This is a genomic window from Marinococcus salis, from assembly GCF_054971365.1.
Genome location: NZ_JBQOJB010000001.1, coordinates 56,962 through 114,632, shown reverse-complemented (window position 1 = coordinate 114,632; position 57,671 = coordinate 56,962). Strand labels below are relative to the sequence as shown.

Annotated in this window: 54 protein-coding genes and 1 riboswitch (1 of these 55 running past the window's edge); of the genes, 37 read left to right on the top strand and 17 right to left on the bottom strand. The window is 49.4% G+C overall.

Translation table 11 applies throughout. The annotated features are described in order from the left end of the window. The 4 genes from ACTTK6_RS00565 to ACTTK6_RS00550 all read left to right on the top strand — a co-directional run. Positions 1-279, top strand: partial view of an ABC transporter permease gene (locus tag ACTTK6_RS00565; RefSeq protein WP_094907566.1) — the end only. It extends 552 nt beyond the left edge of the window; only the last 279 of its 831 coding nucleotides appear in the window; its start codon lies off the left edge, out of view; it ends in the stop codon at positions 277-279. Between the two features lie 917 nt (positions 280-1,196). Then, on the top strand, positions 1,197-1,895 hold the full coding sequence (locus ACTTK6_RS00560; RefSeq protein ID WP_462832324.1) for a response regulator transcription factor: 699 nt from the start codon (positions 1,197-1,199) through the stop codon (positions 1,893-1,895). Next, the gene (locus ACTTK6_RS00555; protein ID WP_094907565.1) at positions 1,879-3,354 is read left to right on the top strand and encodes a HAMP domain-containing sensor histidine kinase; all 1,476 of its coding nucleotides are present in this window, start codon (positions 1,879-1,881) and stop codon (positions 3,352-3,354) included. Before ACTTK6_RS00560 ends, ACTTK6_RS00555 begins: the two co-directional genes overlap by 17 nt. Before the next feature lie 85 nt (positions 3,355-3,439). Further along, positions 3,440-3,868 carry a hypothetical protein gene (locus tag ACTTK6_RS00550; RefSeq protein ID WP_462832323.1) on the top strand — a complete coding sequence of 143 codons (429 nt, stop codon included), beginning with the start codon at positions 3,440-3,442 and terminating at the stop codon, positions 3,866-3,868. A 43-nt stretch (positions 3,869-3,911) separates the two neighbouring features. Here ACTTK6_RS00550 and ACTTK6_RS00545 read toward each other — a convergent pair whose 3' ends face one another. Further along, on the bottom strand, positions 3,912-4,202 hold the full coding sequence (locus tag ACTTK6_RS00545) for a DUF3892 domain-containing protein (RefSeq protein WP_462832322.1): 291 nt from the start codon (positions 4,200-4,202) through the stop codon (positions 3,912-3,914). A 191-nt stretch (positions 4,203-4,393) separates the two neighbouring features. Further along, the gene (locus tag ACTTK6_RS00540) at positions 4,394-5,887 is read right to left on the bottom strand and encodes a UDP-N-acetylmuramoyl-L-alanyl-D-glutamate--2,6-diaminopimelate ligase (protein WP_462832321.1); all 1,494 of its coding nucleotides are present in this window, start codon (positions 5,885-5,887) and stop codon (positions 4,394-4,396) included. A 175-nt stretch (positions 5,888-6,062) separates the two neighbouring features. Between ACTTK6_RS00540 and ACTTK6_RS00535 the strand changes: the two genes are divergently transcribed. The 6 genes from ACTTK6_RS00535 (at position 6,063) to ACTTK6_RS00510 (ending at position 12,343) form a co-directional block, all read left to right on the top strand. Continuing rightward, entirely contained in the window at positions 6,063-7,664 is a 1,602-nt protein-coding gene (locus tag ACTTK6_RS00535) for a sensor histidine kinase (protein ID WP_462832320.1), read from the top strand. Further along, positions 7,657-8,337 (top strand): response regulator, encoded by a 681-nt coding sequence (locus tag ACTTK6_RS00530; protein WP_462832319.1) that lies wholly within the window; start codon positions 7,657-7,659, stop codon positions 8,335-8,337. The genes ACTTK6_RS00535 and ACTTK6_RS00530 overlap by 8 nt, the downstream gene beginning before the upstream one ends. Before the next feature lie 152 nt (positions 8,338-8,489). Beyond that, positions 8,490-9,467, top strand: coding sequence for a tripartite tricarboxylate transporter substrate binding protein (locus tag ACTTK6_RS00525; RefSeq protein ID WP_079474886.1), 978 nt, complete (start codon positions 8,490-8,492; stop codon positions 9,465-9,467). A gap of 15 nt (positions 9,468-9,482) precedes the next feature. Further along, a complete protein-coding gene (locus ACTTK6_RS00520; protein ID WP_079474887.1) occupies positions 9,483-9,941 on the top strand; it encodes a tripartite tricarboxylate transporter TctB family protein in 459 nt (152 codons plus the stop codon). 18 nt (positions 9,942-9,959) lie between these two features. Next, positions 9,960-11,453, top strand: coding sequence for a tripartite tricarboxylate transporter permease (locus ACTTK6_RS00515; protein ID WP_079474888.1), 1,494 nt, complete (start codon positions 9,960-9,962; stop codon positions 11,451-11,453). Positions 11,454-11,548: 95 nt separating this feature from the next. Beyond that, entirely contained in the window at positions 11,549-12,343 is a 795-nt protein-coding gene (locus ACTTK6_RS00510) for a PhzF family phenazine biosynthesis protein (RefSeq protein ID WP_094907560.1), read from the top strand. A gap of 63 nt (positions 12,344-12,406) precedes the next feature. Here the strand turns inward: ACTTK6_RS00510 and ACTTK6_RS00505 are convergent, their stop codons facing one another. After that, the gene (locus ACTTK6_RS00505; RefSeq protein ID WP_094907559.1) at positions 12,407-12,982 is read right to left on the bottom strand and encodes a non-oxidative hydroxyarylic acid decarboxylases subunit B; all 576 of its coding nucleotides are present in this window, start codon (positions 12,980-12,982) and stop codon (positions 12,407-12,409) included. A 332-nt stretch (positions 12,983-13,314) separates the two neighbouring features. Here ACTTK6_RS00505 and ACTTK6_RS00500 point away from each other — a divergent pair, with 332 nt between their 5' ends. From ACTTK6_RS00500 to ACTTK6_RS00465, 8 genes are all read left to right on the top strand, one after another. Continuing rightward, on the top strand, positions 13,315-14,709 hold the full coding sequence (locus ACTTK6_RS00500; protein WP_094907558.1) for an NCS1 family transporter: 1,395 nt from the start codon (positions 13,315-13,317) through the stop codon (positions 14,707-14,709). An 89-nt stretch (positions 14,710-14,798) separates the two neighbouring features. Further along, positions 14,799-15,395 (top strand): transglutaminase-like domain-containing protein, encoded by a 597-nt coding sequence (locus ACTTK6_RS00495; protein ID WP_094907557.1) that lies wholly within the window; start codon positions 14,799-14,801, stop codon positions 15,393-15,395. A 148-nt stretch (positions 15,396-15,543) separates the two neighbouring features. Then, positions 15,544-16,821: a PrsW family glutamic-type intramembrane protease gene (locus tag ACTTK6_RS00490; RefSeq protein ID WP_094907556.1), complete on the top strand. Its 1,278-nt coding sequence runs from the start codon at positions 15,544-15,546 to the stop codon at positions 16,819-16,821. 14 nt (positions 16,822-16,835) lie between these two features. After that, positions 16,836-17,657 (top strand): endonuclease VIII, encoded by an 822-nt coding sequence (gene nei / locus ACTTK6_RS00485; protein ID WP_094907555.1) that lies wholly within the window; start codon positions 16,836-16,838, stop codon positions 17,655-17,657. A 126-nt stretch (positions 17,658-17,783) separates the two neighbouring features. Further along, a complete protein-coding gene (gene dcuS / locus ACTTK6_RS00480; RefSeq protein ID WP_233133177.1) occupies positions 17,784-19,358 on the top strand; it encodes a DcuS/MalK family sensor histidine kinase in 1,575 nt (524 codons plus the stop codon). Position 19,359: 1 nt separating this feature from the next. Then, positions 19,360-20,070 (top strand): response regulator, encoded by a 711-nt coding sequence (locus tag ACTTK6_RS00475; RefSeq protein ID WP_079474897.1) that lies wholly within the window; start codon positions 19,360-19,362, stop codon positions 20,068-20,070. A 134-nt stretch (positions 20,071-20,204) separates the two neighbouring features. After that, positions 20,205-21,911: an SLC13 family permease gene (locus ACTTK6_RS00470; RefSeq protein WP_094907553.1), complete on the top strand. Its 1,707-nt coding sequence runs from the start codon at positions 20,205-20,207 to the stop codon at positions 21,909-21,911. Between the two features lie 12 nt (positions 21,912-21,923). After that, positions 21,924-23,090 (top strand): mandelate racemase/muconate lactonizing enzyme family protein, encoded by a 1,167-nt coding sequence (locus ACTTK6_RS00465; protein WP_094907552.1) that lies wholly within the window; start codon positions 21,924-21,926, stop codon positions 23,088-23,090. Positions 23,091-23,134: 44 nt separating this feature from the next. Here the strand turns inward: ACTTK6_RS00465 and ACTTK6_RS00460 are convergent, their stop codons facing one another. The 8 genes from ACTTK6_RS00460 to ACTTK6_RS00425 form a co-directional block, all read right to left on the bottom strand. Continuing rightward, a complete protein-coding gene (locus ACTTK6_RS00460) occupies positions 23,135-24,280 on the bottom strand; it encodes a thiolase family protein (protein WP_079474900.1) in 1,146 nt (381 codons plus the stop codon). Positions 24,281-24,282: 2 nt separating this feature from the next. Beyond that, complete coding sequence (locus tag ACTTK6_RS00455) at positions 24,283-25,692, bottom strand: AMP-binding protein (RefSeq protein WP_094907551.1); 1,410 nt, start codon at positions 25,690-25,692, stop codon at positions 24,283-24,285. 19 nt (positions 25,693-25,711) lie between these two features. Beyond that, on the bottom strand, positions 25,712-26,248 hold the full coding sequence (locus tag ACTTK6_RS00450; RefSeq protein ID WP_094907550.1) for a biotin transporter BioY: 537 nt from the start codon (positions 26,246-26,248) through the stop codon (positions 25,712-25,714). A 175-nt stretch (positions 26,249-26,423) separates the two neighbouring features. After that, a complete protein-coding gene (locus ACTTK6_RS00445) occupies positions 26,424-27,908 on the bottom strand; it encodes a tripartite tricarboxylate transporter permease (protein ID WP_462832318.1) in 1,485 nt (494 codons plus the stop codon). Positions 27,909-27,924: 16 nt separating this feature from the next. After that, the gene (locus ACTTK6_RS00440; RefSeq protein WP_462832317.1) at positions 27,925-28,383 is read right to left on the bottom strand and encodes a tripartite tricarboxylate transporter TctB family protein; all 459 of its coding nucleotides are present in this window, start codon (positions 28,381-28,383) and stop codon (positions 27,925-27,927) included. Positions 28,384-28,458: 75 nt separating this feature from the next. Beyond that, the gene (locus ACTTK6_RS00435) at positions 28,459-29,490 is read right to left on the bottom strand and encodes a tripartite tricarboxylate transporter substrate binding protein (RefSeq protein WP_462832316.1); all 1,032 of its coding nucleotides are present in this window, start codon (positions 29,488-29,490) and stop codon (positions 28,459-28,461) included. A 165-nt stretch (positions 29,491-29,655) separates the two neighbouring features. Then, complete coding sequence (locus ACTTK6_RS00430) at positions 29,656-30,336, bottom strand: response regulator (RefSeq protein WP_462832315.1); 681 nt, start codon at positions 30,334-30,336, stop codon at positions 29,656-29,658. Further along, entirely contained in the window at positions 30,336-31,910 is a 1,575-nt protein-coding gene (locus ACTTK6_RS00425; protein WP_462832314.1) for an ATP-binding protein, read from the bottom strand. The genes ACTTK6_RS00430 and ACTTK6_RS00425 overlap by 1 nt, the downstream gene beginning before the upstream one ends. 147 nt (positions 31,911-32,057) lie before the next feature. Here ACTTK6_RS00425 and ACTTK6_RS00420 point away from each other — a divergent pair, with 147 nt between their 5' ends. From ACTTK6_RS00420 to ACTTK6_RS00405, 4 genes are all read left to right on the top strand, one after another. After that, positions 32,058-33,053 carry a zinc-dependent alcohol dehydrogenase family protein gene (locus ACTTK6_RS00420; protein WP_462832313.1) on the top strand — a complete coding sequence of 332 codons (996 nt, stop codon included), beginning with the start codon at positions 32,058-32,060 and terminating at the stop codon, positions 33,051-33,053. 76 nt (positions 33,054-33,129) lie between these two features. Continuing rightward, entirely contained in the window at positions 33,130-35,355 is a 2,226-nt protein-coding gene (locus ACTTK6_RS00415; RefSeq protein ID WP_094907547.1) for an ATP-dependent helicase, read from the top strand. A gap of 116 nt (positions 35,356-35,471) precedes the next feature. Then, positions 35,472-36,950, top strand: a complete 1,479-nt coding sequence (locus ACTTK6_RS00410; protein ID WP_462832312.1) for an aldehyde dehydrogenase family protein — start codon at positions 35,472-35,474, stop codon at positions 36,948-36,950. A gap of 88 nt (positions 36,951-37,038) precedes the next feature. Next, positions 37,039-37,557, top strand: a complete 519-nt coding sequence (locus ACTTK6_RS00405) for a GrpB family protein (RefSeq protein WP_462832311.1) — start codon at positions 37,039-37,041, stop codon at positions 37,555-37,557. A 299-nt stretch (positions 37,558-37,856) separates the two neighbouring features. Here the strand turns inward: ACTTK6_RS00405 and ACTTK6_RS00400 are convergent, their stop codons facing one another. Continuing rightward, the gene (locus tag ACTTK6_RS00400; protein ID WP_462832310.1) at positions 37,857-39,467 is read right to left on the bottom strand and encodes an FAD-dependent monooxygenase; all 1,611 of its coding nucleotides are present in this window, start codon (positions 39,465-39,467) and stop codon (positions 37,857-37,859) included. 109 nt (positions 39,468-39,576) lie between these two features. Beyond that, a riboswitch (TPP riboswitch) is annotated at positions 39,577-39,679 on the top strand. A 69-nt stretch (positions 39,680-39,748) separates the two neighbouring features. On the opposite strand from ACTTK6_RS00400, the gene ACTTK6_RS00395 reads away from it, so the two are divergent. Next, positions 39,749-41,017 (top strand): acetylornithine deacetylase, encoded by a 1,269-nt coding sequence (locus ACTTK6_RS00395; RefSeq protein WP_094907543.1) that lies wholly within the window; start codon positions 39,749-39,751, stop codon positions 41,015-41,017. A gap of 14 nt (positions 41,018-41,031) precedes the next feature. Continuing rightward, positions 41,032-41,703, top strand: a complete 672-nt coding sequence (gene tenA / locus ACTTK6_RS00390) for a thiaminase II (protein ID WP_079474910.1) — start codon at positions 41,032-41,034, stop codon at positions 41,701-41,703. Between the two features lie 32 nt (positions 41,704-41,735). Here tenA and egtD read toward each other — a convergent pair whose 3' ends face one another. The 4 genes from egtD to ACTTK6_RS00370 form a co-directional block, all read right to left on the bottom strand. Continuing rightward, entirely contained in the window at positions 41,736-42,617 is an 882-nt protein-coding gene (egtD, locus tag ACTTK6_RS00385; protein WP_462832480.1) for an L-histidine N(alpha)-methyltransferase, read from the bottom strand. A gap of 78 nt (positions 42,618-42,695) precedes the next feature. Next, positions 42,696-43,961 carry an ergothioneine biosynthesis protein EgtB gene (egtB, locus tag ACTTK6_RS00380; protein WP_462832479.1) on the bottom strand — a complete coding sequence of 422 codons (1,266 nt, stop codon included), beginning with the start codon at positions 43,959-43,961 and terminating at the stop codon, positions 42,696-42,698. Between the two features lie 150 nt (positions 43,962-44,111). Then, a complete protein-coding gene (locus tag ACTTK6_RS00375; RefSeq protein ID WP_094907540.1) occupies positions 44,112-44,996 on the bottom strand; it encodes an SDR family NAD(P)-dependent oxidoreductase in 885 nt (294 codons plus the stop codon). A gap of 76 nt (positions 44,997-45,072) precedes the next feature. After that, entirely contained in the window at positions 45,073-47,016 is a 1,944-nt protein-coding gene (locus ACTTK6_RS00370; RefSeq protein ID WP_079474914.1) for an aconitate hydratase, read from the bottom strand. A 224-nt stretch (positions 47,017-47,240) separates the two neighbouring features. On the opposite strand from ACTTK6_RS00370, the gene htpX reads away from it, so the two are divergent. From htpX to modB, 6 genes are all read left to right on the top strand, one after another. Continuing rightward, positions 47,241-48,140: a protease HtpX gene (gene htpX / locus ACTTK6_RS00365; RefSeq protein WP_462832309.1), complete on the top strand. Its 900-nt coding sequence runs from the start codon at positions 47,241-47,243 to the stop codon at positions 48,138-48,140. Between the two features lie 185 nt (positions 48,141-48,325). Beyond that, positions 48,326-48,895: a copper resistance CopC family protein gene (locus ACTTK6_RS00360; protein WP_462832308.1), complete on the top strand. Its 570-nt coding sequence runs from the start codon at positions 48,326-48,328 to the stop codon at positions 48,893-48,895. Between the two features lie 122 nt (positions 48,896-49,017). After that, positions 49,018-49,926 (top strand): EamA family transporter RarD, encoded by a 909-nt coding sequence (gene rarD / locus ACTTK6_RS00355; RefSeq protein ID WP_094907537.1) that lies wholly within the window; start codon positions 49,018-49,020, stop codon positions 49,924-49,926. 17 nt (positions 49,927-49,943) lie between these two features. Further along, on the top strand, positions 49,944-50,963 hold the full coding sequence (locus ACTTK6_RS00350; protein ID WP_094907536.1) for a ThiF family adenylyltransferase: 1,020 nt from the start codon (positions 49,944-49,946) through the stop codon (positions 50,961-50,963). 36 nt (positions 50,964-50,999) lie between these two features. Continuing rightward, the gene (gene modA, locus ACTTK6_RS00345) at positions 51,000-51,773 is read left to right on the top strand and encodes a molybdate ABC transporter substrate-binding protein (RefSeq protein ID WP_158219016.1); all 774 of its coding nucleotides are present in this window, start codon (positions 51,000-51,002) and stop codon (positions 51,771-51,773) included. A gap of 18 nt (positions 51,774-51,791) precedes the next feature. Beyond that, the gene (gene modB / locus ACTTK6_RS00340; RefSeq protein WP_094907534.1) at positions 51,792-52,445 is read left to right on the top strand and encodes a molybdate ABC transporter permease subunit; all 654 of its coding nucleotides are present in this window, start codon (positions 51,792-51,794) and stop codon (positions 52,443-52,445) included. 3 nt (positions 52,446-52,448) lie between these two features. Here modB and moaC read toward each other — a convergent pair whose 3' ends face one another. After that, on the bottom strand, positions 52,449-52,937 hold the full coding sequence (gene moaC / locus ACTTK6_RS00335) for a cyclic pyranopterin monophosphate synthase MoaC (protein ID WP_079474921.1): 489 nt from the start codon (positions 52,935-52,937) through the stop codon (positions 52,449-52,451). 79 nt (positions 52,938-53,016) lie between these two features. On the opposite strand from moaC, the gene ACTTK6_RS00330 reads away from it, so the two are divergent. From ACTTK6_RS00330 to ACTTK6_RS00300, 7 genes are all read left to right on the top strand, one after another. Next, on the top strand, positions 53,017-54,285 hold the full coding sequence (locus ACTTK6_RS00330; protein WP_079474922.1) for a molybdopterin molybdotransferase MoeA: 1,269 nt from the start codon (positions 53,017-53,019) through the stop codon (positions 54,283-54,285). After that, complete coding sequence (mobB, locus tag ACTTK6_RS00325) at positions 54,282-54,785, top strand: molybdopterin-guanine dinucleotide biosynthesis protein B (RefSeq protein WP_094907533.1); 504 nt, start codon at positions 54,282-54,284, stop codon at positions 54,783-54,785. The genes ACTTK6_RS00330 and mobB overlap by 4 nt, the downstream gene beginning before the upstream one ends. Beyond that, positions 54,764-55,228, top strand: coding sequence for a molybdenum cofactor biosynthesis protein MoaE (locus ACTTK6_RS00320; protein WP_079474924.1), 465 nt, complete (start codon positions 54,764-54,766; stop codon positions 55,226-55,228). The genes mobB and ACTTK6_RS00320 overlap by 22 nt, the downstream gene beginning before the upstream one ends. Then, entirely contained in the window at positions 55,225-55,458 is a 234-nt protein-coding gene (locus ACTTK6_RS00315) for a MoaD/ThiS family protein (protein ID WP_079474925.1), read from the top strand. The genes ACTTK6_RS00320 and ACTTK6_RS00315 overlap by 4 nt, the downstream gene beginning before the upstream one ends. Positions 55,459-55,462: 4 nt before the next feature. Then, the gene (locus tag ACTTK6_RS00310; protein ID WP_462832307.1) at positions 55,463-56,050 is read left to right on the top strand and encodes a molybdenum cofactor guanylyltransferase; all 588 of its coding nucleotides are present in this window, start codon (positions 55,463-55,465) and stop codon (positions 56,048-56,050) included. A gap of 14 nt (positions 56,051-56,064) precedes the next feature. Then, complete coding sequence (gene moaA / locus ACTTK6_RS00305; RefSeq protein WP_079474927.1) at positions 56,065-57,075, top strand: GTP 3',8-cyclase MoaA; 1,011 nt, start codon at positions 56,065-56,067, stop codon at positions 57,073-57,075. Positions 57,076-57,141: 66 nt separating this feature from the next. Next, positions 57,142-57,660 (top strand): MogA/MoaB family molybdenum cofactor biosynthesis protein, encoded by a 519-nt coding sequence (locus ACTTK6_RS00300; RefSeq protein WP_079474928.1) that lies wholly within the window; start codon positions 57,142-57,144, stop codon positions 57,658-57,660. The last annotated feature ends 11 nt before the right edge of the window (positions 57,661-57,671 follow it).

The following is a 57,671-nucleotide window of genomic DNA, read 5'->3' as shown; positions in this document are numbered from 1 at the left end:
GGCCTCGTGATGAGGTCGGAAAAATCACTGATGGGAGCAAGCATGATGGTTTTGTTTCCGTTAACTTTTATCAGTAATGTGTTTGTAGATCCCGATACAATGCCGAGCTGGCTTCAGCCGATTGTGGAGAACAACCCGGTATCGTTTCTTGTCGTGGCTGTCCGCGGATTTATGGGCGGAGACCCCGCCTTTGCCGAGGTCGGTTGGGTGTTCGTAGGTTCATTTCTATTAGTGCTTGTGTTTGCCCCTCTGACTATGTATTTGTACTATAAAAAGTAGAAGGACTAGGTTCTCCGAAGGAGAGTGAGTTCGGCGAAGATGCCTGAGCCGGACTTCCATAAAGCATGCCTCCACTTTTTTAACTGTCCAGCTTCGAATGTTACCGACTGTGGTCCGTTCAGCGTTATGACTGGTGGTCATAAGAATAATCGTTTTTCGAATCCAGTTTCGGCATGCAGCCGTTCAAGCCGTTGGCTTCATCCTGATGTCATCGTCTGGCGACGACTTCCCTCAGGCTTACGCCAGCCGGTTGGGGCTCTCCGAAGGAGAGTCAGTTCGGCGAAGATGCCTGAGCCGGACTTCCATAAAGCATGCCTCCACTTTTTTTATAAAAATTTTCTTTTGACATTTTGCTGACACACAAACCACTTATAGTAATAAATGTAGAGGCCGCCACGGCTTAAAACACTTCCGCGCCGCACCATGACCAACTTCCTTAGAAAGCGGAGTGAAAGCCGGCTTCTGATACAGTTGCCACGTAAACGGCATCGAATCACCGTTTTCTTCCGCCCTGTATTTGCTGCATTGTCGAAAGGAAAAGTGCAACAGATAACTGGCACGCATGAAGAAAAGATGAGGATATGCAGTTTGCTGGTTGCCAGGACTTTAAATATGTTGACCCCCCTAGAACAACGATTGATCGTCCTGTAACTGGGGAAGAAGCCGAAAGCTATGTGGATACGAAGGCTCTACGCAAACCATCCAATTGTGTTTTAGCTGGGTTTTATTACTCGGCTTAAGAGCTGCACTCACTCGGGTAGTGCACTCTTCATGGAATTACCCCCTAGATTCATATAGCTGTACGCCCTCGTTCCCCCGCGAGGGCTTTTTTTTATACCGGCCTGCAGGGAATACTCGTTTTTTCCTGTGGCTCGTTGATTTATAATGAAAGTACATAGAGAAAGGAGAGAGCGTATATGAGCTCGATTCTTGTCATTGAAGATGAAACATCGATTAGCCAGGTGCTTCGGGTCTACCTTCAGAAGGCGGGCTTTGAAGTGACTCAAATATATGAAGGAAATGAAGCTGTAGAAGCGTTCGACCAGGGGGCGTTTGACTTGGCCTTAATTGACGTCATGCTTCCGGGCCGGGACGGATGGGCGGTGCTTGAACATATCCAGAACACGAGTGACTGTCCGTGTATTATGCTGACCGCGCTCGGGGACGTGGACTACCGCTTAAAGGGTTTTGACGGCGGGGCAGATGACTACATTCCAAAGCCATTTGAAGGCGATGAGGTTGTCGCCCGTGTGCAGGCGGTGCTCCGGCGCAGCGGCAGAACTGCTTCCCCTTCCGAGGAAGAACATTATCTTAAACGGTTCGGGAGCCTGGTCATTGATGAAAAAGCGTATTCCGTGACGCTGAATGGCCTGCAGCTGGATCTGACCCCTCGGGACCTGTCGCTGCTTATTTTTCTGAGCAATCACCCGAATCAGTTTTTTGACCGGGAGCAGTTGATCTCTCACGTATGGGGCATTGATTACGAAGGGAGTGACCGCGCGGTGGATTTGGCCATTAAACGGATCCGCCGGTCATTGAAAAACTGGCCGACCGAAGAAGGAGAGATCAGGACGCTCCGGGGAGTGGGGTATCAGCTCAGTGTTAAAGAGGAATAAAGACAAAAAAGTATCGCTGCTCCGCTACTGGACAACGCGTTATTTTATCACCCTTTGTATTGGCTTAATTATCATTGGTTTAATTTCATTTTTCTGGCTCCGCTCCTACAACCTTGAACGGGGATTGAATGTTACCTCCTTTCTGGCAGATGAAATTTCGGAGGATCTGGCCGGTGCGGAAGATAATTCAATTGGCTTAAATGCCGATCTTGCCGCCTACGTGCGCGAGCGCCAGCAGGCTTTTGATATTGAAACAGAGCCGCTTGTTTATGTCGTGGATAACAACGGAAACATCGTCTCCAACTCGTTGTTTGGGAATTCTCTTTATCAGGATCCCGTCGTATTTCCGGATTCATTTCTCGAGTCCGGTCCCCAGACGGTGAAAGTGCAGCAGGGGAGTCTGGAACAGTATCTGGTGAAATCACGTATCCAGAACGATAACGGTTCGTTTGAAGGGTGGGTGGTCATTGTCCAGCCGGCTGATTCATTAATTAAAGTTGGCGGACAGTATCAGCTGGTCGGCATCCTGCTTGTGAGCCTGGCGATATTGGGATGGCTTACGATTTACATTCTTTCCAAGCGGATGCTGCGTCCGATCAAGCAGATTGCCGAAGCCTTTCAGCGCGTGAAGGAAGAAAAATACGCCATACGCATCGATACTGAAGCAAAGGAACGGGAAGTCGATGAACTGGTTACTGGCTTTAATGATATGACTACGAGACTGGGGCAGCTCGAGAGCATGCGGACTGAGCTGCTTGCTGGTGTCACGCACGAGTTAAAAACACCGGTTACGTCCATCAGTGGGATGGTCCAGGCAGTCAAAGATGACGTAGTGACGGGCGATGAGGCAAAGGAATTCCTGAGCGTGACGCTGGCTGAAACGGGCAGAATGCGCAACATGATCGCTGACCTGCTGGAATTTAACACCTTTTCCTCCCAGGGCGTGCCGACAGACATGCAGCCGCTGACGCTGGAGTCGCTGTTAAATGAAGTTATTCACCAATGGTCGATTTCAAATGACACGGACCGGCTGGTTATTCAAAAGCTTTACGGAGAGCAGACGCATGCGGTTTATACCGATCCGATGCGCTTTCAGCAGATTATGGTTAATCTTTTAAATAACGCAAATCAGGCAATGAATAAAGAAGGGACTTTAACGATTCAATGCAGAGAAAAAGATGAGCATATGGTAGCCATTGAAGTCATAGACAGCGGGATTGGCATTGATGAGGAGGAGCAGCTGCTGGTGTTCGAGCGCTTCTACCGGGGCGAAAACAAAAAATACAGCGTGCACGGTCTGGGGCTCGGGCTTCCTTTCAGCAAATTAATCGCCCAGGGGCTCGGCGGTGATCTGTATCTGCAGTCGAGCCGCCCGGAAGAAACAGTGTTTGTATTTGAGCTGCCGCAGGACGCATCAGACAAAGACGGCGGTCACGAAAAACAAACGGATGCGATGTAAAACTTTTGTTTGACTTTTTCCTGACATCTTCTCTTTATACGATATAGGAAGATTACACTCTATGTATAAAAAAGAGGTTGAATTGATGAAAAAATGGATGTACGCCATAATCACCGCTTGTATATTGTCGAGCGTGGTACTGCCGGCCAATGTATCGGCACAAAAAAGTGAAATGGGAATCGAACGGCTGGGCACAGATATTCGGGAAAACAATTTAATGAAAAAAGCAGAGCATTACGGCATCGCTACCAAAAATAAAGACGAACAGACGATTATTGATGAAGTGCTTCTGTCGGAATGGAAAGAAAAAGCCGCTGCTTACCGTGTAGAGGTAACGGAGGATGTAGCGCAGATGATGGCTGATGTGCGGGTAAAAGAAATTATGCATGCTGCTGAAGTGCTCGGCATTGATGCGGCAGGAAAAGATAGTGAAGATGTGCTTGAAGAAATTTTAGACAACTATGCTTCTGAAGCTGAAGCAGAGGGGCTTTATCCATTTAAGCAAGAATTATAAAAAGCAGCGTACCTTTTACGGAAGGTACGCTGCTTTACTGCTTTTACGGGGTATAAGTCGGTTCAAATGTCGGGAGCTTTAATAGATTGTCAGTCGTTGATTGATCTGGATGAGTCCGCAGATAAGCCGGCGAGTCTGGGTCTTCCGGATGGACCGTATCCACGCGCACCTTGTCTCCGCCATCTACGCGGTAATAATAATCTTTGCCTTCATCAATGCTTGCAATCGCTTTTTCGATTGTTTCTTCGGTGCCATCGACCAGCTGTATATGCGTAATATGCTCTTCTTTTTCCCGGCTGCCGCCTATATGGACAGCAGTAATTTGATAATCCATGAAAAGCCTCCTTTACATATTCATATTACGGGTGTTCCCCGAAAGATAAAATTTTAATCCAGGGAAGTCTTTCGAGAACATTATTAACGAAATGTTTGGGAAGACACGAATGCTTTTCTCTTAATTTTATAATATAGCGAAAAGCCCAGGAGAACGATAAGCTCTCCTGGCCCGGGCCTTTTTAAAAATATTTATGATAGCTGCCGGTTTTCCTGAAAATAAGAATCAATTACTTCGAGTTCATCATAGGGCACATGCTGGTCTTTGATCACCTGGTAGCCGCCAAACCCCAGGCCGGTAATGACCACCAGGTCACCGGATTCAGCCAGGGAGAGTGCTGTATAAATGCCGTCCTCCCGGTGCTTTCTTTTGTATACATTTTCTGCTCTGGGGTTCTGGAAGCCTGAAGCAACGTCATCAACGATCCGCTGCCGGTTATACGGACCGGGGTGATCGACGGAAACGACGATATGATCCGCTTTTCCTTCTACCACCGCCGCCATTTTCGGCCGTTTAGCCGGATCGCGGAGACCAATACCGGTGATCATCAGGATCAGCCGATTGTGCGGAAGATTTTTAACCGTGTCTACGACCAGTTCTAATGCGTCAGGCGTATGGGCGTAATCGAGAATGATCTGCTTTCCTAGATACTCAGACACTATCTGAAAGCGTCCTTCGGCGCCCTGAATATCCGGGAGAGAATATAGAATTTCAGAAATTGGATAGCCGGCAGCAAGACATGAGCCTACTGCAGCAAGAATATTGGAGATATTATATTCGCCAAATACCGGCGCTCTTGCTAAGTAAGAGCGTCCCTGCACGGTCAGCAGGAAGCTCGAACCTCTTGCATCCGTGCGGATGTTGCTTGCCATAATGTCTGCGGAGCACCGGATGCCGTATGTCCAGACTGGCCCGTCGAACATGTCCAGAATGTCCCGTGCCATGCCGTCATCATCAAGATTTACTACAGCCTGGCGGGACTGCTCAAACAATTTTAATTTTGCCCGTTTATAATTTTCCATTGTGCCGTGAAATTCCATATGCTCAGACACGAGATTGGTATGCACGCCTACCTCAAATTCAAGTCCATGCAGGCGCTTTAAATCGATGGCAATAGAAGTAGCCTCCATTGCTACCGTTCTTGTTCCTTCATCGTAAAAGGAAGCAAAAATATCATGAAGGTCTGCCGCTTCCGGCGTAGTCGGGGTGGTAGGCTTAAACGGGTACTTATCGCTTTTAGACCATACTCCAGCTGTACCTATAATGCCCGAAGGCTCTCCTAAATTATTCAGCATTGACCGTATATAAGCGGTAACAGTAGTTTTTCCGTTGGTCCCTGTTACCCCGAAAAGGTTCATTTTTTTGTGAACGTAATGATGCAGATGCGCTGCATAGTCAGCCATCGCTGTTTTGCTGTCTTCAACCAGCACAAATGTGACAGCCGGAAACAAAGCAGCGTATCGGGTTAATGTTTCGCGGTCGCTTCCTACGATGGTGGATGCGCCATTACGAACAGCATGTGGAATGAAAGTATGCCCATCCATATTTTTGCCCGGTATCGAGACAAAGCAGCCGTTTTCCTGAACTTTTCGGGAATCATAAGTCACATGCGTGATAGTCGATTCAACCGGGCCGAAAACGTCCTGAAAGGGCAGAGAATTATTTTTTTTCCACGTCCATTTCATCTACTTGTTCTCTCCTTTCTGCTTCTAGTCACAACTACCGGGGCAGGAAGTATGTGTGATACCCCATTCCCTATGAAAAGGGAAAGTAATCCTTGTTTCCTAAATACATGTTTTTCTATGATAGGATAAAAGATATTCTAAGCTTGGAGAAACCAATTATGAAAGAAGGGGCACGTTGAACCGGAAAAAATATAAGCTGCAGACAAAAATTGGAGTTCTGGTCTTTTTGCTTTTGTTGCTGGTAATTGTTCTGGCGAACAGCGTCTATGCATGGAATGAGCTTCGCCAGGAAACAAATGACGCAAGACAGCTGGCTCTGCAAACAAGCCGTTCCGTGGCGGGCTTTCCTGCAGTAGAAGAGGCCTTTGAAAACGGGGAAGGGCAGGAAGCGGATGTTATCAGTGAGCAGATACGCACGCAGGTAAATGCTGACCGTGTGTACATAATTAACAGGAACAGCGAAATTATTGCAGGTGGTGGAGAAGATCTGAATCCTGATGCCCGGGACGCCTATACGGCCCTGGTATTCGGAGGGAGCTATGTAAGGGAAGCGGATAAGGATCAGGAAGGAATAATACGGAGCCATGCGCCTGTTTCGGTTGATTACGGGGATTATACCTCCGTGGAAGGGGCGGCAGTTGTTGAATATTCCATAGCTGCTATCCGGGCAGATGTGTGGCGGCAGACAGGCCGGACAGCTATGATCTCCTTGATTGTTCTGATGATTGGAGCGGCAGGTACCGTCTGGCTTTCACGGAGTATCCGTTCAGATACACTTGGGCTCGAGCCTTACCAGATTGCTGAACTGTACCGTGATCGGGCGGCTATTATCAGCTCCGTGCAGGAAGGAATTATTGCTGTAGACAATAGCGGCCGGATAACGATGGTTAATCGGGCTGCCGAAGAGCTTCTTCAGCTCCCAAAAAATCAGGAAGGACTTTTGATTGACGAAGTGTTTTCATCACCCCGGAAAAAGAACCTGCTGGAGGGGGATGAAGTGATTCGAAATGAGGAAATAATAACTACCTCGAAAACCTTAATTGTAAACGAAAGCCCAATAGCCCAATATGGAAACAGAATTGGAAGGGTGTTTACCTTTAGGGACAAAACGGACATGAAGCAGATGATAGAGGCGTTCTCTGATGTGAAAAAGTATTCTGATGACCTGCGTGCCCAGTCCCATGAATTTACGAATAAGCTCTATGCGTTAATGGGTCTTTTGCAGCTGGGTTATTACACTGAAGCTGAGCAAATGCTTAGAGAAGAGTCTAAAATACAGCAAAAACACACGAAAATGGTAGTAGACCAAATAAAGGATGAAAAGCTTCAGGCTGTGCTCCTTGGAAAAGCCGCCGCGGCCTCGGAAAAGAAAACCGGTTTTACCGTTGATCCCGAATCTTCTTTGGAAGCAATGCCTGAGCACGTGACGCTGACTTCATTAATTATTATTGCAGGGAATTTAATTGATAATGCGATGGAGGCTGTAAATGGCCAGACCACACGGGAAGTAAGTTTTTTTGTCACCGATATTGGAAAGGATATTGTGATGGAGATAAAGGATAACGGGCCGGGAATGCCCGGGTACCTGCAGACAGAGCTTTTTCAACAGGGCACATCTTCGAAAGGAGAGGGCCGCGGTTATGGTATGACAAACGTCAAAAATGAAGTCGATGAACTGGGCGGGACGATTGAAGTGTATTCAAATCTGGAGGAAGGCACTGTAATAAGTGTGTTTATTCCAAAAGAAATAGAAAAGGAGGAGTTACGCGATGCGTAAGGCATTAATTGTAGAGGATGATTACCGTATCGGTATGCTGCATGAAAAATACTTGGAAAGTATCGACGGCCTCGAATCCGCCGGTCATGCCCTCAATGCGAAGGAGATGTGGGCACTGCTCCGGGATAGAGCGGCTGACGTGCTGTTGCTGGACATATATCTGCCAGATAGTATGGGAATACATTTGCTTGAAGATATCCGCCATTATTATCCAGAAATGGACATTATCATTATTACTGCAGCCACAGACCGGGCATACCTTGAGAAGTCTCTGCGCGGGGGCATCGTGAATTATTTAATCAAGCCGGTAACCATCGAAAAATTTGAACAGACCATGAAGGAATACTTATCGAAAAGAGCGGTGCTGGATTCCGTAGAAAATGTGGATCAGCAGTTCATCGATGATTACATGGCGCAATCTTCTGCAATGAAACCCGCGGCAGATAAACGAAAACTTCCCACCGGTATTGATTATTTAACACTGGAAAGAATTGAAAAGGTTTTACACGAGGCTGGAGGAGGACTTACTGCAGAACAGGCGGCCAACAGAATAGGTGCTTCGAGAACCACGGCGAGAAGGTACCTGGAATTTATGATTTCTGAAGGAGACGCAGAAGCACGATTGGAATATGGCATAGTGGGGCGTCCGGAACGGCATTATTATGAAGTTTAAAAAGAGTTCATGGACGAACTCTTTTTTTGTGCACAAAATAAACAAAATACACGAAAAAAATTAAAAACGAATAATTTTGAAAACGATTACAATTTACAGAAAAATCTTTAAGATGATGAATAATATAAACAAAAGTGTGAGGAGGGGACTCATTGAAACGAATAATACTGTTGTTATTATCCATTGCTTTTATTGGCGGCTGTTCCGCAGAGCAGTCTCAGGGAGAAGAGAGCGACTATCCGCCGGATTTGATTGAATTTGTGGCTCCAGCCACTCCCGGAGGCGGATGGGATCTAACTGCGAGATCGATGCAGAGAGCGCTGAACAATAATGAACTGGTGGAATCTGATATTAATGTTGTGAACAAACCCGGTGGCGGTGGCGAAGTAGGATTTCAATATTTAAAAAACAGGGATAGCAACACTCTTGCGGTCAATTCAAGCCTCTTATTTACAAACAATGAACTCGGATTAAGTGAATTGTCCCACGAAGATTTTACCCCGCTTGCGATTTTAGCCACCGAATGGCAGTCCATCGCGGTTGGGCCGGACTCAGACTATGACAACTTAGAAGCTGTCATGGAACAGCTGAAAAAAGATCCGGAATCGCTAAAAATAGGCGTGGCGCCGGGACTCGGCAATGATGACCATCTTTCATTTATTCAGGCAGCACAGGAATACGGAATCGATCCATCCAAGCTTGATTTTCTCGTTTATGAAAGCGGTGGCGAAGTGGTCACAGCCCTGCTTGGCGGGCATATTGACGTTGCCACGATGTCTGTATCGGAAGCAAGTGAGCAATACAAGGCCGACCGGCTGGACATTGTAGGAGTCTCTTCGGAGGAGCGCCTGGAGGAGCTGCCGGAGGTGCCGACTTTCAAAGAGCAGGGCGTGGACCTGGTCTTCCCTCACTGGCGCGGCGTGATGGGGCCGCCTGATATGACTGAGGAGGAGATTGCCTATTGGGACGAGCGTCTCCAGCAAATGGTCGAGACGGAGGAATGGCAGACTATTCTTGAAAACAACCAGTGGGACGATTACTACATGAACGCGGAAGAAACAGAACAATTTATGGACGAACAGGAACAAACTTATCAAGAGCTGCTGACGAATGCTGGTCTGACAGAGTAGAAAGGGGTGCTTCCTATGACAGTGGTTAAATTATCGCTGCCGGCAGTATTTATACTAACGGCGGTAGGATTTATCATCGCAACATTTAATTTACCCCAGGCCAGCCTGGGAAATGCTTTCGGACCACATTATTTTCCGATGGGTGCATCTGCATTGCTTCTTCTATTGAGTGTTTTTTATTTCATCCGCTCCTACCGGGAACGCCATGAGGAGCATAAAGAGGATGAAGACATCAGGGCAGTCGCTAAAGGACGGACTCCGTATATTATTGGCGGGACACTTATATTTGGAGTAGTGTATGCGCTTATATTCGATTTTGTTGGTTACATCATCGCTACGTTACTGTATTTGGGTGTACTGATGTTCATTATTAACGGCAAATCCAAGTGGCTGATCAACGTATTAACGACAATTATTTTCACGTTTATGTCCTGGTACATTTTTGCTGAATTGCTGAATATCAGCCTGCCATAACAACTAGGGGGAATAAATATGGATTATGGATATTTTATAGATGGCTTAATGAATGCAATAACCCCCCTTAACTTACTTTTTGTTTTTTTAGGAGGGCTTCTTGGCACGATTGTAGGGATGCTCCCCGGATTGGGGCCTGCCACAGGGGTAGCTGTCCTGATACCGGTGACGTTTGGCATGGAGCCAATCAGCGCCATGATTTTATTAATAGCCATTTATTACGGAGCAATGTACGGGGGATCGAGAAGCTCCATTCTGTTGAACACGCCCGGCGACGCATCGGCAATTGCTGCTTCATTTGACGGCTATCCGATGGCAAAAAAAGGCCAGGCTGGACAGGCGTTAGCCATAGCTACGATAGCCTCCCTGGTTGGAGGCACTGTAGCGGTCATAGGCTTTACGTTCCTGGCAGGGCCTCTGGCTGATTTTGCCATACGCTTTGGCCCGGCAGAATACTTTTTACTAATGCTTTTCACACTTTCAGCGATTGTGTCTTTGTCCCGTGGAGATATGCTGAAAGGGTTTATTTCCATGCTGTTCGGACTGGTGCTGAGTACGATCGGTGTGGATGCCCAAAGCAGTGTTTACCGGTTTACGATGGGGCTGCCGCAATTGGCAGAAGGCATTGATTTTTTGATCGTTATCATCGGAATCTATGCGGTGGGAGAAGTATTGTATAACTTTATCGCGATAAACCGTCCGCCGGAAAAGAAAAACAAAGTCGAAAGCTTATGGTTTACAAGAGAGCAATGGAACGCATCGAAGCTGCCTATTTTTCGCAGCGCGCCGCTAGGCTTTATAGTTGGGGTGCTGCCTGGCGCCGGAGGCTCTATTGCCTCGATGCTCGGCTATACTACGGAGCGTCAGCTGTCCCGGACCCCGGAACGGTTTGGCCAGGGAACAGCGGAAGGAGTAGCTGCGCCGGAATCAGCGAACAACAGTGCTTCTGTCGGGGCCTTGATTCCACTGCTGAGTATGGGTATCCCCGGCTCCGGCACAACAGCGGTATTGCTGGGGGCTCTAGTGATGCTTGGCATTCAACCGGGACCGCTGCTGTTTGAAAGTGAGCCGACCACTATTTGGACGCTGATCAACAGTATGTTTATCGGAAACTTGTTTTTAGTGGTCATTAACATTTTATTAGTAGGACTTTTAATTAAAGTGCTTGATACACCGTCTAACATTTTATATCCATTAATATTGATGCTTGGCTTTATTGGTGCCTATACACTCAGCTACAGCACGATCGATTTTTACATCCTGTTGGCCTTCGGCGTGCTCGGACTGGCGTTTAAACTACTTCGCTTTCCAATCGCTCCTTTAATTCTGGCATTGATTGTCGGACACGATATGGAACAGAATTTCCGCAAAAGTTTAATTGTCTCCGACGGCAGTGCTTCTGTATTTTTTTCTTCGCCGATTAGTGTTGTGCTGATTATTATGATTATTTTATCGATCAGCGTACCTTTCATCCTTAGTGCAGTAAAAAACAAAAAAGCAAAGCAGGCATAATTTATTGGACAGGCACGGACTCTGGCGAGTTCAGTGCCTCTTTTATTAGGCTGTGCTACAATGCAGGCAGAATAACAGAGACAAGGAGAAAAAATATGAAGATATACACAGTGGACGCTTTTACGAGTGAGGCTTTTTATGGAAATCCGGCAGGCGTTTGCCTGTTGGAAGAACCAGATCAGAAATCCGCGGCATGGATGCAGCAGACAGCCGCAGAAATGAATTTGTCTGAGACAGCCTTTTTGATGAAAAAGAGAGAGCAGGAATATGAAATACGCTGGTTTACCCCATCCGCGGAAGTAGATTTATGCGGCCATGCGACACTGGCTTCGGCGCATGTGCTGTGGGAAGAGATGAAAGTGCCGGACGCTGAAACCGTTACTTTCCATAGTGCAAGCGGGCCGCTGACGGCGTTTAAAAAGGAAAAAACGATCTGGCTCGACTTTCCATCAGAGCCTCCCGAACCTGCGCCTTTACAGGAAGGACTGCTCGAGGCCCTTGGGGTGGAAGCGCCTTCGGTGGAGCAAAACCGCATGGATGTTATCGTAGAGGTGGATTCCGAGCAGACGCTTCGAAGCCTCGTGCCGGACATGAAAGCATTGGCGCAGCATACCACGCGCGGATGCATAGTTACTTCTTTATCGGAAGAGGAAGGCATCGATTTTGTGTCACGTTGTTTCTTTCCGGCAATTGGCGTGGATGAAGATCCTGTCACGGGTTCGGCGCACTGCGCCCTGGGGCCTTACTGGGCGAAGCGGATGGCGAAGCAGCACTTTACTGCCAGACAGGCGAGTACACGGGAGGGCGTGGTAAAGGTGGAAATGCACCGCAGTCGCTGCCACATAGGGGGCCGGGCTGTGACTGTGATGAAAGGGGAGTGGCTGGTCTGATAATGTCCAAAGAGAAACGAATTCAGAAGAAGAAGCGGGCGCCTGTTGACCGGGCGTCCGCTTCTATTTGTGTTTCGAAGAAGACATGCCTTCCCATCGTTCAGCTTCGTCCATATGAATGCCAAATTGATCGAGCGTACGGTAGGCAATATGGTCGACAAGCTCGTCAATGTCTGCTGGATGATTGTAAAAAGCAGGCATCGGCGGGGCAATGGTCACCCCAAGCCTGGAAAGGGCCAGCATATTCTCAAGGTGAATAGTATTAAGCGGTGTTTCTCTCGTCATTAGAAGCAGCTGCTTTCGCTCTTTTAAAACGACATCGGCAGCGCGGGCAATAAGGTTATCCGCGAGTCCGTGACGGATGGAGGCGGTCGTTTTCATGCTGCACGGCGCGATGATCATGCCTTCCGTACGGAAAGAGCCGCTGGATATACGGGCTGCCTGGTCCTTCGAGGAATACGAAACGTCCGCCAGCTCTTCCACCTGGGCTGACGTGTACGCTGTTTCAAGTGGAATAGTGGCCTTGGCCCAGGAAGATAAAATTAGATGGGTTTCAATGTCGGTGGATTTTAGTATTTCGAGCAGCCGGATGCCGAAAATGGCGCCCGTAGCACCGGTCATGCCGATAATTAATTTCAAAAAAAGAACCTCCTTCATGCAGGCCGGTGGAAGGCCTAGTTCGCTCGTTTGATTGTATCATGAGTTAGAGCAAACACGCATGAAAGAGGGTGGCGGGAGAGATATTTAGGATTCCTGCAATTGCATTTTTATTTTGGTAGTGTAAGAAAATATACATATTAAATGATATAAATAATCTATTTTTAGCGATGATGCGCAGAGAAAATAATAAATTTGTGTGATAATGAACAATGATTCAGAATGTTTCCCTCCGATACAATATAATTAATCATTTAACGAATGAACTAATGAAACAAATAATAAATGTTCGTTTTTAATTAGGAGGGAAAACAATGCAGGCACGACAGGATTTGCGGCCAATTACCAATGAAAAGGAAAGAATTCTCGGTCCAAAAGCATATGTTGCAATGTGGTGGGGCGATACAATCATGATCGGAACGTTTATGCTCGGGTCGAGCCTGATCCCGCCCTTTGGTGATCTCAACCTTTACCAGGCGGGAGCGGCGCTGCTTCTCGCAAATATTATGGCTGCTCTGCTATTTTCATTAAATGGATATGTAGGCTGGAAGCACGGTATTCCGATGGTTGTTCAGCTTCGTTCGTCCTTCGGACCGATAGGCTCAAGAATTCCTGCGCTTTTACGGAGCATTCCGGCTTTGTTCTGGTTCGGTATACAGACTTGGCTTGGGGCGCAGGCGTTAAATCAAATTGCCTCGAGCTTTATAGGATTTGAAAATGTATGGGTATGGTTTTTCGGCTTTCAGGCCCTGCAGATTTTTCTTTCGGCTAAAGGGATTGAATCCATTAAATGGGTGGAGATCGTTGGCTCTGTGATTATTATGGGAGGTATCATCTACTTAATTTTTCTGTTTTTAACGACGTTTGGGTTCGAGGTGCAGGCAGCCGCAAACGTGGACGGATCCTGGGGCATTCCGCTCTGGCTTGCGATGACTGTGCTGGTTGGCCAATTTGCGGCGCTTTTAATCAATGTGTCGGATTATACGAGGTATGTGCCAAAAAGAACGAAGACATCTACCTATATTAATGCCCATATTATTGGTATGGTGCCGCCGAGTATTCTGCTTCCGTTTATCGGTATGCTCGGAGCGGCAGCGGTTGGCATCTGGAACCCGATTGATGTCATTTCTGAGTACATCCCTTCTACTGCTGCAAGCATTATCGTATTGGTCTTCATTGCGATTGCCCAGGTGACGACGAATTTGATGGCCAACATTATGCCACCCGCGCTTGTGGCCATGGACCTATTCAAAATTTCATGGGCAAAGTCATGCATCATTATCGGTATATTAGCTACCTTTACATGCCCGTGGTGGCTGATGAATGCTGCTTATTTCACCACGTTTATTGCGATCGTTTCCGCATTTTTGGGACCGGTGTTCGGTGTAATGATTGCAGACTTCTTTTTCGTGCATAAAAGGAATTACAATGTGGCGGCGCTTTACGAGAAGAATAAACTTTTCCAGGCGTTTAAAGGATGGAATCCGGCTGCAATTATTTCCATCGGTGTTGGTACCGCCGTTTCCTTTATTAATATTGACGGCTCCTGGTTTATCGGCGGGCTGCCGGCGCTGCTGCTTTATACTGTCCTGATGAAATACTGGATAGCTAGGCATGAGCCATATGTGCAGGAAGGCATGAAGCAGAGCTTCACCGAAGAAGAAGCGATAAACGAAAAGCCGGTGCCACAGTGGACAAAAGATTTATAAAGTATAGAGAAGAGCAGGCAAATGCCTGTTCTTTTTGTATTTTAATAACAAATAAAGTATAATTATACAAAAAAGAGAGAGGCGGTCTAATGAAAATTTTTTTGCGGGAAACGCACGATATCGATTATGAATCAGAAATAGCTCAACAGACCAGAGAAAAACTGTTCTTGCCGAAGATGAATGAAGAAGAGAAGGTGAAAGCGGCTTTTACATTCGTTCGGGATAGCATTGGGCACTCCTGGGATATTCGGGGGAAAACAGTGACCCGGAGAGCTTCTGAAGTTCTGGAGCATCAGGAAGGGATCTGTTGGGCAAAATCTCATCTTCTGGCAGCCCTTCTACGGCCGGAAGGAATCCCATGTGGTTTTTGCTATCAGCGGTTGATGCTTTTTGAAAAACCCGAAGACGGATATTGCATTCATGCATTAAATGCGGTCTGGCTTGTGGGCTGGGACAAATGGGTACGGCTGGATGCAAGAGGTAACAAGGCGGGCATCAATGCTCAATTTTTCACCGCTAAAGAACAGCTGGCTTTTGAAGTGAACGACGAGAAAGGAGAAATTGACTATCCGGGAATTTACGCGGACCCGCCGTCAGGGCTGCTGGACGTACTGGATCGTCATGAGGACCCGGTATATATGTACAGGTATGCGCTTCCGGAGTCGCTACCTAATAAAATGGTGTAGAGATAAGCTGGCGCTGTAAAAAAACAGGCTGGCTTTTTTTAATCTAGTGGTGGGCTGCGATACCTGGTTTGTGATAGACAGGGCTTATGATTGCTATCATTCGGGTAAAATGAAAGTAGCTGGAGAAGGAAAAGCAGGAGGGGAGTCTATGGATTACTGGTACTACAGACAGGAAGAAAAAGAGCATGGCCCGCTGTCGAGTGCGCAGATGCGGGCGTTAATTGATGAAAGACAGATTGGGGCTAAAACGCTTGTGTGGTCAGAAGCTACCGGCGGCCGTTGGCTTCCGCTCAGCCGTACTATACTCGTCGAAGCGCTTATAGAAGATGAAGATCACCCGGGCGACCAGGCGAGAAGTGCTTTCATCCGGGCTTCAACCCGGATTAATCAATACGTGGGGGAAGAAGGGGCGGCTGATTTTCATTTAAAAAACCTGTTTTCCAGCGTTTTTAAACGGCACACGAGGGACGAAGCAGAGCTGGTATTTATTTCCGGCACATCTCTGACGACACCGAATGAGCAGGAAATTCCGCTTTCGTGGCCAAAACCATGGCTGTTTTCGCGTGTATTCCTGGTGCTAGTGATAACATACCTGATTCTTTATGCATGTACGCTGTTTTTCGGCAATGTTTTGACGATTCCGGGCATGGTCGCGATTGGTTCATTCGCTGCCCCGTTTGCGCTCGTTGTATTTTTTTATGAACTGAATGCCCCGAGAAACATCAGCATGCTTCGCGTGCTGCAGATGTTTTTCGTCGGCGGGGTAGCGTCAATCTTCGTCACGCTGATTTTGTATTCGTTTATTCCCATCGGTGAAATTGGGTTCTTCAGCGCCATCGTTATTGGCGTTGTGGAAGAGATAGGGAAACTGATTATTATCGCGTATCTAATAAAAAAAACACAGGTAATATATATTCTGAATGGCTTGCTGATCGGTGCAGCTGTCGGAGCTGGCTTCGCTGCCTTTGAATCCGCCGGCTATGCGCTTAATTTCGGCCTGCAGTACGGAACCGGCGTAATGATTGACGTCATTTTTGAACGCGGATGGCTGTCGATTGGCGGGCATGTGGTGTGGGGAGCTATTATCGGCGCAGCTTTGCTGCTCGTGAAGCGGGATGCCCCGCTCCGGAGAGAGCATGTGACGGACAGACAGTTTTTAAAAATCTTTATTATACCGGTGCTTCTTCATGCAGTATGGGACATGCCGCTCGCTTTCTTTCCGGACAGCCGACTGGTACAGCTGGTTTTGATCGCAGTGGCCTGGTATTTGATTTTAACGATGATCCAGGCGGGCCTCCGCCAGATTGCAGGTCTGCACACGAGTGGCTTGAAGCCGGAACTGGCGGGCGGCGGGGAGCCGGAAGCCGAATCACAGTCCCGCGGCCAGACGATGTCGCGCATGGGACGTAAAGATAAAAAAGAATAGGAGAGAAGAGCGATATGCCCGAAGGACCAGAGATACGGCGGGAAGCCGATAAAGTGGAAAAAGCCCTGCAGAAGGGGTCGGTTATCGAAATGTATACGACGTTTGACCGGTTGAAAGCCTATGAAAACCTGCTGTCTGGGTCAAAAGTAAATAAAGTGGCCACAAAAGGAAAGGCGATGCTCATTCATTTGAGCAGCGGCTATACCATTTATTCCCACAATCAGCTGTACGGACGATGGTATGTTAAAAACAGCTACACCTACCCGAAAACAAACCGCAAGCTCCGGCTGGCCCTGCATAATGAGAAGCAGTCCGCTCTGTTATACAGCGCTTCGGATGTGGAAATCATGCCGACAGAAGAAATTGAAGATCATCCGTTCGTCTCCCGGGTCGGCCCGGATCCGCTCAGCGAGCAGGTAACGGTGGATATGATTGCAGCACGCAGCCTGGATAAAAAGTTTCGAAACCGGCGCTTCACGTCGCTTTTACTCGATCAGCACTTTATCGGTGGCATTGGTAATTACCTGCGCAGTGAAATACTGTTTGCTGCCGGCATTTATCCAGAGCAGCGGCCGGCGGATTTAAGTGAGGGACAGGTCCGCCAGGTGGCAGAAGCACTTCTTTTATTAATGAACCGCTCCTATAAATACAAAGGAGTAACGACCGATGAGACAGTTGTTGAAGGGGCAAAGGCCGAAGGGAAAACATACAGCGAGTACCGGCACTGGGTCTTTAACCGCGGCGGCCAGCCATGCCGGGTGGACGGCTCAGAAATCATCCGCTTTACTGCTGGCTCGAGGCGCTGTTACTATTGCCCGACCTGCCAGCGAAAATAAAGGCCAAACCGGCTTCTAGCTTCGTTTGAAAAAACCGTCAGCTCCCTGCATAATAAAACATGTTACCAGACATAAGTATTTGCAGCAGTGATGGGGGATATGGTGGGGGACAAGAGAAAAAAACCGTTGAAGCTCGTAACTTGGATTACCTTGTTGATTTCTGCAGTTATGCTGATTGCGCTTTGTATAACCGGTATCATTGTTGCTGTGGACACGGCTGACGATGTCCGGGATCAGCAGGCAGAGAAGGCATTAAATATTGCCCAGGCGGTCAGCCGCTCGCCGGAAGCAGCCGAAGCCCTACGTGCCGGTGAGCAGGGAGCAAGCCTGCAGGAATATACCAGGGAAGTTCAGCAGGCGACGAATATGGAATACATTGTTGTGATGGACATGAACAGCGTACGGTATACGCATCCACGCGAGGACCGGATCGGAAAGAAATTCGCCGGGGGAGACGAGACAGAGGCGTTGAATGGCCGGACGTATGTATCCACGGCTGAAGGAACGCTCGGTGTTTCCATGCGGGCTTTTGTGCCGGTAACGGCTGGGGGAGAGCAGATAGGTGTTACCTCAGTGGGCATTCTGACTGACAGCATCCAGGAGGACATCTGGGCAGACCAGAAAACGCTGGTGCTCGGGAGTGGTATTGGACTGGCAGCTGGTGTCCTTGGCGCCTTCTGGCTAGCCCGCCGTATTAAAAAAACCATGCATGGGCTCGAGCCGCTGGAAATATCGCAGGTGCTTGAGCAGCGGGAGGCGATTATGTCTTCCGTGCGGGAAGGTGTGCTTGCTGTGGACAGCAGCGGCAAGGTAATTCTGGCCAATGAGGCGGCCAGGGAACTGTTTGCAGAAGCCGGTGCTGATGAGGATCCGATGGGAAAAGACATATCGTATTTCTTTTCTGATTCTCTTCTAAAAAAAGTGCTGCAGACGAAAGAGCGGGAGCTTGACCAGATCCAGCAGCTGGATGAGGTAGAAATTATTGTTAGCTGTATGCCGGTGGTTTCCGATACGACGCTGCTTGGGGCGGTGGCTACCTTCCGAAACAAAGACGAACTGACGCGCCTCGTCGAACAGCTTTCCGGCGCCCGCACGTATGCAGAAACGCTGCGGGCCCAGTCCCATGAATTTATGAATAAGCTCCACGTGATATCAGCAATGATCCAGACAGAATCGTATGAAGAGCTCGACGACTATGTCATGAGTATTTCGAGCAACTATCGCCAGGAGGTCGGGTGGGTAACTGCATACGTAAAAGATCCGGTGCTTGCAGGATATTTAATGAATAAAATTTCCAACCTGCAGGAAAACGGCATTGAAGTGGAACTCTCGGGAAGCGGAATGTGGCCGGCGATGGCTGATCCTGAATGGACCGACCATATGATCACCATTATCGGCAACCTGATCGATAACGCCCGCGATGCCATGAACCACACTCCGTCCCCTCATTTATTTATGCATATTTACGAGGAGAACAGCTATCTTGGCTTTCAGATCGAGGATAATGGACGGGGGATGGACGAGAAGACGCAGGCAGAACTATTTGAACGGGGATATTCGACGAAAGGGGAAGGCCGCGGCTTTGGGATGTACAATACAAAGCGTTCGCTCGATACTTTGAAAGCAGAAGTGTTTATTAATTCCCAGCCAGGCGAGGGCACAGCCTTTGACGTACAGATACCCATGAAGAAGGAGAACTGAAATGAAAGTATTAATGGTTGAAGACGATCCAATGGTAGCTAAATTTAACCGCATGTATGTCGAGCGTGTTCCCGGGTTTGACGTAGCCGGCCATGCGGAAAACCTGACGAAAGCAAAAGAGATGCTTCAGGCAGAAGCGATTGATATTGTGCTTTTGGACGTATATTTAAGTAAAGAAAACGGCCTTGATCTTTTGGAGGAACTGCGAAAAGAACGGATCCCGGTGGATGTCATTGCAATTACATCCGCCAACGACACGTCGTCGCTCCAGCGAGCCAAAAGACTTGGCTGTACGGATTACTTAATCAAGCCGTTTCATTTTGAACGTTTTCGGGAAGCATTGTTAAATGTAAAGGAATGGCAGAAGGCCTCCGGGGCAAAAAAGGAATGGGGCCAGGACGACGTCGATCAGTTGTTTTTAGCCAACAAGGGGACCCGGGAGGAGCACGAACTGCCTAAAGGACTGACGACGGAAACCTTCCGGAATGTCGGCGAAGAGATTCTAAAGTATGCCGACAGCACCTTCACTACACAGGGACTTGCAGAAAGCACAGGTATTTCAAGAGTTTCTGTGCGAAAGTATCTCGCCTTTTTAGAAGGCGAAGGGGTGCTTAAAATAACAATGAATTATGCGGGAAGCGGCAGACCGCTCCAACAATATACGATGCCACCGGAGCAGGTGGAAATACTTAAGGACTGGATGGAAAAGTAAGAGAAAAGGCTGTTAGTTTTGATTATTTTGTTTACAAAAGTATGTGCTTACTTACAAAATGTATACAAAGAATCAAAACTTTATTATATTAGTCAGCAAGCGCTTTCAATAATCTGAAAATAGAGGTGAGAAGGATGAAGAATACGGTTGCGTCCGGGTGGAAATCATTATGGAACTCCCATCGGCAGACAAAAAAACTGCTGAATGTGTTTCAGACGGACCGGTCACCAACACGTCATAAGGAAGAAGAAATACAGGATCCTTCTACTGCAGGCCGCAATACCAGCCGCGGCGGTGATGATGGAGGAGGAAATGACGGGGGAGACAGCGGAGGGCACGGCCCTTCTTACAAACGTCCACAGCTCGTAGGACTTATTTTAGGGCCATTATTATTTCTGATTACCATGTTATTTTTAGATCCTTCCGGGCTGAGTTATGAAGGAAAAGCAGTTCTTGCCACCACGCTCTGGATTGCCACCTGGTGGATTACAGAAGCAATTCCGATCCCGGCAACTTCATTATTGCCGATTGTTCTGCTGCCGATCACCGGGGCACTTGATGGGGATACGGTTGTTTCTTCCTACGGTAATGATATTATCTTTTTATTCTTAGGTGGTTTCTTCATTGCTTACGCAATGGAAAAATGGAATCTACATAAGAGAATCGCGCTGTTTATCATCGCGGTTATCGGTACAAGCACCAACCGGATTATTCTGGGCTTTATGGTGGCTACAGGCTTCTTGTCCATGTGGGTGTCCAACACAGCCTCCACGATGATGATGCTTCCAATTGCGCTTGCAATCACGTATCAGGTGTCGGAAGCTCTTAAAGGAGAACAGGATTCCGAAAAAGAAGTGAAAAAATTCGAAAAAGCGCTTATTTTCGGTGTTGGTTACGCTGGAACGGTCGGCGGGCTCGGTACACTGATTGGAACGCCGCCGCTCAGTATTCTGGCTGCGCAGTCAGAAGAGCTGTTTGGCCAGCAGATTTCCTTTGCACAGTGGATTATGTTCGGCGCGCCGATCGTAGCCGTCTTCTTACTGATGGTGTGGTTCTATCTGACGCGTTTTGTTTACAATATCGGCTTTTCGAATATTCCGGGCGGCCGCGATATGATTCAGGCTGAAAGAACAAAGCTTGGAGCAATGAAGTACGAAGAAAAAATTGTTATGGCCGTGTTCGTATTTGCCGCGGTAATGTGGATTACACGTTCATTCTTCTGGCAGGAAGTAGTCGGAGTCGCCGGCCTCAGTGATGGCGGTATTGCCATGATCGCTACGGTGCTTTTGTTTTTGGTGCCTGCCACAAAAGAACAAGAAGACCCGCGGGTGCTTGTCTGGAAAGATTCCAGAGAGATTCCATGGGGCATTCTTCTCCTGTTCGGCGGTGGGCTGGCAATTGCTGCCGGCTTTAGTAACACGGATCTTGCCGAATGGATTGGTAACAGCTTAACTATTCTTGAAGGCGTAAATATTATTCTCGTTATCCTTGTATCTGCCACGCTCGTATTGTTCTTAACAGAAATTACGTCCAACACAGCAACAGGCACGATGATTATTCCACTGGTGGCTTCCCTTGCGATTGCCATTCAAGTGCATCCGTTTGCGCTGATGGTGCCATGTGCGATGGCTGCGAACTGTGCGTTTATGCTGCCGGTTGGTACGCCGCCAAACGCCATCATCTTCGGGAGCGGAAAAATACGAATCATCGACATGGTGAAAAACGGTTTCTTCCTGAATATATTTGCGATAATACTGATTACGACATTAGTTTATCTGGTTCTGCCGACGCTTTGGGGCATAGACTTAACCACTGTACCGGAAGCTTTTCTCAATAACTAAGGAGGCCCCGTCATGAAAATTACTCAAGTAGAAGAGCGGGCGGTGCCGATCAAATCGGATATCCGTAATGCGTTTATTGATTTCAGTAAAATGAATGTTTCCGTCGTAGCGGTCAAAACCGATGTCATAAAAAACGGCAAATCGGTCGTAGGCTACGGGTTTAACTCCAACGGCCGGTACGCGCCGAGCGGGCTTTTACGCGAGCGGTTTATCCCGCGCCTGCTTGAAGCCTCTGAACAGGAGATTACAGACGACGACGGGGCCAACCTGGATCCCTTTAAAATTTGGAACGTATTAATGACCGGTGAAAAGCCCGGCGGCCACGGGGAACGCTCGGTGGCTGTCGGCGTCATCGATATGGCCATTTGGGATGCGGTAGCTAAAATTGAAGAAAAGCCGCTGCATCAGCTGCTTGCCGAACGGTATAGAAGAGGAAAAGCAGACAGTAGTGTATTCGTGTATGCGGCCGGCGGCTACTATCAGCCTGGCAAAGGAAACGAGGCACTGCAGCAGGAGATGCGTACGTATTTGGAAGCCGGCTATTCGGTGGTGAAAATGAAAATAGGCGGCGTGCCACTTGAAGAGGATATCCGGCGCATCGAAGCTGTGATTGATGTCACCGGCGATGCAGGAAAGCTTGCAGTAGACGCAAACGGACGCTTCGATTTGGATGAAGCCATTGCCTATGCTAAAGCGCTCGAGCCATACGGTCTGTTCTGGTACGAAGAAGCGGGAGACCCGCTCGATTACGCTCTGCAAAACACGTTGGGCCGCTACTATTCTCATCCGATGGCCACGGGAGAGAACCTGTTTTCCATGCAGGACGCCCGGAATCTGATCAGCTACGGCGGTATGCGGCCAGACCGCGACTATCTGCAGTTTGACTGTGCTCTCAGCTACGGCCTGGTGGAATATATGCGCACGCTCGATATGCTGGAAGCGAATGGCTGGTCATCGAGAAGATGTATCCCTCATGGCGGCCATCAAATGTCACTTAATATTGCAGCCGGCCTGGGACTTGGCGGTAATGAATCCTATCCTGGTGTTTTTGAACCATTTGGCGGCTTTGCCGATGACTATCCGGTGGAAAATGGCTATGTGCAGCTGCCTGAGGTGCCCGGCGTCGGCTTTGAAGCGAAAAATAACCTTTATACGCTGCTGCGTTCTGTGCTGCAGTAAAAGAAAGCCTGCAATCATTCAAAGATGATTGCAGGCTTTTTCCCTTATATAAGCCGGTACAGGCTGGCGAGCCCGAGCCCGCCGCCTATGCCAATCATAGCTACGCCGAACGGGAGGCCGCTGTTCTGCATCAGCCGGAGCAGGCGTGTAACGAGAATTGCTCCCGAAGCACCGTATGGATGCCCCTGGGCGATGGCGCCGCCGGCTATATTCAGCCGCTCCGGCGGAAGGCCAAGCTGCAAAGCGGAAGCGAGAACCTGGGAGGCAAATGCTTCGTTGCATTCCCATACAGAAATGTCTTCTACAGACATCCGGTTTTGCTTAAGCAGCCGCTCTACAGCAGGCACCGGGCCGATGCCCGGCATGTTTGGGTCAACACCGGCCGCCACGGCATCGATGAGTTCGAGCACGGGCTTCAGTCCGTACTGCCGGCAGGACGACCGGGTTGCCATCAGCGTGAGCGCTGCTCCGTCACTGATACGGGAGGAATTGGCGGCGGTAACCGTACCGCTTTCCCGGAAAACAGCGGGCGCACGGCGGATGAGTTTATTCATTTTATCTGGAACACGAAGCGAAGCATCTGCTTGAATGGTGCTTACCGGAATGATTTCCCGGGAAATGTCCGGCTTTGCTGCCTCCTCCCATGCCAGCCTATAGCTGCGTTCGGCAAAGGCATCCTGATCTGCTCGGGATATGCCGTAAGCTTCCGCTGTCGTTTCCGCAGCTTCTCCCATATCAGGATCTCCGATAAACTTTGGGGAAAAGCGGGCTCGTTCCTGCGTGGAGGAAACCGGGTAGGCATCTGAAGCGAAAAAGGAGCGTTTCGGGGCCCGGCTTGCGCTTTCCACCCCGCCGGCAAGGACCGTATCTGCCGCACCGGCCTGCAGGTGCCGGAAGCCCTGGTGTACTGCTTCAAGCCCGGAGCCGCACTGGCGATCAACGGTTACCCCGGGAACAGAAGTGTCATAGCCGGCTTCAAGAAGGCTGAGACGGGCGAGATTACCCCCGGGCCCGACGGCGTTTCCCATGAAAACTTCATCTGCCGGTACGTGTTTATTTATCCCGAACTGGTTTTGAAAATGTGCATATAGCGGCGCCGTCAGCTGTTCAGGCTCCAGCTTTGAAAACGCACCCTGTATGTGATGTACAGGTGTCCGTTTGGCATCGATAATATAGACAGGCTCGGCCATGATTACCGTTCTCCTTTAGATAAAGCTTTATAATATTTCTTTGCTTCCAGCCGGTTTGTTTTTCCGCTCGCAAGCATAGGCAGGCCTTCCGCCTGCAGGCATGCGGGTATCTTATAAGCGGGCAGCCGCTGCCGGCAGTATGCGAGCAATTCACTTACAGCAGGACTGCCTGTATAAAGAGCAGCGATTTTTTCTCCCTGGAAAGGGTCGTGTACACCAAAAACGACTGCCTGCTTCACCTTTGGATGACTTGTGAGCACCTGCTCGATTTCCTCGGCATAAACATTGCGTCCCCGGCTGACAATTTTTTCGCTCTGGCGGCCAGTAATATAAAGAAAGCCTTCTTCATCGACGGAGCCAATGTCTCCGGTGGCTACTGCGCGGGGGGAGTGAAAGGAGGCTTCTCCGGCATAGCCGCTGAATAAAAATGGGCTTTTCACTACCAGCTCCCCAGAAGACGGGCAGGATGAGGCTTCGACCATAGGAAACAGACGGCCGGTACAGGAAGAGGAGGCTTGTTCCTCGCGGTGGTTTAAGGCGCTGATAAAACTAGTTTCTGCACTGCCGTAAAATTCATACAGGGCGGCCGAAGGAAAACGGAGAAACGCTTTCGGATTGTCAGCGGGAAACCATTTCTCTCCGCCTGTAATAATCAGCCTGACTGAGGGAGAAGGAGAAAATGAGTGACTGAGCAGCCAGCGGAGCATCGTAGGCACAGCGTATAGTACTGTGACCTGTTTCTCCTCAACCATCCGGGAAATCCCCCGGGGCGAGTGCCGGACAGGAAGAACAACGGTGTGGCCGTACTCGAGCATGCGGACGGTTCCGTATAAAAAAAGAGAGTGGGACAATTTTCCGGTAATCAGGACACGTTCGTGATCCCGAAACGGGAAAAGCTGCTTTTCTGCTTCAAAGCTTTTCAGCCAGGAACGATGGCTTCGCAGGCATATTTTCGGCCTGCCGGAAGAGCCTGAAGTGCACGCGCCATAAAACAAATCCGTTTCTCCGAAAAGCGCAGCGGGAGCAGACGGCTGCCCTTCAGCGCGAGTAACTTCTTCAAGCGTCAGGGAAGGGACCGGCGACCCGGGCGCTTCACTATCTGCGACGAAAAGGCTGGGCCTGGAAGAGGAAAGAAGGACAGCTGTGGCGTTGCTGTTCAGCATTTCATCCACTGGGACAGCGATGCCGCCCCCAGACACGATCGCAAAAAACATATACAGCTGCTCGAGAGGGTCCTGAAGCGCAAAAGCAACTTGTTTTTGAAAAAGCGTACCGGCAGCTGCGCAGAGCTGCTCCTGCCGGTGAATAATGGTTTCATGCAGCTCCCGCCAGCTGATCGAATAATCCGAATATTCGACCGCCGTTTGGGCAGGCACATAAGCAGCATAGCGGGCAATGGACTGGCCGATCATAGAAGCTCTCCTTTAGGCGTTACAGCCTGATTTTGTGCTGCTTGTTCAGCCTGACCGCAACAAAACTGGCAACCACTGCTTTAAAAATATCTCCCGGCAGAAAAGCCAGGGCCTGGATAGCGGCAGTGGTCCACGGAATGTTTATTAAAAACGATAAATAGGTAACGCCTCCGGCATAAATGACGAAAATCCCTCCAATAATATTAGCAGACAGATACTTTGGAAATGACGGTTTCTTAAAGGAATGGGCAATCCAGCCAATGATAAACGCCCCGAGCGGCCAGCTCAAAATGTAGCCTCCGCCTGGGCCAAATAATATACCGGCCCCGCCACGCCCGCCTGCGAGCAGGGGAAGGCCTATCATCACGAGCACCACAAACAAGAGTATGCTGAGACCGCCGTATCTCGCGCCGAGCAGAGAGCCGGCCAGCATAACGCCGAGAGTCTGCAGGGTAATCGGCACTGGGCTGAACGGCAGCGGAATCGGCGGAACGATGCCTAAAGCTGCGATAATTGCTGCAAATAAAGCCGTATAAATAATTTTTTGTATACGCATTTATGTTCACCTCACTGATTTCTAAGGATAGAAAGAAATCAGCCATTTGTCAACTTAATTTTCAAAATGGTTAACGAAATGAACCCCTGCGGTAAACATGAAAAACTGCCACAAGGAGTAAATAATGGATAAAATGCAAAAATGACGCAAAAAAACCCGGGGGCTCCGGGTTTTTTCATGCTGAAGTTGTTTTTTTCTGGCGAATGATTGGCACAAGGAAGGAAAGAAGAGCGACAATCATCATGCTGAGGGAAATCGGCCGGGTGAAAAAGACCGTTAAGTCGTCGTTGGCGATAGTCATGGCCTGCCGGAAGGATTCCTCCATCATACCGCCGAGAATAAAGGCTAAAATTAGCGGTGCTGCCGGAAAATTGTACAGCTTCATCAAATAACCGAGCACGCCAAAAGCAAGTAGTAAATACAAGTCGAAGGTGTTGAAGCTGATGGAATACACGCCGATCATGCTGAACATAATTACAAGCGAAATCAGCATCGGACGCGGGATTAACAATACTTTAGCAATATACGGAATAAGCGGCAGGTTCAGAATTAACAAAAACACGTTGCCGATATACATACTGATAATAACGCCCCAGAATAGGTCGGGCTGTTCTTCAATTAACAGCGGCCCCGGCGGTACGTTCAGTACAAGCAGGGCGCCGAGCAGCACGGCCGTCGTTCCGGAACCGGGGATACCGAGACTGAGCAAAGGCACAAAGGCACCGCTTGTAGCGGCGTTATTGGCCGTTTCCGGAGCGGAAATGCCCTTTACCGCACCTTTACCAAATTCCTCCGGACGTTTGGCAATCTTTTTCTCAGTAATATAGCCGATGAATGAAGCGATCGTTGCACCGGCGCCAGGGAGCACCCCGAGAATAAATCCGAGGAAGGACTGGCGGGTCATCGGACCGCTCATTTCTTTGAAGTCCTGCTTGGACAGCTTCAGACTTCCAATGTTCCCCTGGTTTTTGATCGATTTTTTTCTATTTACGATCAGGTTGCATATTTCAGCGATCGCAAACAGGCCGAGAGCGATAACAAGAAAATCAATGCCTTCAAGCAGGTTCGGATTGTTAAATGTAAACCGCGTCGTTCCCGTCTGGCTGTCCATGCCGATGGTCACAAACATGAGGCCGAGTACGGCCGAAATAAGTGCTTTAATCGTCGATCCGTCGGACAGGCTGGCGATAGCGGTTAACCCGAGCAGCATCAGGGCAAAGTATTCGGGCGGGCCGAACACAATGGCGACGCTTGCCAGAAGCGGAGCGAACAGCATCAGAAGGACAACACTCACTGTACCGCCGGCAAAGGAGGAAATGGCTGCGATTGCAAGCGCTTTCCCTGCCTGGCCATTCTGTGCCATTGGGTAGCCGTCGAAAGCGGTGGCGACGGTGCCTGAGATTCCCGGAGCATTCAAGAGAATGGAGGAGGTGGAGCCTCCAAACACAGCCCCATAATACACACCGGCCATAAGGACGAGAGCAACGGTGGGGTCCATATTGTAGGTCAGCGGGATCATGATGGCGATCGCACTGATCGGCCCAAGCCCGGGCATCATTCCAATAAATGTTCCGGCGAAGACGCCGATCAGTACAAACAGCATTCCCTGTACACTGAAAGCAACACTGAGGCCGCTTAAAATTCCGTCAAAAGTTCCCATTTGGTCAACCTCCTTTCTACAGCGGCAGAATGCCCGGAGGCAAACTTATATTTAACAGCTGGGTAAACAATAAATAAAGCGTTAAAGGAAAGGCAATAGATGTAACGGCATTGATGATATGTTTCCGGTAGCCCATGAACAGGCTGCACAGAAATATAAATATGGTGGACGTTAAGATGAAACCAATAGGTTCAAGCAGAGTAATGTATACAAGAATCATTACCGCCACGCCGCCTAAGTAAAAAATATGCTGGCCGGCTTCCCTTCGTTTTTCCCGGTCTTCTTCACCTTCGCCTTCTTTAATGAAAAACAGAAAGATGCTGAGGAGAATCAATAAAAAACCGGCTGCCTTCGGCATAGTGGAAGCAGTAATCATACCTGTAGCAAAAGCAGGAATTTGAAAAGCCAGATATAAATAAAAAACGGCAGTTACGATTAAAATTAGGCTGATAATTTTATTTGCGGAGCGAAACATAGATGTCACCTCTTTCGACTGCTTTCAATATAGGAAGGCTCTGGACGCAGAACGTTCAGAGCCCTTTGTAAATTGTTAATCTCCGTTTCGGTCAATACCCACTTGGTCAAGGAGATCCTGCATGGATTCTTCTTCTTCAGCTAAAAATTCTTCAAATTCTTCGCTGTCCATGTAATTTTCTTCCCAGGCATAGGATTGGCGTGTTTCCTGCCAGTAATCTGATTCACTGAGTTCCTTAAATGTTTCTTCGTAATAAGCCACTTCGGCATCACTCATATTTGGCGGCCCCAAAAAGCCGCGCCAGTTAACGAACGTTTCTTCGATGCCTTGTTCCGTGGCGGTTGGAAATTCACTGACCGTATCACCTTCAAGACGCTCTTCGGCTGTAATGCCGAGCACTTTAACATCTCCGGCTCTCACCTGCTCAACTGTCTCGGTGATTCCCGTAGAATAAACATCAGCCTGGCCGTTTAAGAGGTTTGTCAGTGCGCTGCCATCTTGAGCGGAGACGTATTTGATGGTAGAAGGGTCAACCCCGGCCCCGGCTGCAATTTTGGCAAACTGCATATGATCCATGCTGCCTGGAGAAGATTCGCCAACGACGGTGATATCATCCGGATTTTCCTTCATATCATCGAAAAGGTCGTTCAAATCATCCCATTCCGAATCCTCCGTAACGGCGAACGCGCCATAGTCGGCAATCATATTCGAAAGAGGAGTGAAATCTTCATAGCTGTATTCCGACTGCCCGTTCAACGGCACGAGCAGTAGAGGAGGGGAAGCCACAAAAGAATATTCGGGGTTGCCTTCCTGGTTATGAATGTAGGACCAGCCGTTGGCTCCGCCACCGCCTTCCCGGTTGACGACGCCGATACCCTGATCAACGATGCCTTCTTTTTCAAGGCCTTCAGCGGCGGAACGCGCCACGGTGTCCCAGCCGCCGCCAGCGCCAGCAGGTGCAACAATTTCAAGTGAGGAATCCGGCTCATAGTTTTCTTCGCCCCCGCCACCTCCGCCTGATGAGCTGTCCCCGCTGCCGCTTCCACAGGCACTTAACAAGCTGAGCGAAAGAATTCCGGCACCGATCCAATATTTCGAATGTTTCATAATATGTAGCCCCCTTTTTTATATTAATGTAAGCGTAACCAAAAAAAGAGATTATGTAACCGTTTACAATTTAAAATGTATATCTTTCGTTTATCGTATTTATTTCATAAATGTCACGGATACAAATAAACCGGCTGCATGTGCTGGCTGCAGCCGGTAAAAGAGTTATTTTTTAAAATATCTGCGTTCTGGCCGCCCGACGATCCCGTAGATGGGGCGGACCTCGATGTCGTTTGCAGACAACAGATATTTGAAATAGCGGTGCGCAGTAGTACGGGAGGCGCCGAGAAAAGAAGCCATTTCATCAGCGGTTACCCCGTGATCTGCCTGTTGGATGTGTTCTTTCACCTGTTCGAGCGTGAATGCATCGATGCCTTTTGGCAGATCCACTTCGAGTTGATTTTCTGTTAGGGCAGGTGCGATAGATGAAGAGAAGTAGCGGTCAATCTCCTCCTGGGTCATATTCTCAGGAGGGCGCGCGGCCTGAAGCAATTTGAATTTTTTCAATGATTCCTCAAGCCGTTTCGGCGAAGCTGGCTTAATAATATAGTCGATCACACCTGAGCGGTAGGCCTTCTGCACGTGTTCGAGATCATTTGAAGCCGAAATAATAATAATGTAGGCATCGTGCCGGTCTAAAATTTGGCCGAGCACGTCTGTGCCAAGCTGATCAGGCAGATAAATATCAAGCAGCAACACATCAACCGACGTGTTCTCCATCGTGTTGAGCAGTTCCTTTGCGGTGCCGGATGTGAACCTGCAGGAAAACCCTTCAATTTGTTCAACCAACTGTCGGTGAATATCTGCAATCCGAAAGTCGTCTTCGGCAATACCAACGTGAATCATCAACTTCCCCCTTGTGGCAACGTTTTGGGCAGGTAAACCGTAAAGTAGGCTCCCTGCGTTTCGTTGTTGCCAAATTCAAGCATGCCCTCTAGTTCATTAATCGTTTTTTCTACGATGGATAGCCCGTATCCTCTGGGTTGAGAACCGGCTTTCGTGGAAGTGCCCTGTACAGTAATGTCTATATCCCCTGGCAGCCCCGGCCCGTTATCGACAATTTCGAACATAATTTCATCTTCCATCTCAGTTACAAAAAAAGTCACTTCCGGGTTGGGACAGCCAGCTGTACTATCGATGGCGTTATCAATGAGGTTACCTAAAATAGATACAAGCTGAACCTTCTGAATGTGTACCGGAAGAGACCCGAGCCGGCTTTCGCTGTTAATGTGAAAAGCTGTCTTTTTTTCAGAAGCCCGTGCTGCTTTTCCGGTCAAAACCGCCTGCACCGTCGGGTCATGAATCTGTTGAAAAACTACGGAGTGGGTTTTACGCTGTTGGGACGTTTCTTCTTCCACAAGCTGTACAGCTTCATCGTATTTCCGAAGATGTAAATATCCCGACAGTGCATACAGCTTGTTTAAATATTCATGATTTTGCGAGCGCAGGCTGTCCGAATAGCGTTGGATGTCGGAAAGCGTATTGGCCATCTGCATCATCTCCGTTTTATCCCTGAACGAAGAAACGACTCCCACGAGCTGTCCGTTGATAGTGATTGGCTCCCGGTTAACGATGTAAGGAGCCCCGCGGAGCATTAATTCCTGGTCGTATTCCGGCTGTCCGTGCTTCAGTACTTTTGGCATCTCCGAGTCAGGCAGCACGTAATGGATATTTTGCCCCTCGATCGTCCCGTTAATGGCAAGCATGTTTCGGGCTGACTCGTTCATCATGGTAATCCGCCCCTCTGTATCAATCGCAATAATGCCTTCCCGGATGGCTGTTAGCACGCTTTCTTTTTCCTGGTACAGCTGGCCAATTTCATGAGGCTCGAGCCCGAACATATCTTTTCTAATATTTTTTGAAACCATCATGCTGCCAATGATGCCGAGAGCGAGAAGAACGAGCGCTACTACAATCAGGAGGCCGAAGCGCTCCCAGATGGCAGCGCGCACATCTTCGAGCAAAAAGCCGACAGAAACGATGCCCACAATATCCCCGTCTTTATTCCGAACCGGAGCCTTTCCGCGAAGGGAGGGGCCACGGGTACCGGTGGCGGTGGACACGTAGGACTGCCCCTGGTCCAGCGCCCGGGCGTTATCGCCTCCAACCATGGCTTCGCCGATTTTCCACTCATCAGGATGGGCGTAGCGAATACCGTTCGTATCCCCGAGCACCACAAACTCTGCGCCGGCCTGCTCCCGTACCCTTTCAGCGTAGGGCTGAAGCACCGAGCTTGGGTCCTCGGAGGCGTATGCCCCCTGGACGACCGGTGAGCTTGCTATGTAGGTGGCTGTACTTAAGGCTTTATCTCCAAGCTCTTCTTCGATATCATTATATTCTAAATAAGCAAATACGCCGAAGGAGCTTATCGTAATAAAAGCGACCAGCCCGACAACGAGAAACATGATTTTAGTCTGCATCTTCACATTTTTTCTTATAAGTGGCCCCTCCTTTAAAAAGAACGCTTTCAAAAAATTAGTGACCGTATTTTTATAATTGGAAATACAGGTTGTGCAAAGAGTAGCACATCGCAGGTGCCACGGCAATTACGTGAAAGGAGGGAAAAAATGACTCCAATCAGTATGAAAGCATACGTGGAAGCTTTCGGTAATCCTTCTGAACAGATGGGTATAAGGCTTGAAGAGAAAAAGGAATTAAAGGCGGATGAAGTGGAGGTACGGATGCAGCTGTCTCCAGTGAACCCCTCGGATCTTATCCCCATTTACGGGCGGTATGCCCACCGGGTGACGCTTCCGCTGGTGCCGGGCTATGAAGGAGTCGGTGTCGTCGAACGGGTGGGAAAAGGAGTGAGCCGGCGGGTGCTGGGGCAACGGGTACTGCCGCTGCGGGGAGAAGGTACATGGCAGACGGTGGTCCATGCGCCGGCAGCCTTGGCCGTGCCGGTGCCGGACAGCCTTTCTGATGAAACGGCTGCCCAGATGTATATTAATCCGGTAACGGCGTACGTGCTTTTAACCGAAAAGCTGAAGATTCCTTCCGTTGGAATGCTTGTTATCAATGCGGCTAATTCTGTAATGGGACGGCTATTGATTCAGCTGGCTGCAGGTATGAATATTCGAGTGGTGGGACTTGTGCGCCGCAGAGCGGTAATAAACGAGCTGATGCAGCTTGGGGCCCATAAAATTATAGCGGCTAAGGAAGGAGAAGAAGCGCTCCAGTTGGAGAGCGTCTTGCAGGGAGAAAAAGCGGATGCGGCCGTTGATATGGTGGGAGGGGCCTCTGGTACAGCCCTTGCCCGGAGCGTTAAACCTGGGAAAACATTACTGGCGCTGGGGCTGCTCTCGGGCCGGCCGCTTGACTGGGAGTATACAACGGAGACGCTGGGCGTGAAAGGGAAGATGTTTCATCTGAGGCACTGGAATGCGGCAGTTTCCGGTGAACGTTTTCAGCAGGTATTTCAGACGCTGTTTCATATGATGGAAAGCGGGAGGCTTCTGCTTCCACCGGTGCAGCACACCTATCCGCTCGGACAAGCCAGAGAGGCACTGCAATTTTATGAAAATGGAAAGAACAGCGGAAAAATAATATTCAGCAGGCCGTGACTGCCTGCTCTATACAAGAGCGGCTGTCCCGATTTATAATAAACATACTCAATCCAACAGAAACGGTGAGAAACTTATGCGGGAATTTTCTTTTTATTCAACTCCCTTCGGCGTAAGCGGGGAAGAAGTACCATATGCAGCAATCGCAAAAGCCAGGACAAGCAAAGAACTCGTATCAGACCAGGAAACTGACGCCTTTTATTTTCGTTCGCTTGAAGCGGACGGTATTTTTTTGAATGAAGCCCAGATCGAAGCTGTGCGTTTCGGAAACGGGCCGCTGCTCGCGCTTGCAGGTGCGGGCTCGGGAAAGACGTCGGTGCTTGTCTGCCGGGCCGGCTATTTAATGGCCGTCAAGCAGGTGCCGGCAGAATCCGTTCTGCTGATTACATTCACCAAAAAAGCAGCAGAAGAAATGAAAACGAGAGTGATGAACCTGCCGGGTGTCGGTGAAACAGCCAGCAATCTGCAGGTGCGTACGTTCCATGCCTTTTTCCTGCTTCTGCTCAGGCGTCACGGCATTCGACAGGAAATTGTTTCAAGCGAGCGGAAAAAGCAGCTGGCCGTCAAGCTTTTGATGAAGGACATGGGCCTTGAGGATGTCTATCAGCCTGAAGCGGTCTTATCCTTTCTGTCCTATCACAAAATGAACGATACCGCCGTCGCGGATCTTCCTGAAAAAGAAACAAGCCAAAAGCAGTTAAAGCGCATCTGCCAGGCGTATGAAGACTGGAAGCTCGAGCGCAATTATATTGATTTTGATGATATTTTAATGAAGGCCAAAACGATGATGGACGAGGACCCGGCTTTTCTGCAGCAGCTGCAGGACCGGTTTGAGTACGTGATGGTCGATGAATTCCAGGACACCAACTATCTTCAGTACCAACTCGTGCAGATGATCGTGGAAAAGCACCGCAATTTGTTCGTAGTGGGGGACGATGACCAGACGATTTATTCGTTTAACGGGGCCCGGCACGAATTTATTCTGGAGTTTGACCAGAAATACCCGGAAGCACAGACCATTGTGCTCGACGTCAACTACCGCTCCCATAAGGCAATTGCCGGTCTTGGGAACGAAGTAGTGCGCCACAATAAACAGCGGAAAACCAAAACCCTCCAGGTCATGAATGCGGAAGCGTCGTCTCCGTTTTATTTCCGGGCGGCTTCCACTGATGAGGAGGCGGAGCAGGTGGTGGCGGACATGAAGCGGGCGGTGGCAGAGGGAGAATGCGAATGGCGCGATATGGCCGTGCTGCACCGGACAATCAGTGTCAGCCGTGCGATTTTTGAGCAGCTGACAGCCCAGGATGTTCCGTTTGTGCACCATTCCCTCGGCAACCAGATGTTTTATGAGCAGTGGCCGGTGAAAGCTATGATGGACTATCTGCGGCTGAGCCTGAATCCGACGCTGATAGAGGCGATGCCCGAGGTCGTGCCGACGTTATTTATTTCCCGGGAACGCGGCATGCGCCACATTAAAGAGCAGGAGATATTTTCTCCCCGCAGCGAACCGCTTCTTCATTTAACAGAGATGCCAGGCATCCGCCCGTTTCAGCGTAAAAAGGTGGAGGAGCGGCAGAGCATGATCCAGAAACTGAAGGAAAAACGCCCGGAAACGGCGATCCGGCAAATGCGGCGCCAGTTTTACGACGGCTATCTGGAGGCCGATGAGCAGCAGGTAAGCATGAAAAAGGAAACGCTAAAGGAAACTCTCGATGAACTCGAGTCCTCGGCGAAACGGTTTGAGAGCGTCTCATCGTTTGTATACTTTGTCGACGACATGCTCCGCACGTTCCGTGAAATGAAGGAGCGCGAGAAGGATCCCGATGCGAACCACGTTTCGCTGATGACGATCCACCGGGCCAAAGGCATGGAATTTCCGGTCGTATATGTCATCGGCGCGTCAGAAACGATCATGCCGCACGATTCTGCGCTAAAGGCTGACCGGATGAAGGATCTTTTATATGGCGAAAAGGCGGAAAACAAACAGACACAGGCCCTTGAGGAAGAGCGCCGTCTCGCCTATGTAGCGATTACGCGGGCGAAGCAGAAGCTGTGCATCAGCTCGCCGGCCTTCTACCGTGGCAAGGAAGTCGAAGTGTCACGCTTTCTGCTCGAAGCCTTTCCGGGGGAAACACATACCGGAGAAAAGCAGGAAACGGAAACAATTGATGCGCTTGTCTGTGAAGAAGCGATGTGCCCGGCATGGATACGTCTGTCCGAAGCCTCTAATGAAAACGAAAAGGAATGCCCGATGTGCAAAGGGAAAATGGTGCCCGGTACCAAGCAAATTATAAAAAAATAGTAGTTGGAACTGCCTTTGCGACAGTTGTCGCCGGCCTGCATTAAATAGTTGAATAATCAGGGCATGCAGGCTACGATGAAGTGACAGGTAAAATTGTTTCTAAGGGGGAACTGGGAATGGCAGACGAATCAGTGACATTATATGCATGGATTAACGGAAAACGAGTGGACGCCGACGAATATATGGAAAGAGAGAATCCGGCCGATCCGCAAAAAATCGTGGCCTACGTGCCGAAAACAACAGTAGAACAGGCGGCAGAAGCCATTGAAGCAGCCCGTGCTGCTTTTCCTGCGTGGAAGGAAGTGCCGGTGGAAGAGCGCATCGAGCGGATGGAGCGCGTAATTCAAATGCTAAAAGACCGTACGCCGGAGCTCGCTGAGGTATTAGCGGAGGAACACGGCAAGCCAGTTTATGACGCCCACGGGGAAATGGCGGTTTCAATCATGTGGATGGAGTATGCCTGCCAGACGGTCAAAGAAACGATAGCTGACCAGGTGGATGAAGGCGAAGGCGGCAAGACAATTGTCCGCCAGGAACCGCTTGGCGTTGTGTCGGCGATCAGCCCGTGGAACTACCCGATCGCCCTGTCTACGATCAAAATAGCTCCAGCGATTCTAACTGGAAATACGGTTATTTCAAAGCCGAGTCCATTTGCGCCGCATGCGGTCAGCCTGGTGGTTGAATTGATTGCCAAAGAATTTCCAGACGGGGTGCTAAACCTCGTGCACGGCGAAGCGGAAGTCGGCGTAGAGCTTACTTCCAATAAACATGTGGATAAAATAGCTTTTACCGGTGGCACGGAAACAGCGAAGAAAATTATGAAATCAGCGGCGGATACGATCAAGGATATGACACTCGAGCTTGGCGGCAATGACGCCGCAGTAGTGCTGCCGGACTTTGACGTAAACGATGAACGCGCAATGCGCCGCATGGTCATCTCCAATTTCCTGACCGCCGGCCAAATCTGCATGATTGCCAAACGTATTTATGTGCCACGCTCCCTGTACAAGGAGTTCGTGGAAAAGTATCAGGAGGCAGCCAATAAATGGGTGAAAATTGGCAGTCCGTTTGATGAGCAGGTCACGACCGGGCCGCTCAACAACAAACAACAGCTGGATTTTGTGAAAAACCTTGTGGATAAAGCGGCTGAAAAGGGCGCCGATGTCATTCCGTTAGGCCATGTTGTGGATAACGAACTGTTTGAACAGGGCTACTTTCTGCAGCCAACCCTGGTGCTCGGCGCTGACCAGCAGGACGACATTGTGAAAGAAGAACAGTTCGGGCCGACAGTGCCTATTGTGCCATATGACACGGTGGAGGAAGCGGTGGAAATGGCGAACGACAGCATTTACGGCCTCACAAGCTCGGTATGGGGAGAAGAAGACCATGCCATCGAAGTGGCAGCCCGTATTGAAGCAGGCACAACGATGATCAATACCGCCGCTGTGCAGGGGCTCGATGTCCGCTATCCATTCGGCGGATTCAAGCAATCCGGTATCGGCCGCGAATACGGAAAGGAAGGCCTTCTCGGCTACGTGACGCCGCATGTCATCAACGTACCGAAAACAAAGGACCTGCCATACATTCCCGAATAGTAAGAACAAGCAGCTGTCCTGGAGGAATCCAGGACAGTTTTTTATGCTATTGTTTATACAGAGCAAAGATTTTTTAAGGAGTGATCCAATGCGAACGATACAAATCGTCCCGTGGAAAAGCGAGTGGCGGGACTATTTTCTCCATGAGCAAAAGCTGCTGGAGCTCGAAACCGGTGAAGCAGAAAATAATATTTTTCATATAGGGAGCACAAGTGTGCCGGGACTTGCGGCAAAACCGATTATCGATATTTTAATTGAAACCTCTGATCTTTCGTGGTGGATTATGGATCGTCTTGAAGGACTCGGATATACAGGAAAAGGAGAGCACGGTATCGCGGGGAGGGCTTTTTATTATAAAGGGAAACAAGTTCGCCGATTTCACGTGCACGTGTTTGAAAAGAAAAGCTATGGGAGTGGGCGTCACCTAGCCCTCCGGGATTATTTACGTTCTTTCCCGAAAAAGGCGAAGGAATATGAAAGCATTAAAAAACAGGCGGCTGCCCAGTATCCGCACAGTCCGTCAGAATATATGAATGAAAAGCACATCGTTGTGCAGAAGCTCGAACAAGAGGCTCTCTGCTGGAAACGGGCAGAAGAAGAAAACTGACGAAACCGTCCACAGACATATACACAATGGGGATGGTTTTCAGCTTAAATCAGAAAGTAAAGAGGCCAGGAGCAGATTCATCCACAGGGTTCGGTACCGCCTAAAAATTATCGTCTTATTTCAGCAGCATAAACGGGGACTTACGAAAGAAAAACATAAAAAATCGAAGCACCTGCTTCGATTGAAGGTATTGCTCATAAATAATTTACTAAATGGAAGAACCGGCTTGTGGACATCTATTGGTATGCGTTCGAAAATTATCCACAGCCGGCCGGAAAACAGAATTAGAGTGGAGGAAGCTATTGGTATAAAGCGGTGTGAATTTTTCTCATCAACCGTCCCGTGCGTACCGGTTGCTCGGCAAAAGCAACATAGCCGTCCGGGCGTATGAGCACAGCTGAAAACGTCGGGAGTTTCCATTTGACAGCAAGGTCGCGGCGGTAATCAAACAGGTGGTGGATATTCGGCTTTGAGGCCCGGAGTATGCCCTTGCGCTGAACAACGAGAATGAGAATGGAAGGCCCGTACTGCCGGCGCACCTCCTGAATGCTTTCGTCGAGCTGATGGAGCTCCTGCTCGTCTTCGATATAAAATAGGCAGGTAAACTGCTGGATGTGCAGAAAATCCATTACGTCTGCGTGTTCTCCCTCCGTGGTAAGAACACGTGCCGGAGCAGCCCGGGAGCCGGCCGGAATCATTTCTCCCTGGTGCTGGAATTTCGCAAGTGAGGCCCTGTTCTGATAGCTGATGTCAATATTGGCTAGGCGCTGGGTCAGCTGGCGCTGCAGCGAGTTGCTTTTGCTGAGAATGCTTACAGGGTTCGCCAGGAGGCGTGGAATAAGGGTATGGGAGCGGGTCATCACCTGCATTGCCGTATTTGTCATTCGGATAGTCCTGCGTCCGACTACGTATCGTTCTTCTTCATACGTATCGAGCAGGGCAGGGTGGGAATGGCCGCGCAGCACCCACGCCAATTTCCAGCAGAGGTTGACCGCGTCCTGCATGCCGAGATTCATTCCCTGGCCGCCAAATGGGCTGTGCAGGTGGGCAGCGTCCCCGGCGAGAAACAGCCGATGGTCACGATAGGCGTCTGCCTGATGATGCGACGTTCCGAATTGAGACAGCCAGGAAGCATGGGGGAAATGCACCGGCTGCTGGGTAATACGCCGCACGCTTTTTTCAAGATCCTCAAGAGGGAGATCATCCCGGTGTTCACGGTTCTGTTCGGCATGGTCGATAGTGATTACCCGGTACTTTTCATCGCGGAAGGGAAAGAAAGCAGCTACGCCGCGCTCGGTAATGAATGTAGAAATATCGTTGGAAAGTGAAAGTCCTTCCACCGTGACGTCTCCCAGAAAATAGATTGTTTCATGCTTGCCGCCCGGAAAGGAGACGTTCATGTTCTCACGGACTGTACTGTGAGGCCCGTCACATCCGATCACATAGGAAGCGCGGATTAGTTCGTGTCCATTTTCGGTGGCGCATTCCACCTCTGCGTGGTCACTGTACTGGGTAATCCGTTTGCAGTGGGTGTTCCAGTCAATAAACTGGCCGACCTCCCGGAGCTGTTTCTTTAAAATATGCTCCGTATCTGACTGCGGAAGCATCAGCATAAAGGGAAACGGGGTATCGAGCGAAGCAAAGGAGGCTTTGGAAGGTCTTTTGCCTTCCGGCTGAACAGCCGCATCAGTAATGGGGAAGCCTTCCTTCAAAAAGGGACGGAGCGCTCCGATCAGATTGAGCATTTCAAGAGTTCGCGCCTGGATGCCGAACGCTTTGGAAAAGGGAGAAATAGAGCTTTTTCTGTCTAAAATCCGGACGCGGATGCCGAGTGCTCTTAAGGTATTGGCAGCAGTCAAGCCTACGGGGCCTGCCCCCACAATGCATACGTCGGTATTTGTGGTTTTCATGGATTCATCACGCTCCCTTCGTATACTTGTATTATACCCTCTGGAGGGCTGCTTCACGCTCCTGCTTATTTGCAGCATTTTGCAAAATATGTTTGAATAATAAGAAATTAATGCTTTCTAGGGGAGCCTGATGGCTGAGAAAGGTTTAAGTACCTTGACCCTTGGCACCTGATCCAGATCGTACTGGCGGAGGGAAGAAAGAAGGGACACCCCGGTTATTTATGCCGCTTCTTCTCTAAAAGAAGCGGCTTTTTATATAGGTTAAAAACTAGGAGGGGCTTATGGAAGAACCAAATTGGGAAAGATTGGTGGAAGAACGCAGGCAGAAATTAACCGACTTAGCCAAAAACTTAATACGATTTAATACGATGGCGCCCCCGGCCCGTAATACAGCGAATGCTCAACAATTTATAGCGGATTATCTGCAGCAGCGTCAGTGGGACGTTGATAAATGGGAGGTTTTTAGCGGAGATCCCAACGTAGTAGGCACAAAAACCGGAAAAGAGGGGAACCGGTATAACAGCTTAATTCTGAATGGACACATAGATGTAGCGGAGGTATCACATAAGGAGTGGAGCTTTGATCCTTTCGATCCGGCAGTGAAAAACGGATGGCTCTACGGAAGAGGAGCAGCTGATATGAAAGGCGGGCTTGCAGGCATACTTTTAGCTGTTGATATTTTACATGAACTAAAAATTGATTTGCCTGGCGACGTTATTGTGCAATCGGTAGTGGGTGAAGAAGTAGGTGAGGCCGGTACACTTCAATGCTGCCGAAGGGGATATACTGCTGATTATGCACTCGTAGGAGATACGAGCAATCTTAATATTCAGGGACAGGGAGGCGTTATTACAGGCTGGGTCACTGTGAAAAGCCAGCAGATACATCATGACGCCATGCGGCGGAATCTGATTCATGCCGGAGGTGGAAAATTCGGGGCAAGTGCTATTGAAAAAATGATGATACTTATCGAGGGTTTGCAGAGTTTAGAAAGAGATTGGGCCGTACGAAAAACTTATCCGGGGTTTCAGCCTGGGACGAATACCATTAACCCGGCAGTCATTGAGGGAGGAAGAAATGCTGCATTTATAGCTGATGAATGCAGTCTTTGGATTACGGTCCATTTTTATCCGGATGAGACCCATGAAACAGCGGCTGAAGAAGTCGAAAATCATCTCCGTAAAGTGGCTGAGGCTGACCCGTGGCTTCGGGAGAATCCTCCGACATTTATTTGGGGAGGAGAATCGATGATAGAAGACAGAGGCGAAATATTCCCTTCCCTGGAAGTTCAGAGCAACCACCCGGGCAGTCTGCAGCTGCTGGAATCCTTTAAAGAAATCACCCATGAAGCAGGAGAAATTAATACTTCTCCTACTGTCACAGACGGAGGGTGGCTGGCGGATGCAGGCATTCCCTCTGCCATTTTTGGTCCGGGGACGCTTGAAGAAGCACACGCAGTCGATGAAAAAGTAGAGGTGGAACAGCTGGTTACGTTCACAAAAATAGTATTGTCCTTTGTTTATAAATGGTCACATACTCTAAAAGAATAGAAAGGACGAGGTTAATGTCATTCACTCACGATTTAAAGGAAAAGCTGCTTCCGGTATGGCAGCAGAATCACACACATCCATTTGTGGAAGAGCTTGGCCAGGGGACCCTTGATAAGGAAAAATTTCGCTATTTCATGGTTCAGGATTATCTTTATCTCGTGCAATATGCGAAATTGTTTGCGGTTGGCGCTGTTAAAGCCGAAGACGTTGAAACAATGGGAGCTTTTGCGAAGGTGATGGATGTGACCATGAATGAGGAAATGAGCCTGCACCGCCAGTACGCAAAAAAGTTCGGGATCACTGAACAGGAGCTTGAACAGGCAGAGCCGGCCCCGACAACCCTTGCATATACAAGGTATATGCTGCACGAAGGACAAAATGGCGGCCTGGCTGAGCTGCTTGCGGCTGTGCTTCCGTGTATGTGGAGCTACGCAGAAATTGGAAGAAAGCTCAGTACGTGGCCGGGAGCATTGGAGCATGAACTGTACGGTGAATGGGTACAGATGTACAGCGATGACGAATTTCAGCAGCTCGCGGACTGGGGCATCAGCATGCTCGACCGCACGGCAGAAAACAAACCCGAGGCAGAAAAAAGAAAGATTGAAAATATATTCTTAACGACCACCCGGTTTGAGTATTTATTCTGGGACATGGCGTACCGGCTGGAAGGCTGGCCGCAGACATGAAAAAGCCCCCGGTCTGCCGGGGGCTTTTATACTTATGGTCGAGGGGAAAGCGTAAATACGCCAAACCATTCGTTTTCATCGGTCCACCAGTCATTGGTTTCCCAGGAGGACTGGCGGGCCAGGTGCGTGAATTCCTCCGGAGTGAATTTCCGGCTGTTTTCTGTATGGATAGTCTCGCCGGCACGCATCGTAAATGTTTCCCCGCCAATCGAGAACAGGGAAGGCTTTTCAGCGCGCAAATGCATTTCGATCCGTCCGAGCCGTTCATTGTAAAAAGCTTCATGTTCAAAATGACCGGTGGTAATACCAGCGTCAAGCTCGCGGTTCAGGCGGTGGAGCAGATTTTTGTTAAAGGAAGCAGTAATGCCTGCACTGTCGTTGTACGCCCGGTGCAGCACCACCGGGTCCTTCTTCAAATCGACCCCGACCACAAGGCTGTCCTCCGGCTTCATATGGGAAGCGAGCTTCTTTAAAAATTCCGAAGCTTCCTTCGGATCCAGGTTTCCAATCGTAGAGCCGAGAAAAAAGACAGCTGCAGGCTGTTCTCTGCTGCTGTTTAAAAAAGAAATTGTTTTTGTATAGTCTGCACATACGCCGGAGACCTGCATGGCAGGCACGGCCTCTTTCACACGGGCTGCGGTATCATGCAGGGCACTAATCGAAATGTCGACGGGGGTATAGCTCACGGACTCCGAAAGGAAAGGAAGCAGGCAACGGATTTTATCAAAGCTTCCGCTTCCAAGCTCAATTAGGGAGGAAGCTCCAATACTTTCAGCAATTTCTTTCCCATAGTCGGACAAAACAGATGCTTCGGTCCGGCTGACGTAATATTCCGGCAGCCGGGTAATTTCATTAAACAGCATGCTCCCTCGTTCATCGTAGAAATGTTTGGGGGGGGATGCTTTTCGGTTCAGCAGCCAGTCCGGTGCGGACGTCTTCAGCCAGGGAGGACAGCGAAGGCTTTAAATCCAATACAGTATAATCAGCCATGGCTATTTCTGCACCCCGTCCTTGGCAAGCCGGAGTCCGCTGAACTGCCACCGTTTTTCCGGAGGGAAAAAATTACGGTAGGTGGAGCGGATGTGCGACTTCGGTGTCGCGCATGAACCGCCGCGCAGCACCATCTGGTTACTCATAAATTTGGCATTGTATTCTCCCATGGCACCCTCCGGCGGACGGTTGCCCGGATACGGGGAATAAGGACTGCGTGTCCACTCCCATACGTCCCCGTACGCATTGGGAGACGACTGAAGGGGTCTTGGGTGATAGCTTTCAGACTCTAGAAACGTACCGTCTGCTTCGGCGCCGCGAAAAGCATATTCCCATTCCTGTTCCGTAGGAAGGCGGGCTCCGGCCCAGCGGGCATAGGCATCTGCTTCGTAATAGCTTATATGGGCAATAGGTTCATGAAGGCGCACTTCTTTCAGGCCATTCATCGTAAAGTAAAACCAGATACCGCCCTGCTTCTGCCAGTAAAGTGGTGCTTTCCAGTCCTGCTCCTGGACAATGCCCCAGCCTTCGGAAAGCCACAGCTCAGGGTCTTCGTAGCCGCCGTCTTCAATAAAACGAATATATTCTTCGTTGGTCACCGGCCTTGAGGCGATAGAGAAGGCGTGCAGGTAAAATTTATGCTCCGGGCGTTCATTATCAAAAGAAAAATGCAGGTTATCTGTCCCGATAGTCGTCAGCTTGTCTTCATAGGCGTGCCATTCAAGCTTGGATGTTTCTCCCTGTTCTTCAAAAGATTCATTTTCCAGGTAGGCAGGGTTAAGTGGATTCATTGAAAAGTTGAATTTTGTGTCGGTTACTAACAGTTCCTGGTGCTGCTGCTCGTGCTGCAGGCCGGTTTCCATTAATTCAGCGATCTCTTCATTCCAGGGGCCTTCTTTGAGAAAATGTTCCATGGCTTCTTCTACATGACGCCGGTATTCCATGGTGTCTTCGGTGGTCGGCCGGGAAATCAGTCCGCGGTACTGCTTCGGAAATGGCTTTCCCTGCGTTTCATAATAAGAATTATATAAGCCGTTAGAGAATTTCGAAAACTCTTCATAATTGTCATCATATGGCTTAAGAATGAACTGCTCAAAAAACCAGGTCGTATGAGCTAGATGCCATTTTGCAGGGCTTACGTCGGGGTGGGCCTGAATCATAAAATCTTCCGTATACAACGGTGCGGTCAGCTTCATCGTCTGCTTCCGCAAAGCGGTAAAACGTGCCGTGAAATCAGCTCTAGTGGCAGATTCCTTTGTTTGTACGATACTTCATTCCTCCTCAGGTAAATAAAATGGTGCACACATATATGCACATGAGAGTTAAATACCCGCTTCAAAACGGGGCAAAACAACACAGGATCGCAGAAAAACAAAAAAAGAATGCCCGTTAAGGCATTCGGTCAGGCAGATTTATATTTAAGCTTCTTTTTGAATCTCTCGTCCGGTGTAATGATACACAAGCTCTTCGCTAATTTCCCGTAGTTTTCTTTGATTGGTTGTAGAGTAGGAGTCACTCGATGAACTGGTGATCCCTTTTTTCGTAAAATATTTGCCGGTTACCTGGGAGCCGCGTGCGCCTGAAGCAAGCGATACCTCCAGATCGGCTCCTTCTTCCGGGGAGTCACCGAACTTACTAGTAAATTTGTTTAGTCCCCGGTAAAAGGCGTTTTTATTGTTCAGGCCAAACCCGGTGGAAATGTTGCCGGGATGGAGCGCGTTCACTTTAATATTTTCTTGGCGGAGTCTTTGGGCCAAGTCATACGTGTACAGCAGCAAGGAAAGCTTTGCAAGCCCGTATTGCTTTAGGCCATTATACTTTTGCTCGCCCTGCAGGTTTTGAAAGTTCATTTTGGATAAGGCATGCGCAGCAGAGGACACATTCACTACCCGTCCATCAGAGCTCTTACGCAGAAGTGGAAGAAGAAGCTCCGTAAGGTAAAATACCCCGAGGTAATTCAGGGCAAAGGTGCGCTCCAAATGCTCCTCGGTCCAGACGCGGGAAGAGTATACGGCGCCGGCGTTGTTAATCAGAGCATCAATCCGTCCGTAATCCCGTGCGATATCTTTGGCGAGTATTTCTATTTCCTGGAGAAGGGAGAGGTCCGTTTGATAAAAATGGAGGTCCGTGTTTCCGGTTTTTTGCTCCAATTCGGCAATCAGTTCCTCACATTTCCATTCTTTGCGTCCCACCAGCAATAAGGTATGCCCTTCAGCCGCCAGTTTTTCCGCTGTGATTCTGCCAATACCGTTTGTGGCCCCGGTAAGTACGATAGTGCGTGGGTTCTCTACTGTATTTTCCATCGATGAAGGCCTCCCTTAATCGTCAAACTAAAGGAGCAGCGCTCCTCAAAAAGAAGCGTCTGCTCCGCCGGAATTTTTATTGTCTTGCGCGTACCCAGTTAATCAAGCCGCCGCGAAGCATCATATCAATTTGACGCCTCGACATTTCATGGCGCACTGTGATGGTTTCATTTTTATTCTTGATAGCAGCTTCGAACGTATTGTGGTTTTGGATATTTTCACGCAGGTTCTCAAGTACAATAGTATCACCGACGTCGATTTTCATATAGTCTTCGGTATCCTCAAATGTAATCGGAAGCACGCCGAAGTTCACCAGGTTCTGCCAGTGAATACGGGCGAAGTCCTGGACGAGCGCAACACGCAGGCCAAGGTAGCGAGGTGCGAGCGCTGCGTGCTCACGGCTTGACCCCTGGCCGTAGTTGGATCCGCCGATAATGGCGTGCCCAGTATCGTCTTTAATTTCCATGGCCCGGTTGTAATAATCTTCATCCGTAATTTCAAACGAGAACTTGCTGATTTCCGGAAGGTTACTGCGGTATGGAAGCACGCGGGCACCGCCGGCAAGAATCTCGTCTGTGGAGAAGTTATCGCCGAGCTTCAGGAGTACCGGCACTTCAATGCGGTCCGGCAGTTCTTCCATTTCCGGAAGGGTAGCAATGTTCGGCCCTTTTTCAATTTTTATATTTTTAGCCTCTTCATAAGGAATCGGCTCCTGAAGCAAACGGAAATCGACCGTTGGTTCGTCTGGTTCGCCAACTTTTGGATAATCCATATCGAGCGTCCGCGGATCGGTGATTTCACCATACAGCGCAGAAGCCGCAGCAATTTCAGGACTGCAAAGGAAAACACGGTCTTCTTTTGTGCCGGAGCGTCCCGGGAAGTTCCGCGGGGTCGTCCGCAGGCTGTTTTTATGGGTGGCGGGTGCCTGTCCCATCCCGATACAGCCGTTACAGCCTGCCTGGTGAAGCCGGCCGCCGGCGCTCAGGAGATTGGCAATGTGGCCGTTGGAAACGAGGTCTGTCAGCATCTGCCGTGAAGATGGGTTAATATCAAAGCTGACATTTTCATGCACGTTTTTTCCTTTCACGATTTCAGAAGCAATCGCAAAGTCCCGGTAGCCCGGATTGGCGGACGAACCGATATATGCCTGAAAAATTGGCTCACCGGCAATTTCACGGACAGGGACAACGTTGCCCGGGCTCGATGGCTTGGCAATCAGAGGCTCGAGAGAGGACAAATCGATTTCTTCATCGATGTCGTATTGGGCGCCGCGGTCAGCTTTCAGCTCCTGCCATTCGTCCTCGCGGTCCTGGCTGGCCATAAAACGCTTCACTTCTTCGTCCGAAGGAAATACGCTGGCGGTGGCTCCGAGTTCCGCTCCCATGTTTGCAATAACGTGGCGATCCATGGCGCTCAAGTCTTCCAGGCCGGGGCCGTAGTATTCAATAACTTTGTTGGCACCGGCTTTTACGTCATGGCGGCGGAGAAGCTCAAGAATAACATCCTTGGCGCTGACCCAGTCCGGGAGTTTGCCGGTAAGCTTTACTCCCCATACCTGGGGCATTTTTACAAAGAATGGTTCTCCGGCTATAGCCATGGTTACTTCGATACCGCCTGCCCCCATGGCAAGCATCCCCATACAGCCGTTGGCACAGGTATGTGAGTCCGATCCGAGAAGCGTGCGGCCGGGGCGTGCCAGGCGCTGCATATGCACCGGGTGGCTTACGCCGTTACCCGGGCGGCTAAAATACATGCCAAAGCGTTTTGCTGCTGTCTGAAGAAACAGGTGATCATCCGGGTTTTTATTGTCTTCCTGAATAATATTGTGGTCTACGTATTGGGCGGAAGCTTCTGTTTGAGCTCTCTCCACCCCCATGGCTTCAAGCTCAAGCATCACCATTGTGCCTGTAGCGTCCTGGGTGAGTGTCTGGTCGATCTTCATTCCAATCTCTTCGCCCGGAGTCATATCCCCGGACACGAGGTGTTCTTCAATTAATTTCTGGGTTACGTTTCGTGCCATAAATGGTGTCCTCCTTCGTCAAAATTCCAATTGTGTTAATTTTTCTGAATGAAAACATGCTCTCTATATTTATACCTGTTAAGAAAAACTCGTAAACAAGAAATCTTTCTTTTCGTGTAAATTTTGATGTGTGATATTATTAAGAAGGATGAAACCATTCTTGCGACTTTTGCGTATAAACAATTGTATAGAAGAAAACGAACCGTTAAAAAGGAGAGAAAGCCATGGGTAAAAGAATCATGCTGTTTTTATTAACAAACATGATGGTATTGTTAACGATTGTCATTGTGTTCTCAATACTGAGTTTGTTTGGTGTTAACCTGGGTGCTTATAACTACGGCGCCGGTACGTTGAATCTGGTGCCGCTGTTAATTATCAGCGCCGTTATCGGCTTTGCTGGTTCATTTATTTCACTAGCAATGTCGAGATTCATTGCGAAAAAAGCAATGAATGTCAAAGTGATTGACCCGGACAATCCGGGAAGCCAGGCTGAAAAAATGGTAGTGGAGAAGGTCCACCGTCTCTGCCGGCGGGCAGGGCTCACTCATATGCCGGAGGTAGGAATTTATCAATCCGCTGAAGTAAACGCATTTGCCACAGGGCCGACTAAAAAACGGTCGCTTGTATCCGTGTCCACCGGCCTGCTTCAATCGATGGATGATGACGCCGTCGAAGGCGTTATTGCCCACGAGGTAGCCCACGTTGCAAACGGGGATATGATTACCATGACCCTTCTGCAGGGAATTGTGAATACATTCGTTGTGTTCCTGGCGCGTGTCGTAGCCTTTGCGGTATCAAGGTTTGTAAATGAAAATATGCGGCCGATTATTCACTTTCTGGCGATTATCGTATTTCAAATTCTTTTTTCGATTCTCGGAAGCATAGTCGTCGCCGCCTACTCCCGGTACCGTGAGTACCACGCCGACCGAGGCGGGGCGGACCTTGCAGGAAGAGACAAAATGGCTCACGCTCTTCGTTCCCTGCAAAATTACGTGGACCGGGTGGATACAGAGCAGTCCTCCATGCAGACGCTGAAAATTAACAACAAGCCGTCGGCTGCTGCGATGCTCTTTTCGTCGCACCCGCCGCTTGAAGACCGTATCCGTCGTTTAGAACAAGGCTGAATAGTAAGTACTTCCCCGGATGCAAGCCCTGCGTCCGGGTTTTTTGTATAGAGTAAAAGACAGGAAAGCGAAAATTTCCCAGGAAATATGAAAATGACACAAAAACGTAAATGATATCGTTCGAATTTGGCTTTATATCATGATATAAAGAATAGAGTGATTTATTTATTGAAAGGAGAAGTCCTATGAAATATAGATTTTTCGGCCTTCTCGCGGTTTTATTTTTCATTACTTCACCTTACCAAGCGTTTGCAGCACCTACGCTGGAATCCTCAAGCCCTGAAGATGGAGATTCTGTTTTAGAAGTGCCCGAACGCCTCGAGCTTACTTTCGATACAGAAATTGACCGTGTGGAAGATGTATATCTGCTTGTAGAAACTGGGGACGAGATTGAAATGTCGGATCCCGAAATTAGTGATGACGGCCTTACTGTAATTTCAAATGTAGAAACTGTATTGGAAAATGGTAACTATGTATTAAATTACAGTGTTACTGGCGAAGATGGGGAAACTGTACAGGGAGCTACGAATTTCAGTTTGAACAGCAATAAACCTTTCGAAGAAAGGCAGCAGGAATTAGAAGCACGAACGGGAGAAAGCTCCCTTTCTGAAGCTGAAACACAGGCTGCGGCTGAAGCAGAAGAAGCAGGGCCGAATATTCCGGGAATGGTGTTTATGGGGACTCTCGGTTTAGCTATCGTTACCGCGTTTACAATCATATTATGGAAAAATAGAGAGCGTAAAAATGACAGCTGACAGCTTCGACATCCTCGAAGCTGTTTTTTATAGGAAAAAATTTTTAACGGCTTCAACCGTTCCTGTTTGCCAGAGGGGCACCGTTGTCCGCTATAATAGGTGAAGAGAGGACGGAGATTTAGATGAGAGAGCAGCAGACAGGCATTTTAGCAGGAGTGGCGGCTTATGTACTTTGGGGTTTTCTTCCGCTTTACTGGAAGCTTTTTAACGATGTTCCGGCGATCGATGTACTCGCCCACCGGATTATTTGGTCTTTTTTATTTATGGCTGTACTTATCGTGTTGGTCGGGCGTGCTAAAGGAGTATGGAAGGAAATCAGCCGTTCATTTTACTCGGTGAAAACGACAGTGTCTATTACAGGAGCCGCTTTATTGATTACCATTAACTGGTTTACCTTTATCTTTGCGGTGAATGGAGATCATGTGATCCAGGCAAGCCTGGGCTATTACATCAATCCCCTTGTGAACGTTGCCCTGGCCACGGTGTTTTTAAAAGAAAGACTCGCCCGCATAGAAATAGCCGCTGTACTTCTGGCGTTTATTGGGGTGTTTGTACTTACCATTTCTTACGGACAGTTTCCATGGGCCTCAATTATTCTGGCGTTATCATTTGGGTGTTATGGTATTATAAAAAAAACTGTGGCACTTGGCGCATGGGCAGGCTTAACTCTGGAATCATTTCTGGCAGCCCCGTTGGCACTGATTTTTTTAATGTTTTTTTCAGGCGAAACAGCTTCGGCCTATGATTCAGGCACATGGACGCTGCTCTTCGGGGCCGGCGCCGCCACAGCTATTCCATTACTGCTGTTTGCCTCGGGGGCACGAAAAATCAGCTACTCCCTGCTTGGATTTCTACAGTATATTGCGCCGACGATTATGCTGATACTGGGTGTTTTTTTATTTAGGGAGCCTTTTTCCTTCCAGCAGTTTACGGCGTTTTTAATCGTTTGGGCAGGACTTACCCTGTTTACCTATTCCCGTACACGTATCCATATGCAGCGCAGAAAAACTGAAGCAGCTATAAATAATTAAAGTAAAGGAGAAAAAGCATGGACGAGCGCTATTCAAGGCAGCAGCTGTTTTCCCCAATAGGTGAAATGGGCCAGAAAAAAATAAGCGAAAGCTCTGTGACGATTGTGGGCGCCGGGGCGCTCGGCGCTTCGGCAGCGGAGATGCTTGTTCGCGCCGGAGTAGGGACGGTGACGGTTGCAGACCGTGATTATGTAGAGCGCAGCAACCTGCAGCGCCAGCAGCTGTACACGGAAAAGGATGCCGCAGCGCAGATGCCTAAAGCGGCAGCGGCAGAAAAACGGCTACGTGAGATTAACTCCGGGATTCATGTGCACGGGGAAGTGGTGGATGTGGATTTCACCTGGATGGAAGCAAAAGCGGCAGAGACAGACCTTATCATTGACGGTACGGATAATTTTGATACACGGCTGCTCATTAACGATGCGGCGAGAAAATACGGTAAGCCCTGGATTTACGGAGCGTGCGTTGGAAGCATTGGCATGGTCCACCCGTTTCTACCGGGAGAGCGCCCCTGCTTTCGCTGTGTATGGAAGAAAATCCCTTCACAGGGGCAGACGTGCGATACAGTAGGAGTGATCGCGCCGGCGGTACAGTCAGTAGCGGCAAAGCAGACGGCCGCAGCTTTGAAAATACTGGTCGGGGACGGAGAAAGCCTCCCGGTAACCCTGGATTATTTTGATCTTTGGAACCAGCATCAGTTTTCCATTGGACTGCAGAGCAGTAAAGACCTGGGATGCGACTCATGCGGTGAAAAAGCGACGTACCCGGCATTAACATATGAGCATTCAAATAAAACGAGTGTACTGTGCGGCAGAGACACGGTACAGATTCGGCCGGGAGAAAGCAAACAGCTGAACTTTGAGCGGTTGGAGCGAGATTGGGAAAGCCGGAACTGGAGCGTGCGTAAAAATCCTTATCTTTTGTCAGTACAGACCGAAACGCGGCGCATTGTTTTATTCCAGGACGGCCGGGCACTCATTCACGGCACGAGCGACGTGCAGGAAGCCAAGCGGTGGTACGCCCAGCTGCTCGGATAGACTGAGAAAATCCATCGACGGGAGATGAGGCACAATATGAACTGGAAACCTTTCGTGGCAGCAGGGGCCGGGATTTTTCTTCTTCAAGGCTGCAGCGGCGATCCGCAGGCAGAACAAAATGAAGAGCAGGCCGAGCTGACTGTTTCAGCAGCAGCTAGTCTTCAGGACGCCCTTACAGAGGTTCAGAAGAGCTTTGCGAATGAGCATCCCGATATCTCGCTTGCCTTTAACTACGGAGGATCCGGCACGCTGAAGCAGCAGATTGAGCGCGGCAGCCCGGCAGACATTTTTTTGTCAGCCTCCGCCGCGCACTATAACGATCTTGAAGAAGAAAACAAAATGGTGGAAACAGAGGATCCTGTCTTCGCGGAAAATACGCTGGTGGCAGTGGTGCCCAGAGATAGTAAGGCAGAAGAATTGCAGGAGGTGCTGGAGGGAAGCGGACGCATAGCAGTGGCCACGCCAGAAGCGGCGCCCGCTGGAAGGTACGCACAGGAAGCACTTACCTCCATGCAGGAATGGAAGCGGGTGCAGGAACGGGTGGTTTTTGCCAAAGACGTACGTCACGCGCTGACGCTCGTGGAAAGAAACAATGCAGCGCTGGGCTTTGTGTATGCCTCGGATGCCCGCGGGGCTGACGTGCAGGTTCTTGAAGAGCTTGACCCATCCCTGTATTCTGCTATTCATTATTACGGCGGGGCCGTAGCGGGAAACGGTAATGAAAAAGAAAGCCGGGAGTTTATGGAATACCTGCAAAGCAGCGAAGCTCAGGACATTTTGCGCTCGTACGGTTTTTCAGATCCGGAATAAAAGGAGCGTGCGTGCCTGATGTTTTGGTTTCCAATACAGTTATCCCTTTTGACAGCAAGTGTTGCAGCTGTCCTTGTTTTTATTGCCGGCGCGGTCCTTGGAAGAATTTTTGCGGTCAGGAATTTTCGGGGAAAGCTGGCAGCGGAAACGTGCCTGATGCTTCCGCTTGTACTGCCGCCGTCGGTTACCGGTTTTTTGCTTATTATTGCTTTTGGTACAAACAGCTGGATCGGCAGCGTATATGAGAAAGTGTTTCAGAATTCGATTATCTTCACCCCGGTGGCGGCCGTTGTGGCCGCAGCGGTCGTTGCGTTTCCTTTGATGTTTCAGTCGGCAAAAACCGGCTATGGTTCAATTGACCCCAATATTGAAGCCGCTGCAAGAGTTGAGGGGGCAGGAGAGTGGCGGGTGTTTACAAATATTGCTCTCCCTCTCGCCGGCCGGGCCCTTATGACAGGGTTTGTGCTCAGTTTTACAAGAGCTCTGGGAGAATTTGGGGCCACCCTGATGTTTGCGGGGAATATCCCCGGCGTTACGCAAACGATGCCGACAGCCATATACGTGGCCATTGAGTCGAACCAAATGAACCTTGCGTACACATACGTCGGCATCAGTATATTTATTTCCTTTCTGCTGCTCGGTTTAACATACCTTCTGAACAGGGAAGATTAAGTACTAATCATGTGTTTCGCGGTAGTAATCACCGCTTTTTCCACCGGTTTTTTCCAACAGATATGTCGGTCCGATAACCATCCCTTTATCAAGGGCTTTACACATATCGTAGACGGTCAATGCAGCGGCAGAGGCTGCGGTTAATGCTTCCATTTCCACGCCCGTGCTTCCCTTCGTCTTAACAAAGGCTTCGATAAAAAGCTCGTACGCTTCTTCTGTTTTCCAGTAAAAGCTGATGTCTACGTTACTCAAAGGAAGCGGATGGCACATGGGGATTAGGGTAGATGTCTGTTTGGCACCGGTAATTCCTGCAATTTGGGCGACGGCGAGCACATCGCCTTTTTTAATATCGCCCTGCGTAACCGCCAGGTAAACGTCTTCGGGAACTCGTATGCTTGAGCCTGCCAGGGCGCTTCTGCTCGTCACCGGTTTATCGGAGACGTCTACCATCCTGGCGCGGCCCTGCTCGTTAAAGTGCGTGAATTCTGACATGGGCATGTCCCTCCTGGATATAGTATTGACCGATTATAGCATGGATACATACATTCACATACAGTAAAGGAGCATCGATATGGTTGAAAAACGTACGCCTGTCCCCGTGAAAGAAGCAATCGAACGAGTGATGGAGAATATCGGAAAAGGGGAGGTGGAGGAAGTATCGATCCATAATTCCTACGGCCGCCGCCTGGCAGAGACAATCACGGCCGCTCATCCGGTTCCACCCTTTGACCGTTCTCCGTATGACGGGTTTGCGATCCGTTCGGTTGACTCCACGGGGGCTTCCCGGGAGCAGCCGGTAACTTTTCAGGTAGTGGAGGAAATCGGCGCTGGTTTTGTGTCAGAAAAAGACCTGGAACCTTTTCAGGCAGTACGTATAATGACCGGGGCAAAAATCCCGGAGCAGTGCGACGCTGTCGTGATGCTTGAGCTTGCCCAGGAGGATCATGATGGTACGTATCCGCTCATGACGATTAAGCGCGAGTTTGAAAAGAATCAAAACATTTCCTTTGAAGGTGAAGATACGAAGGCAGGGAGCGAGCTCGTGCCGGCAGGAACTTGGATCGACCCGGGCGTAACAGCTCTGCTTGCTACCTTTGGCTACGCTACGGTGAAAGTGGCTAAAAGACCTGTCGTTGGCGTATTTGCGACAGGCACCGAGCTGCTCGATGTCTCTGATGAACTGGAGCCGGGAAAAATACGGAACAGCAATGCCTATATGATGATTGCCCAGCTGCAGCGGGCGGGGGCAGAGCCTGTATACTACGGTAAGCTGAAAGACGAACTTGAACCCTGCTACGAAGCGGTACGCCAGGCGGCAAAGGAGACAGACATGGTTATTACGACCGGAGGAGTATCGGTCGGGGACTACGATCTGCTGCCGGATGTTTACGAACGTCTCGGAGCGGAGGTGTTCTTTAATAAAGTAGCGATGCGTCCCGGCAGCGTAACGACCGTCGCCAGTTGGGGAGGTACGCTGCTGTTCGGTCTCTCGGGGAACCCTTCCGCCTGCTACATGGGCTTTGAGTTGTTTGTGCGGCCAGTTATTCAGGCAATGATGCATTCTGAGCGTCCACATCATACGATGGTGAAGGCAGAGCTTGCAGCAGATTTCTCCAAGCCGAATCCGTTCACCCGGTTTGTGCGCGGAAGCTGCCGTGCGGAAGGTGACCGTTTATATGCAGAGCCGGGCGGGTTCAATAAATCGAGTGCAGTAACCTCCCTGGCTGGTGCGAACGCGTGCATTGTTCTCCCTGGAGGAAGCCGCGGGTATCAGCAGGGGGACGTGGTCGACGTTATGCTGCTTGAAGATAACGAAGGCCAGAAAGAGCCGCTGTCATGACAATTCCTGTGCTGCAGGTAATAGGGTTCAAAGAAAGCGGAAAAACGACCCTGCTTAAACGCTGGACGGCGCTTGCCAGGGCCAACGGCTGGAGAGTGGGCGTGTTAAAGCATCACGGCCATCAGCACGAACCGCTCCAGCCGGAGGGAGTCGACAGCATGGAGCTGAAGGAGGCAGGAGCTATGGTTTCGGGCGTTGAAGGCGCCGGGGTCTTTCAGTTCCTGGCAGATTTAGAGGCTCCGGAGCTTTCCACGCTGCTGAATATTTATCAACAGCTCCCCCTTGATGTTATTCTTATAGAAGGATACAAAAAAGCACCGCACCCAAAAGTATTTCTGCTTCGAAGCACAAATGATAAAGCCACCCTTGAGGATCTTGATAACATTCAAACAGCGTTTGGCCCTGGAGAAGAAGTGAATCATTTTCAGGACACTGAGAAAGCAGATGCATGGTTTGAACAATATATGAGGAGTATACTATGGAAAAACGATTTTTCGTGACATCAGAACCGTTGTCTGTGGAAGAGCTTGCTGCTGAGGTCACGCGTCCGGAAGCAGGAGCTGTTGTGCAGTTTATCGGCACGGTCCGGGAATTTACTAAAGGCCGGCGCACCGTTTACCTGGAATACGAAGCTTATCATTCGATGGCGGAAAAGCAGCTTGAGGCCATCGGCCGGGAAGTGAAGGAGCGCTGGCCGGATGCTGAATCAGCCGTGGGCCATCGCACCGGTGAACTACAGATATCGGATGCGGCAGTCATTATTGCTGTTTCAACGCCGCACCGGAAAGACGCCTATGAAGCGAATGAATATATTATTGAGCGCATCAAACAGATTGTGCCAATCTGGAAAAAGGAACACTGGGAAGACGGTGAACAGTGGGTCGGAGACCAGCTTGAACAAACGCGGTACCCGGACGGGGCCCCAGGAGGTGGAAACAAATGATTAATGTGTTATGCTTTGCCCACATGAAAGATATTTTTGGCGGCGAGAGGCTTGCCATTAACAGCGGAGGCATAGCGACCGTAAAGGATGTGCTTGAGCATTTGAAATCAGCATATGATGCAGATGTAAGCGGCATTATGACTGCGGTAAACGAAGAGTTTGCCGAAGAAAGCACGCCGGTGAGCCAGGGGGATACTGTAGCTCTGATCCCGCCGGTCAGCGGAGGGTAATGCCGTGGCAGATGGAATCATTCTTACTGGAGGCATGTCGGAGCGGTTTGGTTCTCCGAAGGCCTTTGCTGTCTGGAAAGAAAGCTACTTTTATGAACGGGCCGTCCAGGCTCTTCAATCCGAAGTGAAGACCATCTGGATTATTTCACATCCGTCGTTTGCGGGGAGAATAGAAGCGGGAGAGCAGGTGAAGGTGAGAGAAGATCTTCCTCCTCATCAGGAAAAAGGACCGCTCGCCGGACTTTTTACCGGGCTTTCTTATACAGAGGAAGAATGGGTCTTTATGCTTCCGGTGGATATGCCGCTTATTACCAGAGCGGAAATCCGTTTTCTGGCTTCTTATATTTCTCCGGAGACGGAGGCGGTTATCCCGGAGGCTGCGGGAAGAATCGCGCCCGCATGCGGATGGTTCCACGCGGATCTGCTTTCGAAGGCAGAAGCCCAGCTCGAATCCGGAGATTATCGCATGAAGAAGGTATTCAGCGGTAAGGAAAAAGTAATAGATGTTAATCAGATGTACTGGCGCCCTGAAGCATTTGAAAATATTAATACCGCCTGGCAGCTCGAAGAGTTAAATAGAAAGGTAAAATAGAGAGGGGGAATACCATGAGCAATGTAACTGACCAGTTAAACCGTCCCCTTCGTGACCTGCGTATTTCCGTTATAGATCAATGCAATTTCCGGTGCACCTACTGCATGCCGGCTGAAATTTTCGGCCCGGATTTTGAATTTATGGGCCAGGACGAGAGGCTCTCCTTTGATGAAATCGTCCGGGTTTCTCGTCTGTTCGCCGGGCTTGGCGTCGAGAAGCTCCGATTAACCGGCGGAGAACCGCTGCTTCGCAAAAACATGCCGGAGCTGATCCGCCGCCTGACAGAAATTGAAGGCATTAAAGATATCGCCCTTACCACAAACGGCGTGATGCTGCCAGCCCAGGCTGAAAAATTAAAAGCAGCCGGGCTGCAGCGGGTGAACATCAGCCTCGATGCACTCGATGATGAAGTATTCGCAAGCATTAATGGCAGAAAAACCGGGTCGAAGCCAGTACTAAAAGGCATTGAAGCAGCAAAAAAAGCAGGTCTAACTGTAAAGGTGAATACCGTAGTTAAAAAAGGGATGAATGAAGAGCAGATTCTTCCCATGGCGATGTATTTTAAACAGCGCGGGGTCAATCTGCGCTTTATCGAGTTTATGGACGTGGGGAGCACTAACGGCTGGAACTTCAGCTCAGTGGTAACGAAAAAGGATATTATCGACACGATTCACCAGACGTTTCCGATTGAGCCCGTGGATCCGGGCTATTACGGTGAAGTGGCTGACCGTTACCGTTACAGGGACGGCAGCGGCGAAGTCGGCGTGATTTCGTCTGTCACGGAGTCATTCTGCTCTACGTGCACACGGGCCAGAATCTCTGCGGACGGCAAGCTGTTTACGTGCCTGTTTGCCACCGAAGGGTATGATTTACGAAATCAACTCCGTTCCGGGGACTCAGATGAAAAGATATTTAATAGTATTGCCGGTATATGGGGGAGACGGACCGACCGTTACTCGGAAGAGCGGACCGAAGAAACAGCGCGCAACCGTAAGCGGATTGAAATGTCCTATATTGGGGGATAATAGTACAAAAGAGGAAGCCTGAAAAAGGGCTTCTTTTTTTAAGAAAAAATAAAGGAGGGAATTTTTATGGCGACAGAAGAACATAAAGAGCAGGCAGAGAAAAAGATCCAATGCGCTGTCATTACCGTAAGTGATACGAGAACGGAAGAAACGGATAAAAGCGGCAGACGTATTCATGAGCTGCTCGAATCCCACGGCCACGAAGCGTGCTTTTATTCTATTGTCACGGATGAACAGGCGTCGATCACCAATCGTTTGAACGAAGCGCTCGCCCACCCGGAGGCAGAAGCAGTGCTGATTAACGGCGGTACTGGAATTGCCGACCGGGATATTACGATTGAAACTGTGACACCCAGATTTGATAAAGCAATCGTCGGATTTGGCGAGCTGTTCCGCTATTTGAGTTATGTGGAAGACATTGGCTCTTCCGCAATTTTATCAAGAGCTGAGGCAGGTATTATTGATCATAAACCGGTGTTTACCATGCCAGGCTCCTCTGGTGCCGTAAAGCTTGCGATGGAGAAACTGATCATCCCTGAGCTCCCGCATGTGGTCTGGGAAGCTACAAAGCAGCGCGATCTTTAGGGGAAATTAAT

Excerpts from the sequence above, each read along its gene's own strand:
- ACTTK6_RS00560 (WP_462832324.1), top strand. The coding sequence starts at position 1,197 with ATGAGCTCGATTCTTGTCATTGAAGATGAAACATCGATTAGCCAGGTG.
- ACTTK6_RS00550 (WP_462832323.1), top strand. The coding sequence starts at position 3,440 with ATGAAAAAATGGATGTACGCCATAATCACCGCTTGTATATTGTCGAGC.
- ACTTK6_RS00545 (WP_462832322.1), bottom strand. The coding sequence starts at position 4,202 with ATGGATTATCAAATTACTGCTGTCCATATAGGCGGCAGCCGGGAAAAA.
- ACTTK6_RS00540 (WP_462832321.1), bottom strand. The coding sequence starts at position 5,887 with ATGAAATGGACGTGGAAAAAAAATAATTCTCTGCCCTTTCAGGACGTT.
- ACTTK6_RS00530 (WP_462832319.1), top strand. The coding sequence starts at position 7,657 with ATGCGTAAGGCATTAATTGTAGAGGATGATTACCGTATCGGTATGCTG.
- ACTTK6_RS00520 (WP_079474887.1), top strand. The coding sequence starts at position 9,483 with ATGACAGTGGTTAAATTATCGCTGCCGGCAGTATTTATACTAACGGCG.
- ACTTK6_RS00515 (WP_079474888.1), top strand. The coding sequence starts at position 9,960 with ATGGATTATGGATATTTTATAGATGGCTTAATGAATGCAATAACCCCC.
- ACTTK6_RS00510 (WP_094907560.1), top strand. The coding sequence starts at position 11,549 with ATGAAGATATACACAGTGGACGCTTTTACGAGTGAGGCTTTTTATGGA.
- ACTTK6_RS00500 (WP_094907558.1), top strand. The coding sequence starts at position 13,315 with ATGCAGGCACGACAGGATTTGCGGCCAATTACCAATGAAAAGGAAAGA.
- ACTTK6_RS00495 (WP_094907557.1), top strand. The coding sequence starts at position 14,799 with ATGAAAATTTTTTTGCGGGAAACGCACGATATCGATTATGAATCAGAA.
- ACTTK6_RS00490 (WP_094907556.1), top strand. The coding sequence starts at position 15,544 with ATGGATTACTGGTACTACAGACAGGAAGAAAAAGAGCATGGCCCGCTG.
- nei (WP_094907555.1), top strand. The coding sequence starts at position 16,836 with ATGCCCGAAGGACCAGAGATACGGCGGGAAGCCGATAAAGTGGAAAAA.
- ACTTK6_RS00475 (WP_079474897.1), top strand. The coding sequence starts at position 19,360 with ATGAAAGTATTAATGGTTGAAGACGATCCAATGGTAGCTAAATTTAAC.
- ACTTK6_RS00470 (WP_094907553.1), top strand. The coding sequence starts at position 20,205 with ATGAAGAATACGGTTGCGTCCGGGTGGAAATCATTATGGAACTCCCAT.
- ACTTK6_RS00465 (WP_094907552.1), top strand. The coding sequence starts at position 21,924 with ATGAAAATTACTCAAGTAGAAGAGCGGGCGGTGCCGATCAAATCGGAT.
- ACTTK6_RS00460 (WP_079474900.1), bottom strand. The coding sequence starts at position 24,280 with ATGGCCGAGCCTGTCTATATTATCGATGCCAAACGGACACCTGTACAT.
- ACTTK6_RS00455 (WP_094907551.1), bottom strand. The coding sequence starts at position 25,692 with ATGATCGGCCAGTCCATTGCCCGCTATGCTGCTTATGTGCCTGCCCAA.
- ACTTK6_RS00450 (WP_094907550.1), bottom strand. The coding sequence starts at position 26,248 with ATGCGTATACAAAAAATTATTTATACGGCTTTATTTGCAGCAATTATC.
- ACTTK6_RS00445 (WP_462832318.1), bottom strand. The coding sequence starts at position 27,908 with ATGGGAACTTTTGACGGAATTTTAAGCGGCCTCAGTGTTGCTTTCAGT.
- ACTTK6_RS00440 (WP_462832317.1), bottom strand. The coding sequence starts at position 28,383 with ATGTTTCGCTCCGCAAATAAAATTATCAGCCTAATTTTAATCGTAACT.
- ACTTK6_RS00435 (WP_462832316.1), bottom strand. The coding sequence starts at position 29,490 with ATGAAACATTCGAAATATTGGATCGGTGCCGGAATTCTTTCGCTCAGC.
- ACTTK6_RS00430 (WP_462832315.1), bottom strand. The coding sequence starts at position 30,336 with ATGATTCACGTTGGTATTGCCGAAGACGACTTTCGGATTGCAGATATT.
- ACTTK6_RS00425 (WP_462832314.1), bottom strand. The coding sequence starts at position 31,910 with ATGCAGACTAAAATCATGTTTCTCGTTGTCGGGCTGGTCGCTTTTATT.
- ACTTK6_RS00420 (WP_462832313.1), top strand. The coding sequence starts at position 32,058 with ATGACTCCAATCAGTATGAAAGCATACGTGGAAGCTTTCGGTAATCCT.
- ACTTK6_RS00415 (WP_094907547.1), top strand. The coding sequence starts at position 33,130 with ATGCGGGAATTTTCTTTTTATTCAACTCCCTTCGGCGTAAGCGGGGAA.
- ACTTK6_RS00410 (WP_462832312.1), top strand. The coding sequence starts at position 35,472 with ATGGCAGACGAATCAGTGACATTATATGCATGGATTAACGGAAAACGA.
- ACTTK6_RS00405 (WP_462832311.1), top strand. The coding sequence starts at position 37,039 with ATGCGAACGATACAAATCGTCCCGTGGAAAAGCGAGTGGCGGGACTAT.
- ACTTK6_RS00400 (WP_462832310.1), bottom strand. The coding sequence starts at position 39,467 with ATGAAAACCACAAATACCGACGTATGCATTGTGGGGGCAGGCCCCGTA.
- ACTTK6_RS00395 (WP_094907543.1), top strand. The coding sequence starts at position 39,749 with ATGGAAGAACCAAATTGGGAAAGATTGGTGGAAGAACGCAGGCAGAAA.
- tenA (WP_079474910.1), top strand. The coding sequence starts at position 41,032 with ATGTCATTCACTCACGATTTAAAGGAAAAGCTGCTTCCGGTATGGCAG.
- ACTTK6_RS00375 (WP_094907540.1), bottom strand. The coding sequence starts at position 44,996 with ATGGAAAATACAGTAGAGAACCCACGCACTATCGTACTTACCGGGGCC.
- ACTTK6_RS00370 (WP_079474914.1), bottom strand. The coding sequence starts at position 47,016 with ATGGCACGAAACGTAACCCAGAAATTAATTGAAGAACACCTCGTGTCC.
- htpX (WP_462832309.1), top strand. The coding sequence starts at position 47,241 with ATGGGTAAAAGAATCATGCTGTTTTTATTAACAAACATGATGGTATTG.
- ACTTK6_RS00360 (WP_462832308.1), top strand. The coding sequence starts at position 48,326 with ATGAAATATAGATTTTTCGGCCTTCTCGCGGTTTTATTTTTCATTACT.
- rarD (WP_094907537.1), top strand. The coding sequence starts at position 49,018 with ATGAGAGAGCAGCAGACAGGCATTTTAGCAGGAGTGGCGGCTTATGTA.
- ACTTK6_RS00350 (WP_094907536.1), top strand. The coding sequence starts at position 49,944 with ATGGACGAGCGCTATTCAAGGCAGCAGCTGTTTTCCCCAATAGGTGAA.
- modA (WP_158219016.1), top strand. The coding sequence starts at position 51,000 with ATGAACTGGAAACCTTTCGTGGCAGCAGGGGCCGGGATTTTTCTTCTT.
- modB (WP_094907534.1), top strand. The coding sequence starts at position 51,792 with ATGTTTTGGTTTCCAATACAGTTATCCCTTTTGACAGCAAGTGTTGCA.
- moaC (WP_079474921.1), bottom strand. The coding sequence starts at position 52,937 with ATGTCAGAATTCACGCACTTTAACGAGCAGGGCCGCGCCAGGATGGTA.
- ACTTK6_RS00330 (WP_079474922.1), top strand. The coding sequence starts at position 53,017 with ATGGTTGAAAAACGTACGCCTGTCCCCGTGAAAGAAGCAATCGAACGA.
- mobB (WP_094907533.1), top strand. The coding sequence starts at position 54,282 with ATGACAATTCCTGTGCTGCAGGTAATAGGGTTCAAAGAAAGCGGAAAA.
- ACTTK6_RS00320 (WP_079474924.1), top strand. The coding sequence starts at position 54,764 with ATGGAAAAACGATTTTTCGTGACATCAGAACCGTTGTCTGTGGAAGAG.
- ACTTK6_RS00315 (WP_079474925.1), top strand. The coding sequence starts at position 55,225 with ATGATTAATGTGTTATGCTTTGCCCACATGAAAGATATTTTTGGCGGC.
- moaA (WP_079474927.1), top strand. The coding sequence starts at position 56,065 with ATGAGCAATGTAACTGACCAGTTAAACCGTCCCCTTCGTGACCTGCGT.
- ACTTK6_RS00300 (WP_079474928.1), top strand. The coding sequence starts at position 57,142 with ATGGCGACAGAAGAACATAAAGAGCAGGCAGAGAAAAAGATCCAATGC.